At 59.0% G+C, this 57671-nt stretch carries 57 protein-coding genes, 1 other RNA gene and 2 pseudogenes (1 of these 60 running past the window's edge); 33 read left to right on the plus strand and 27 right to left on the minus strand.

Annotated elements, in window-relative coordinates:
• Positions 1–395: 395 nt before the first annotated feature.
• The 5 genes from CO583_RS05610 to CO583_RS05630 all read right to left on the minus strand — a co-directional run bounded on the left by CO583_RS05610 (position 396) and on the right by CO583_RS05630 (position 2694).
• The gene (locus CO583_RS05610) at positions 396–1211 is read right to left on the minus strand and encodes a TIGR00282 family metallophosphoesterase (protein ID WP_043557959.1); all 816 of its coding nucleotides are present in this window, start codon (positions 1209–1211) and stop codon (positions 396–398) included.
• A gap of 10 nt (positions 1212–1221) precedes the next feature.
• Entirely contained in the window at positions 1222–1791 is a 570-nt protein-coding gene (locus CO583_RS05615) for a 5-formyltetrahydrofolate cyclo-ligase (protein ID WP_248630582.1), read from the minus strand.
• 14 nt (positions 1792–1805) lie between these two features.
• Positions 1806–1965, minus strand: a non-coding RNA gene (gene ssrS / locus CO583_RS05620) — 6S RNA.
• A gap of 97 nt (positions 1966–2062) precedes the next feature.
• Entirely contained in the window at positions 2063–2455 is a 393-nt protein-coding gene (locus tag CO583_RS05625; RefSeq protein WP_081563301.1) for a cell division protein ZapA, read from the minus strand.
• A gap of 5 nt (positions 2456–2460) precedes the next feature.
• Positions 2461–2694, minus strand: a complete 234-nt coding sequence (locus CO583_RS05630; RefSeq protein WP_103765175.1) for a hypothetical protein — start codon at positions 2692–2694, stop codon at positions 2461–2463.
• Between the two features lie 128 nt (positions 2695–2822).
• On the opposite strand from CO583_RS05630, the gene CO583_RS05635 reads away from it, so the two are divergent.
• Together CO583_RS05635 and CO583_RS05640 are read left to right on the plus strand one after the other, a co-directional pair.
• Positions 2823–3254, plus strand: a complete 432-nt coding sequence (locus CO583_RS05635) for a hypothetical protein (protein ID WP_248630583.1) — start codon at positions 2823–2825, stop codon at positions 3252–3254.
• Positions 3241–3819: a thiamine phosphate synthase gene (locus tag CO583_RS05640; protein WP_086431218.1), complete on the plus strand. Its 579-nt coding sequence runs from the start codon at positions 3241–3243 to the stop codon at positions 3817–3819. The genes CO583_RS05635 and CO583_RS05640 overlap by 14 nt, the downstream gene beginning before the upstream one ends.
• A gap of 10 nt (positions 3820–3829) precedes the next feature.
• On the opposite strand, the gene CO583_RS05645 is transcribed toward CO583_RS05640, so the two are convergent.
• The 3 genes from CO583_RS05645 to epmA are packed head-to-tail and all read right to left on the minus strand — an operon-like array spanning position 3830 to position 5999.
• Positions 3830–4531: a hypothetical protein gene (locus CO583_RS05645; RefSeq protein ID WP_249103243.1), complete on the minus strand. Its 702-nt coding sequence runs from the start codon at positions 4529–4531 to the stop codon at positions 3830–3832.
• A 5-nt stretch (positions 4532–4536) separates the two neighbouring features.
• A complete protein-coding gene (locus tag CO583_RS05650) occupies positions 4537–4941 on the minus strand; it encodes a hypothetical protein (protein ID WP_249103245.1) in 405 nt (134 codons plus the stop codon).
• Between the two features lie 56 nt (positions 4942–4997).
• Positions 4998–5999: an EF-P lysine aminoacylase EpmA gene (gene epmA / locus CO583_RS05655; RefSeq protein ID WP_043557946.1), complete on the minus strand. Its 1002-nt coding sequence runs from the start codon at positions 5997–5999 to the stop codon at positions 4998–5000.
• Between the two features lie 121 nt (positions 6000–6120).
• Between epmA and CO583_RS05660 the strand changes: the two genes are divergently transcribed.
• From CO583_RS05660 to trpS, 17 genes and pseudogenes are all read left to right on the plus strand, one after another.
• Positions 6121–7185 (plus strand): lysine-2,3-aminomutase-like protein, encoded by a 1065-nt coding sequence (locus CO583_RS05660; RefSeq protein ID WP_086431221.1) that lies wholly within the window; start codon positions 6121–6123, stop codon positions 7183–7185.
• Positions 7186–7331: 146 nt separating this feature from the next.
• Entirely contained in the window at positions 7332–7898 is a 567-nt protein-coding gene (efp, locus tag CO583_RS05665; RefSeq protein WP_043557943.1) for an elongation factor P, read from the plus strand.
• A 2-nt stretch (positions 7899–7900) separates the two neighbouring features.
• The gene (locus CO583_RS05670; protein ID WP_249103247.1) at positions 7901–8728 is read left to right on the plus strand and encodes an inositol monophosphatase family protein; all 828 of its coding nucleotides are present in this window, start codon (positions 7901–7903) and stop codon (positions 8726–8728) included.
• Between the two features lie 97 nt (positions 8729–8825).
• Positions 8826–9551, plus strand: a complete 726-nt coding sequence (locus CO583_RS05675) for an OmpA family protein (protein ID WP_248630585.1) — start codon at positions 8826–8828, stop codon at positions 9549–9551.
• Positions 9548–11101 (plus strand): MotA/TolQ/ExbB proton channel family protein, encoded by a 1554-nt coding sequence (locus tag CO583_RS05680; protein ID WP_248630586.1) that lies wholly within the window; start codon positions 9548–9550, stop codon positions 11099–11101. Before CO583_RS05675 ends, CO583_RS05680 begins: the two co-directional genes overlap by 4 nt.
• Before the next feature lie 2 nt (positions 11102–11103).
• Positions 11104–12072, plus strand: a complete 969-nt coding sequence (locus CO583_RS05685) for a peptidoglycan -binding protein (protein WP_043557940.1) — start codon at positions 11104–11106, stop codon at positions 12070–12072.
• A 78-nt stretch (positions 12073–12150) separates the two neighbouring features.
• Positions 12151–13953 (plus strand): translation elongation factor 4, encoded by a 1803-nt coding sequence (lepA, locus tag CO583_RS05690; protein WP_043557939.1) that lies wholly within the window; start codon positions 12151–12153, stop codon positions 13951–13953.
• 3 nt (positions 13954–13956) lie between these two features.
• A complete protein-coding gene (locus CO583_RS05695) occupies positions 13957–15348 on the plus strand; it encodes a glycosyltransferase family 2 protein (RefSeq protein WP_248630587.1) in 1392 nt (463 codons plus the stop codon).
• A 14-nt stretch (positions 15349–15362) separates the two neighbouring features.
• Positions 15363–16709 carry an NCS2 family permease gene (locus CO583_RS05700; RefSeq protein WP_248630588.1) on the plus strand — a complete coding sequence of 449 codons (1347 nt, stop codon included), beginning with the start codon at positions 15363–15365 and terminating at the stop codon, positions 16707–16709.
• A 187-nt stretch (positions 16710–16896) separates the two neighbouring features.
• Positions 16897–17142, plus strand: a pseudogene (locus CO583_RS05705) (exodeoxyribonuclease VII small subunit); the annotation flags it as partial.
• A 178-nt stretch (positions 17143–17320) separates the two neighbouring features.
• Positions 17321–18229 (plus strand): polyprenyl synthetase family protein, encoded by a 909-nt coding sequence (locus CO583_RS05710; RefSeq protein ID WP_248630589.1) that lies wholly within the window; start codon positions 17321–17323, stop codon positions 18227–18229.
• A 6-nt stretch (positions 18230–18235) separates the two neighbouring features.
• Positions 18236–20194: a 1-deoxy-D-xylulose-5-phosphate synthase gene (dxs, locus tag CO583_RS05715; RefSeq protein ID WP_081563502.1), complete on the plus strand. Its 1959-nt coding sequence runs from the start codon at positions 18236–18238 to the stop codon at positions 20192–20194.
• Entirely contained in the window at positions 20194–20949 is a 756-nt protein-coding gene (locus tag CO583_RS05720) for a TlyA family RNA methyltransferase (RefSeq protein WP_248630590.1), read from the plus strand. Before dxs ends, CO583_RS05720 begins: the two co-directional genes overlap by 1 nt.
• Before the next feature lie 72 nt (positions 20950–21021).
• The gene (gene rlmN / locus CO583_RS05725) at positions 21022–22233 is read left to right on the plus strand and encodes a 23S rRNA (adenine(2503)-C(2))-methyltransferase RlmN (protein WP_408902062.1); all 1212 of its coding nucleotides are present in this window, start codon (positions 21022–21024) and stop codon (positions 22231–22233) included.
• Positions 22234–22343: 110 nt separating this feature from the next.
• The gene (locus CO583_RS05730; RefSeq protein ID WP_043557929.1) at positions 22344–23576 is read left to right on the plus strand and encodes an argininosuccinate synthase; all 1233 of its coding nucleotides are present in this window, start codon (positions 22344–22346) and stop codon (positions 23574–23576) included.
• A gap of 86 nt (positions 23577–23662) precedes the next feature.
• The gene (locus CO583_RS05735) at positions 23663–24154 is read left to right on the plus strand and encodes an FKBP-type peptidyl-prolyl cis-trans isomerase (protein WP_043558393.1); all 492 of its coding nucleotides are present in this window, start codon (positions 23663–23665) and stop codon (positions 24152–24154) included.
• Between the two features lie 103 nt (positions 24155–24257).
• On the plus strand, positions 24258–25247 hold the full coding sequence (gene trpS, locus CO583_RS05740) for a tryptophan--tRNA ligase (RefSeq protein ID WP_154981273.1): 990 nt from the start codon (positions 24258–24260) through the stop codon (positions 25245–25247).
• Between the two features lie 66 nt (positions 25248–25313).
• On the opposite strand, the gene lpxB is transcribed toward trpS, so the two are convergent.
• The 5 genes from lpxB to rpmI all read right to left on the minus strand — a co-directional run bounded on the left by lpxB (position 25314) and on the right by rpmI (position 30879).
• Entirely contained in the window at positions 25314–26537 is a 1224-nt protein-coding gene (gene lpxB, locus CO583_RS05745; RefSeq protein WP_081563289.1) for a lipid-A-disaccharide synthase, read from the minus strand.
• 34 nt (positions 26538–26571) lie between these two features.
• Entirely contained in the window at positions 26572–29040 is a 2469-nt protein-coding gene (gene pheT / locus CO583_RS05750) for a phenylalanine--tRNA ligase subunit beta (protein ID WP_248630592.1), read from the minus strand.
• A gap of 1 nt (position 29041) precedes the next feature.
• Entirely contained in the window at positions 29042–30112 is a 1071-nt protein-coding gene (pheS, locus tag CO583_RS05755) for a phenylalanine--tRNA ligase subunit alpha (RefSeq protein ID WP_103765185.1), read from the minus strand.
• A gap of 195 nt (positions 30113–30307) precedes the next feature.
• Positions 30308–30661 (minus strand): 50S ribosomal protein L20, encoded by a 354-nt coding sequence (rplT, locus tag CO583_RS05760; protein ID WP_043557924.1) that lies wholly within the window; start codon positions 30659–30661, stop codon positions 30308–30310.
• A gap of 14 nt (positions 30662–30675) precedes the next feature.
• Positions 30676–30879 carry a 50S ribosomal protein L35 gene (gene rpmI / locus CO583_RS05765; protein ID WP_043557923.1) on the minus strand — a complete coding sequence of 68 codons (204 nt, stop codon included), beginning with the start codon at positions 30877–30879 and terminating at the stop codon, positions 30676–30678.
• Positions 30880–31266: 387 nt separating this feature from the next.
• On the opposite strand from rpmI, the gene CO583_RS05770 reads away from it, so the two are divergent.
• On the plus strand, positions 31267–33717 hold the full coding sequence (locus CO583_RS05770; RefSeq protein WP_043557921.1) for a membrane-bound PQQ-dependent dehydrogenase, glucose/quinate/shikimate family: 2451 nt from the start codon (positions 31267–31269) through the stop codon (positions 33715–33717).
• Positions 33718–34032: 315 nt separating this feature from the next.
• On the plus strand, positions 34033–34344 hold the full coding sequence (locus CO583_RS05775; protein ID WP_197981626.1) for a hypothetical protein: 312 nt from the start codon (positions 34033–34035) through the stop codon (positions 34342–34344).
• A gap of 77 nt (positions 34345–34421) precedes the next feature.
• Here CO583_RS05775 and CO583_RS05780 read toward each other — a convergent pair whose 3' ends face one another.
• The 3 genes from CO583_RS05780 to CO583_RS05790 form a co-directional block, all read right to left on the minus strand.
• Positions 34422–34868: a SufE family protein gene (locus CO583_RS05780; RefSeq protein ID WP_043557920.1), complete on the minus strand. Its 447-nt coding sequence runs from the start codon at positions 34866–34868 to the stop codon at positions 34422–34424.
• Between the two features lie 94 nt (positions 34869–34962).
• Positions 34963–36462 carry an ATP-binding protein gene (locus tag CO583_RS05785; RefSeq protein WP_103765186.1) on the minus strand — a complete coding sequence of 500 codons (1500 nt, stop codon included), beginning with the start codon at positions 36460–36462 and terminating at the stop codon, positions 34963–34965.
• Complete coding sequence (locus CO583_RS05790) at positions 36459–38375, minus strand: hybrid sensor histidine kinase/response regulator (RefSeq protein WP_103765187.1); 1917 nt, start codon at positions 38373–38375, stop codon at positions 36459–36461. Before CO583_RS05790 ends, CO583_RS05785 begins: the two co-directional genes overlap by 4 nt.
• A gap of 131 nt (positions 38376–38506) precedes the next feature.
• Between CO583_RS05790 and CO583_RS05795 the strand changes: the two genes are divergently transcribed.
• From CO583_RS05795 to CO583_RS05825, 7 genes are all read left to right on the plus strand, one after another.
• A complete protein-coding gene (locus CO583_RS05795) occupies positions 38507–38944 on the plus strand; it encodes a hypothetical protein (RefSeq protein WP_043557919.1) in 438 nt (145 codons plus the stop codon).
• Positions 38945–38967: 23 nt separating this feature from the next.
• Positions 38968–39711 (plus strand): ATP-binding cassette domain-containing protein, encoded by a 744-nt coding sequence (locus tag CO583_RS05800; RefSeq protein ID WP_043557917.1) that lies wholly within the window; start codon positions 38968–38970, stop codon positions 39709–39711.
• Entirely contained in the window at positions 39708–40589 is an 882-nt protein-coding gene (locus tag CO583_RS05805) for a hypothetical protein (RefSeq protein WP_249103249.1), read from the plus strand. Before CO583_RS05800 ends, CO583_RS05805 begins: the two co-directional genes overlap by 4 nt.
• Entirely contained in the window at positions 40586–41251 is a 666-nt protein-coding gene (locus tag CO583_RS05810) for a YdcF family protein (RefSeq protein ID WP_081563284.1), read from the plus strand. Before CO583_RS05805 ends, CO583_RS05810 begins: the two co-directional genes overlap by 4 nt.
• A gap of 67 nt (positions 41252–41318) precedes the next feature.
• Positions 41319–42074 carry a 1-acyl-sn-glycerol-3-phosphate acyltransferase gene (locus CO583_RS05815; RefSeq protein ID WP_043558381.1) on the plus strand — a complete coding sequence of 252 codons (756 nt, stop codon included), beginning with the start codon at positions 41319–41321 and terminating at the stop codon, positions 42072–42074.
• A 228-nt stretch (positions 42075–42302) separates the two neighbouring features.
• Complete coding sequence (locus CO583_RS05820; protein ID WP_249103251.1) at positions 42303–43499, plus strand: hypothetical protein; 1197 nt, start codon at positions 42303–42305, stop codon at positions 43497–43499.
• The gene (locus tag CO583_RS05825) at positions 43496–44353 is read left to right on the plus strand and encodes an NrtR DNA-binding winged helix domain-containing protein (RefSeq protein ID WP_249103253.1); all 858 of its coding nucleotides are present in this window, start codon (positions 43496–43498) and stop codon (positions 44351–44353) included. The genes CO583_RS05820 and CO583_RS05825 overlap by 4 nt, the downstream gene beginning before the upstream one ends.
• A 298-nt stretch (positions 44354–44651) precedes the next feature.
• Here the strand turns inward: CO583_RS05825 and CO583_RS05830 are convergent.
• The 10 genes and pseudogenes from CO583_RS05830 to CO583_RS05875 form a co-directional block, all read right to left on the minus strand.
• Positions 44652–45605, minus strand: a pseudogene (locus tag CO583_RS05830) (hemagglutinin repeat-containing protein).
• The gene (locus CO583_RS09265) at positions 45572–45976 is read right to left on the minus strand and encodes a hemagglutinin repeat-containing protein (RefSeq protein ID WP_143539906.1); all 405 of its coding nucleotides are present in this window, start codon (positions 45974–45976) and stop codon (positions 45572–45574) included. Before CO583_RS09265 ends, CO583_RS05830 begins: the two are co-directional and overlap by 34 nt.
• Before the next feature lie 77 nt (positions 45977–46053).
• Positions 46054–46215: a hypothetical protein gene (locus CO583_RS05840; protein WP_249103255.1), complete on the minus strand. Its 162-nt coding sequence runs from the start codon at positions 46213–46215 to the stop codon at positions 46054–46056.
• 352 nt (positions 46216–46567) lie between these two features.
• Positions 46568–46882, minus strand: coding sequence for a hypothetical protein (locus CO583_RS05845; protein WP_248630599.1), 315 nt, complete (start codon positions 46880–46882; stop codon positions 46568–46570).
• A 42-nt stretch (positions 46883–46924) separates the two neighbouring features.
• Complete coding sequence (locus tag CO583_RS05850) at positions 46925–47233, minus strand: hypothetical protein (RefSeq protein ID WP_081563278.1); 309 nt, start codon at positions 47231–47233, stop codon at positions 46925–46927.
• A 50-nt stretch (positions 47234–47283) separates the two neighbouring features.
• Entirely contained in the window at positions 47284–47916 is a 633-nt protein-coding gene (locus CO583_RS05855) for a polymorphic toxin type 50 domain-containing protein (RefSeq protein ID WP_248630600.1), read from the minus strand.
• Between the two features lie 39 nt (positions 47917–47955).
• On the minus strand, positions 47956–48381 hold the full coding sequence (locus tag CO583_RS05860; protein ID WP_248630601.1) for a hypothetical protein: 426 nt from the start codon (positions 48379–48381) through the stop codon (positions 47956–47958).
• Positions 48382–48526: 145 nt separating this feature from the next.
• Positions 48527–49186, minus strand: a complete 660-nt coding sequence (locus tag CO583_RS05865; protein ID WP_249103257.1) for a hypothetical protein — start codon at positions 49184–49186, stop codon at positions 48527–48529.
• Positions 49187–49501: 315 nt separating this feature from the next.
• On the minus strand, positions 49502–50182 hold the full coding sequence (locus CO583_RS05870) for a hypothetical protein (protein WP_248630603.1): 681 nt from the start codon (positions 50180–50182) through the stop codon (positions 49502–49504).
• 171 nt (positions 50183–50353) lie between these two features.
• Positions 50354–51538 carry a hypothetical protein gene (locus tag CO583_RS05875; protein ID WP_249103259.1) on the minus strand — a complete coding sequence of 395 codons (1185 nt, stop codon included), beginning with the start codon at positions 51536–51538 and terminating at the stop codon, positions 50354–50356.
• Between the two features lie 449 nt (positions 51539–51987).
• Between CO583_RS05875 and nadA the strand changes: the two genes are divergently transcribed.
• Genes nadA through nadC form a run of 3 tightly spaced genes read left to right on the plus strand, consistent with a single transcriptional unit; the run spans position 51988 to position 55356 of the window.
• Complete coding sequence (nadA, locus tag CO583_RS05880; RefSeq protein ID WP_248630693.1) at positions 51988–52974, plus strand: quinolinate synthase NadA; 987 nt, start codon at positions 51988–51990, stop codon at positions 52972–52974.
• An 11-nt stretch (positions 52975–52985) separates the two neighbouring features.
• A complete protein-coding gene (locus tag CO583_RS05885) occupies positions 52986–54452 on the plus strand; it encodes an L-aspartate oxidase (RefSeq protein WP_248630605.1) in 1467 nt (488 codons plus the stop codon).
• Positions 54453–54486: 34 nt separating this feature from the next.
• Positions 54487–55356 carry a carboxylating nicotinate-nucleotide diphosphorylase gene (gene nadC, locus CO583_RS05890; protein WP_043557912.1) on the plus strand — a complete coding sequence of 290 codons (870 nt, stop codon included), beginning with the start codon at positions 54487–54489 and terminating at the stop codon, positions 55354–55356.
• Between the two features lie 4 nt (positions 55357–55360).
• On the opposite strand, the gene gloB is transcribed toward nadC, so the two are convergent.
• The gene (gene gloB, locus CO583_RS05895; protein ID WP_248630606.1) at positions 55361–56068 is read right to left on the minus strand and encodes a hydroxyacylglutathione hydrolase; all 708 of its coding nucleotides are present in this window, start codon (positions 56066–56068) and stop codon (positions 55361–55363) included.
• Positions 56069–56244: 176 nt separating this feature from the next.
• On the opposite strand from gloB, the gene CO583_RS05900 reads away from it, so the two are divergent.
• The gene (locus tag CO583_RS05900) at positions 56245–56922 is read left to right on the plus strand and encodes a phosphatidylserine decarboxylase (RefSeq protein ID WP_043558376.1); all 678 of its coding nucleotides are present in this window, start codon (positions 56245–56247) and stop codon (positions 56920–56922) included.
• 11 nt (positions 56923–56933) lie between these two features.
• Positions 56934–57671: the 5' portion of a phosphatidylcholine/phosphatidylserine synthase gene (locus CO583_RS05905; RefSeq protein WP_081562888.1), read on the plus strand. It continues 129 nt past the right edge of the window; the window shows 738 of its 867 coding nt (coding positions 1–738); the start codon lies at positions 56934–56936; the stop codon falls past the right edge of the window.

Raw genomic sequence — 57671 nt, forward strand, 5'->3', positions numbered from 1 at the left:
AGCGTTCGCTCTGAGCCAGGATCAAACTCTCAGGTTCAATCCAGACCAACAGAATAAAACATCCAGCTCAATTCAACGCATCAAACTTAAAGTCAGATACATCAGCTTCCGTCTTCCATCAGCCTTCACTAACGAAAACGCCGCCAACATATCCCTTCCAGTCTCTACTTTATAACCCATATTCTCTTGTCAATGACCACCCCAGCCGCCCCCAGAACTTCCGCTCCAGCGCCGCCGGTGAATGGGCTTATACGCAGATCCCCCCAACCGCACAACCCCATCACACCAAAAAAATCAAAAAAACTTCAAAAAAAGCTACACCCCCAAAAACAGCAGAGGGAATGGACCCTGCGATCCACTCCCTCTGACGACCCAAACAATAGGATCATCCAACCTCAGAAATTTGGCATGGAAGGTAACAAATCTCCCCCCTGCCGGAACGGACAGACCCTGATGGCAAGGCCCGTCGCATCATCTGTCTCCACCATCAGGCCAGAGACAGTGGCCTTTCCACTCGCAGGCTGGAACCGTTCCGTCGGCACCTTCTTGAGCATCTTGCGAATGGCGTTCTCTTTTTCCATGCCAATCACACTATCATAGTCGCCACACATGCCTGCATCCGTCTGATAGGCAGTCCCGCCTCTCAGAATACGGTGATCGGCCGTTGGTACGTGCGTATGCGTCCCGACCACGAGAGAGACCCTTCCATCATAAAGATGGCCGAATCCCATCTTTTCACTGGTTGTTTCTGCATGGACATCCAGAATGGCCGCATGGACGGTTCCCCCGAGACGATGCCGGGAGAGAATCGCCTCCACCGCCCGGAATGGATCATCCAGCGCATCCATGAAAACACGTCCCATCACATTGATGACCAGAACCTTCCGTCCACAGGGCAAGGTGACGACACAGCTCCCATGCCCCGGGGTTCCTTCAGGATAATTGGCCGGGCGGACAACAGCTGGAAGCTGGTCAAGCTGACCGATGAGGTCTTTGCGATCCCAGGCATGATTGCCCAGCGTGATCGCATCCACGCCACCATCAAGCAGATCCCGCGCGATCTGGGGAGACAGGCCGAATCCATGAGAGGCATTCTCTGCATTCGCCACAACCACATCCAGCGACAGCTCTTCCCGCCAGCCTTTCAGCCCACCAAGAACAGCCTCACGCCCTGACCGGCCAACAATGTCTCCCAGAAATAGCAGTCTCAATGTCTATCCTTCATTCTTTACTGATATGAATGACCTCACGCTCCGTCACGATGACTGGCAATCGATGGTCATGTTCATCCATGGGCAGGGCCTCCCTTTCCTGCGAAGACAGACCATACCCCACAAGAGCAGCCTGTGAGTGGAGCGGCAATGTCCTGTCATAATAGCCCCCCCCATAACCAAGCCGCCCTCCCTGTCTGTCGAACGCCAGAAGGGGGACCAGAATGACATCCGGCGCCCACCGCCTACCTGTAGGGTGCTGCGTCCCGAAACGACCTTTCCGCATCGGCCGGTCATGCCGCCACTCCCGAAAGACGAGTGGCTGACCCCTGGGGGGAGTTTCCGGCAGAACCACACGATATCCCGCCCAACCAAGCTGCCGACACAACGGACGCAGGTCCGCCTCTCCAGGAAGGGGCCAGGTAGCAGCAATGACAGCTGGTTGCATCCGACGGAGATAGGCCAGAAGATTGGAAACAAGCTGGCGGTTCTGCCGGGGCAGGACAGAACGGCGACGGGCCAGGACTTCCTGACGGATCATCGCCTTGGTCTGATCGGAAGGAAGGGAAAGCAATGCCATGGAATCCATCACCTGGTGAAGCCGCCTTGGCCGTTGGTCTCATCAGCCCTCCCGGACCTGCTAGGGCAGGTGGGCACCGGTAATAACGTGACCACAGCCACGACAGAGCCAGTTCCCTTGGAAGTGCTTATCGGCCCAGAGGTTGATCTTGCCTGACGCACCAGGCAGCTCCGCCTCTCATATTGCACCCCTGCCCGGCGATAGACAAGCACTGGAGCCATGCTTTCTGCGGATTACAGCCACAGACAGAACCGATAGCCTCTACAGAATCTCATTCACCGGCCGCCGCCTCACCCGCAGCCGCTGCACTACCAGAAGGCCGAAGACCTTCTTCCACCCTGCTGAGCAGACTGGCCGCAATATCGGCAGCATCAGCCAGACGCCCTGCCGTCTGCTTGTAGGAGGCTTCGATCTGGCGGCTACGCTCTACCAGACTGCGCTCCTCATCCGTCATCTGCTTCTTTCGAGCCTCGTAAAGATCATCCGCCATGAGAAGCGATACCAGAAACATGGCCTCGCCATCACCACGCGGCCCCAATGTTCTGCGTACTTCCTCAAGACGCTGCGAAATGGAGGCGGCAAGCGCCTTCAGATGGTCTTCCTCACCATCCTGACAGCCAACCGTGTAGCTGAGGCCACCGACCGAAAGCGTTACCTGCGCCATGACCCTTATCTTTCCTCTTCTTCTGTTTCAGGAGACGCAGCAGCCCCGAGCGCCCCGGCATCCATCTCGAGAATTGTCCGCAGGCGGGCCTCAAGAGCATCGATCCTGTCCAGCAGGGCCTGCCTCATTTCCTTCTGTTCCGTACGCTCGGCTTCGGCCTGGATTTCCTGCTGCTCCAGAGCAAAACCAAGCTGGACAAGGGCAATTTCCAACCGTTCAAGATCCGGATTTTTCTGCATGACACTCAACTGCCTGTTCTCCTGCACTGACACCCCCACCTTCATGGCCTATGATGCACGTCTGCCATGGCAGGATTCCCCTGCACTCCCAACATGACCATCCAGCTGATTTCCCAGATGAAGCCAGAATGACCGATCTTTACAGTGCGTCAAGCACCTTTCCACCCTTTCCACGCCCCTTCATCACCATTTCCACCCGCCCTGCCCTCCTGAAGGCTCATCAACATTTCGCCACACGGCCCTTCACCATCCTCTCGCCCCTCCATGCCGGGGCAAGCCTGGGCGTAGACTGGTGGCTCCACCTCACCAGAGGAGCTGAAGCCCCTTCCATTCTTGATTGCGGTGCCAGCGCCTCACTGGCCATCAGCGCCCTGCATGAAGGGATTGACGGAGTCGTTTGCCGCGATTTCCGTGCTGGACTCCCCGACGACATGAAACATCGCCTTTTCTCCAGCCGCCCAGAAGATGACGTCATGCTGGACCTGCCTCTCTTCCAGGAGACGAAATGCTGGTCAACCAGCCAACAATCTGTCACATCTGACCCTCATGAATCACTGTGACCTCTACCCTGTCATCCCCTCACTTCCCGCCCTGACACAGCTTCAGGCGCAGCTTCCTCCCCTGCTGGCGCAAGAGGCCGTCACGGCTCTGCGGCTCTGCTTCGACAGGCCACCAGAGCGGAAACAGCTGGATGCCGTTCGTCAGATGGCCTGGGAAAGAGATGTCGCCCTGATTCTGGCTCCCGCCAACCTTGATCTGCTCCATGGTCTCTCCCTCAAGGAGAGCGATGGCGTCCATCTTTCCAGCCCGAAAGATGTCAAAACCTTTGCCGGACGCAGAGACAGACCGGAAGCGTTCCAGATCGGCTGCCATTGCCTGACACTGGATGACGCCATGCTGGCCGGGGAACAGGGAGCCGATTATGTCAGCCTGCCCGCCATCGGGCTGACAGCCCTGAAGCAGTGGAGCCTGTTTGCGGAACTGCCTGTCGTGGCCGAGCATGTCTGCACCACGGAAGAAGCCTTGGCGGCCACCCAGGCCGGAGCGGACTTTCTGGCCATCACGCTGGACCCGGCAGAGAATGGCCTGGACCGTTTCACGGCCATAAGTGCAGCCATCCCCTGACGAAACCCTGTTACTGGTAGGGAAGAATTGAATCCACCATATACAGAACCCCGTTGGACTGCGGATAGCCATCACCGGCCAATGTCACGGTGCCATCTTTGCCGATGACCTCCACATTCCCGAAGGCCGTGGGCTTCAGGATCACGTCATAGCCGGGGCCGGCCAATGTCCGCACCTGTATGCTCCCGCCCCTCTTCGCCGCCTTGCGCCGGATTGTCGGCATGTCCCAGTGCCCCACAAGAATCATCTGGCCAATGAAGCCCGTCAGATAACCATGCCCCGTTGCCCTCATGAGGTCCGGCCTGACCTCATGCTTGAAGGCTTCAAACGGCCCATTGGGAACAGCCAGCACGGTATGATCCTTCTCTCCCTCAAGAACGGACCAGTATCCCGCCCTTATGACGGCAGCTTCAAAATCGGCCAGCTCAATGGCACTGGCCAGATTGTCGCTCAACGGCCTGTCCTCAAAAGAGAAAGCAGGCGGCATGTGGTACCGGACCTGCGGATTGGGAGGCGCATCCGGTGCGGCAGGCCGGTATGTCGCCTGAATGCTTTTCGCCTCGGGCAAGGCCTCCGCATGGGTTGAGCCATGTACGTCAACAGGATCCTGCCGGACCACCCGATGGCCAGAACAACCCGCCAGAACGGCAAGAACCATACAGGACAGACCCAGCCTCACGGACAGAGCCTGTCCTCCAAAAGAGCTACGCATCAGGCTCAACATCCTCCCCCATACAGCTTCCATCCCACAACCTTGTCTCCCACAACCTCAAATGTCGTCTGACAGGTAGCGCTGTAATAGCTCGGGGGAATGTTGATGCCCCCCCAGCCGCCACCATAGCCGTACCCGTATCCACCGCCCCAGCCCCAATCCCAGCTGGAATAGCCCGGCGAAACCTGCGTCTGTGTCTCGATATAAGAGAGGAAATTGTGCCCCTGTACATCGTAGGTACGGGCCGGAACCCCAAACCGCCGCAGCAGTTCAACGGTTGACTGACCAACCATGGAATCCAGAACCTTTGGCCGCTGAAGGGCCGGGACCGTACACCCGCCCAGCAGCATGACAGCCCCAAGGACCAGCCATACCCGGCGCTTTCCCGCACCATTCACATCTCGTTCCATATCCCTCCCCCTGTTCCGCACGCCTGCACCCTGAAAACAGAAAATTCCGCTCCGCCTCAGCTTAACCAAAGAATCTCCTCAAGACGAGGGGCACCCGTTGCCAGCATCACGAGCCTGTCGAAGCCCAGTGCAATGCCAGAAGTCGGCGGCATGTCGGCCAATGCCTCAAGAAAAGCTTCATCCAGCGGCCAGTCCTGCTCTGGTGTGATCTGCATCCGCCGTGCCCGGTCCGTTTCAAAACGCTGGCGCTGCTCCTGCGGGTCCGTCAACTCCTCGAAGGCATTGGCCAGCTCCAGCCCGGCAGCATATAGCTCGAAACGCAGGGCCACCCGAGGATCAGCCGGATCACGCTTTGCCAGAGCCGCCTGTTCGGCAGGCCAGTGAGTCAGAAAAGTCGGTCGCTCCCGCCCTATATGCGGCTCGATCCTTTCCAGAAGCAGGCGGAAGAACAGGTCCTCCCAGCTTTCTCCCTCCCGCAGCACCACCCCGGCCTCACGGGCCAGACGGTCGGCATCCCCGGCACTAGCCAGCAGGTCCACCCCGACATGGCGGGCAAAAGCCTCCTGCATCGTCAGGCGTTCAAAAGGCCGGTCCAGCTCCAGCATGACATCCCCATGAGAGAGACGGGGCGGCAGGACACGACGCAGCAGGTCCTCCGTCTCATCCATGAGAGACGACAGCCCGGCACCGGGACGATACCATTCCAGCATGGTGAATTCCGGCATGTGGGTCGCACTCCGCTCCCCGTTGCGCCAGACACGGGCCAGCTGGAACAGGGGCTGCCCCGTGGCCGCCACCAGACGCTTCATGGCAAATTCAGGACTGGTATGGAGGTAACGGACCTCGTCCGTGCCATCAGGACGTTCCAGAACCGTGCGGAAACAGCGCAGATGCACCTCTTCCCCCGGGGCAGGAACGGCATAGGGTGTCTCGACCTCCAGATATCCCCTGCCCTCAAAGAAGGCCCGCACGGCCTGCACCATCCGGGCACGCCGGCGCAGCAGGGGCAGGCGCTCCTGTATCCGGGCTGTCGTCTGTGTTGCGCTGGAACTCTCCATGACCGTTTCCTTCCACCCTCATCCGGCGATGCCGTCCCCTCCCTATAGGCCAGAGGCCCCGCACGGCACCATAGGCAGAGTTTTCTTGCAGGACGACGCGGCCTTTCGCTAGAGCAACTTCATGCACGATACCGCCTCATCCTCCCCGTCAGGCAGAACCCTCCGCAGCACACAATCGCTTCTCGAGGCGAAGCTCATCACGCCGGAACAGGCCCCGGCACTGGAGGAGGTGGCCAGGCATTATGCCACGGCCATTCCCCCCGCCTTCCAGCGGCTCATCACCAGCCCGGATGACCCGATCGCCCGGCAGGTCATTCCCGATGCCCGGGAGCTGCGGACCATGCCCCATGAAAGCGAAGACCCGATCGGTGATGAGGCCCTCTCCCCCGTTCCCGGCATCGTGCATCGCTATGAAGACAGGGCCCTGCTCAAGCCCCTGCTGGTCTGCCCGCTCTACTGCCGCTTCTGCTTCCGGCGGGAGCATGTAGGGCCCGATGGCGGCCTGCTGGGGGAAGAGGCTCTGGAAACCGCCTTCCACTGGATAGAGGCACATCCGCAGATACGGGAAATCATCCTGACCGGGGGCGACCCGCTGATGCTCTCCCCCCGCCGGATGCAACACATCATCCAGCGCCTGTCCTCCATCAGTCACATCGACATCATCCGCATCCACAGCCGTGTACCTGTCGCCGCCCCGGAACGCCTGACCACGGCGCTTCTCGACGCCATGGAGACTGACCGTGCCCTCTGGATGGTTGCCCACATCAACCATGCCCGGGAGCTGACGGACGAGGCCCGTGTGGCTGTCCGGCAGATGCTGGGCCGGGGTATCCCCGTCCTGTCCCAGTCCGTCCTGCTGCGGGGCGTGAATGACACGACGGAATCGCTGGAGGCCCTCCTCCGTGCCCTGATCGCCGCCCGCATCAAGCCCTACTACCTGCATCACCTCGATTCCGCCCCCGGCACGGCGCATTTCCATGTGCCGGTGGAGGAAGGCCGTGCCCTGCTGGAAAGCCTGCGGGGCCGGGTCTCCGGGCTGGTCTGGCCGACCTATGTCGTGGACATACCGGGCGGGAAAGGCAAGGTTCCACTCGGGCCGGATTATCTCGTCTCCACCCCGGCCGATGAAAGCTCCGGCTCCTCGCAGGCACGGGGACCGGATGGAAAGCCTTACCCTTTTACCTAGAGTGTACAGAGGGAGCTTGCGCCCGCCCCACCGACGCGGCTAGAAGTCTCCCTGAAGTTCATCAGAGAGTTTCCGCTTCTGCCCTGCCTGCATGGCCAGAAGCCTTGAGCAATACCCGATCTTTTGCATGTACATCAGGAGCTGACATGAAACAGCAAGCCAACCTCATCCGGGCCGGGCAGGTCATCGAACATAACGGCCGCCGCTGGACCGTCCTCAAGCAGCAGATTCTGACCCCCGGCAAGGGCGGTGCCTTCATCCAGGTGGAGATGCGCGACCTCGCCAGCGGCAACAAGAGCAACGAGCGGTGGCGTACGGCCGATACCGTCGAGCGTCTCGTCACAGAGGACAACGACTACATCTATTCCTACATGGATGGCGACAACATCGTCCTCATGGACCCCGAGACGTTCGAGCAGACCATGCTGCCGAAGGACATCCTTGGCGATCAGCTCCCCTTCCTTCAGGACAACATGACCATCAGCGTCAAGCTGGTCGAGGGCGACCCGGTGGCCGTCACCCTGCCGCCGCAGGTCACGCTGGAGATTGCCGAGGCCGACCCGGTCGTCAAGGGCCAGACGGCCAGCTCCTCCTACAAGCCTGCCGTGCTCTCCAACGGCGTGAAGGTGATGGTGCCTCCTTTCATCGAGGCCGGTGAGCGCATTGTCGTCCGCACGGAAGACGCCACCTACGTCGAGCGTGCCAAGGACTGATCATGCGTCTTTCTCCCCATATGGCTGTCATGCAGAACACCGCGCAGAAAGCGGCGCGGTCTCTCCTGCGTGACTTTGCCGAGGTCGAGCAGCTCCAGGTCAGCATCAAGGGTCCGGGAGACTTCGTCTCCCAGGCCGACATGCGGGCCGAGAAGACCATCCGTGAAGAACTGGCCCGTGCCCGTCCCGGCTATGCCTTCCTTATGGAAGAGAGCGGGGCCTCTGGCGGTGACAACTGGACATGGCGCTGGATTGTCGACCCGCTGGACGGCACCTCCAACTTCCTCCACGGCATTCCGCACTGGGCCATTTCCATCGCCCTCCAGCGTCGTCATCCGAATGGGGAGGTCGAGCTGGTGGCCGCCGTCGTTTACAACCCGGCCTCTCATGAGATGTTCTGGGCCGAGAAAGGCATTGGTGCCTTCCTCAATGACCGGCGCATCCGTGTCTCTGCCCGGCGCAAGCTTTCGGAAGCCATGTTTGCCACGGGGATTCCTTTCGCCAAGGTACCGGCCCAGTACCGCATGCCTTTTGGCCGCGTGCTGAGCAGCCTGATGCCCAAGGTCGCTGGCATCCGCCGCTGCGGCGCTGCCGCCCTGGACCTCGCCTGGCTGGCTGCCGGCCGCTATGAAGGTTACTGGGAGCTGGGCCTGAAGCCGTGGGACTGTGCCGCAGGGCTGCTGATTGTCCGGGAGGCCGGTGGCCATGCCACGGATGTTGAGGGCAACGACCTCGGTACCCTTGATGATGATGTCCATGTCGTCGCTGGCAACCAGCACTTCCATGCCCCCCTGCGTGAACTGGTGCACAACGCCCTCACGCAGGACTGAAACATCATTCCACCATGACCGGGGATGGAGCCGTGTTCTCTGCTATGGTACCGCCATAAAGATTGCAGGATGCGGCTCCTCCGCATAGGATGCAGGCATGAAAAACCGGCTGGCTTCCCTCTTCCCTCTGCTTTGCACGCCTCTCATGGCGGGGCTTCTGTGCGCCCCGGCGGTGCGGGCCCAGGTTTCCACGAATCTGGATGCCCTCCCCGAGGCTGCACCAGCAACCCAGACACCCCGGCAATCCGCCCGGCATGAAAATCGCACGGTGACCCATCCTGCCCCCGTACCGCAGGCCCCGCCCGTACCGCCGGGATATACCCGGGTTCCCAGCATTGCTGCTGAGGCTCCCAAACCGACAGTCATCACCCCACCAGAATTCCCTGTCATCCTGCACCCTGCCGTTCCCGCAGCGGACGTCCAGCCCGACGGAAGCAGCCACAGCCATACCGAGCCGCAGGAGGTGGACGCCCTGCGCATCCTGTTCGACACCGGCAGCACCGGCCTGAACGCCACAACCATCGAGTCCATCCGCCATTATGCGGAGACCATGGCCCCGAAAGCAGACACACGCTTCGTACTCCGCAGTTATGCCACGGTGCCCGGCAGCGACATTTCTGCACCCCGCCGGCTGGCCCTCTCCCGTGCCCTGGCCGTGCGTGGCCTGCTGGTACGGAGCGGCATTGCCACGACACGCATCTATCCCATCGCCCAAGGGCGGCCAGACAGTACCGACACCGCCCCTGCGGACAGGCTGGACATCCTCCCCGAAGCCAACCCCTCTCCTTCAGACAGTCCTGAAAAAGGAAACACGGCACCATGACGCGCCCGACCCGTTATCTCGTCCGTATCGTTGTTTTTCTGCTAATCATCATGGGGCTGGCCTTTGCCCTGCGGGATGTGCTGGTCCATGCCTTCATGGTCAATCCGGGACTGGACGGTGTCATCATCGCCATCCTGCTGCTGGGCATTCTCTGGAACCTCCATCTGACCATCCGGCTCTTTCCTGAAGTCCGCTGGGTCAACATCCTACGCCAGCCACGAGCCGGGCTGAAAGTGCCGGAGCCGCCCCGGCTTCTCTCCCCCATGGCCCGTGTCCTGCGGGCACGGCGGGATGAGAATCCCGGTCTCTCCCTCTCCACCCAGACCACACGGGCCATGCTGGAAAGCCTGGAAGCCCGCATGGATGAAGGCCGGGAGATTTCCCGCTACATCACGCAGCTTCTGGTCTTTCTCGGGCTGCTGGGCACGTTCTATGGGCTGATTCTCACCGTACGTTCCGTGGCAGATGTCATCAGCGCCATGCCTTCCGGCGGGGCGGACATATCCACCATGTTCGAGCACGTCAAAACAGGACTGGTCAAACCGCTCGGTGGCATGTCCACGGCCTTCTCTGCCTCCATGTTCGGTCTGGCGGGGTCGCTCATTCTCGGCTTCCTCGACCTGACATCAGGACAGGCGCAGAACCGTTTTGCCAATGAGATCGAGGAATGGCTGGCTGACCAGACCTTTCTCGAAAACCCGGAAACAGGACCTGATAGCCCCGCAGAAGACAGACTGGCCACCATGGAAGCCTGGCTGCCACGTGTGCAGGACTTCATGCGGCTCACGACGGAAAATGTGGCCCTGCTCCAGCAGAACATCACCATCCTGCGCCGCATCCTGGAGGCGGACGGAGAGGACAACGCCAAGATCATTCTTGGCCTGCGCGCCCTGAACGAAACCATGCACAAGCTCTATGCCGATGGTGCCTTCCACAAGGACCAGTCCGCCATTCTCGGCCAGCTGACCAGCATGAATGAGACCCTCCGCAAGGGAGCTCCAGCGACGCAACATGACACATCCTCCCCATCCCGTGAAAATCAGGGGTCTCTCATTGAGAGACTGACGCGCATCAGCGAGAATCTCCTGCATCATCGTGAAGCAGCCGCTCAGCCTCATGATAAAGTCCTCCGTGAAGGGCAGGCCGCCATCATCGAGAAGCTGGCGGAGATCCGTGAAGCCCTGCCTCATGAACGTGAAACCACATCCCATCAGCATGATGAGGCCATCCGGGCTGGACAGACGCACATCATTGAGAAGCTGACAGAAATCAACGAGACCCTCCGCAGCCATCAGGCACCCCCTGCCGCCCCTGCGCAGGACCTCTCGCAGCTCCAGCAGATCCTTCAGCAGATCGAAGAAGGGAACCAGGCCACACTGCGGACCATGAAGGCCCTGAGCAGCAGCGTCAGCCAGCGTCACTTCGAGGATCCGGCCGTCACCCAGCTGCTTCAGGACATGGAAAGGCAGCTGCTCGGCCTGCGTACCGATATCGTTTCCCTTGCCAGAAGTGAGAAAAGCCCCTTCATCTCCCGGCGTGGGGAGGGCTGACCATGGCCCGCCGCCGTCACCGCTCCGGCTCCATCAATGCCTGGCCGGGCTATGTGGACGCCCTCTCCTCCCTGCTGATGGTGGTCACGTTCGTCCTGCTCGTCTTCGTCCTCGGGCAGGAATTCCTCTCTGCGACCATCACCCAGAGAGAACACGCTCTGGAAAACCTGAAGCAGGAGCTCACCCATCTCAGTGACATGCTCTCCCTCAGTGAGGCAAAGGTCAAAACGCTGAGCAGTGCCGAGCAGGAACAGCGTGCCATGGTCGCCACGCTGAAGAGCCAGCTTGATGAGCGACAGCATCAGCTGGACGACATGCAGACCCACTCAAAAGAGGTCGAAAGCGCCCAGCTTGGCAGCATTGCCGATCTCTCATCGCAGATCACCGAGCTGACCCGCCAGCTCCAGGCCGTCTCCAGTGCCCTGGAGATTGAAAAGAAGAACGAGGTGGACAAGGATGCCCGCATCGCCGAGCTGGGGCAGAAGCTCAACATCGCCCTCGCTGACAAGGTCAACCAGCTTCAGCGTTACCGTTCCGAGTTCTTTGGCAGACTGAGGGACATTCTCAAAAATCAGCCGGGAATCTCCATTGTGGGCGACCGCTTTGTCTTCCAGTCCGAGATTCTCTTCCCCAGTGGCAGCGCAACTCTCACCCCGACAGGCCAGAAACAGCTCCTCACCCTGGCCCGTACGTTCCGTGAGGTGGCGGCCACCATTCCGTCTGATGTCCCATGGATTCTCCGTGTTGATGGCCATGCGGACCGCAAGCCGATCCGCTCCACTTTCCCAAGCAACTGGGAGCTGTCATCCGCCCGTGCCATTACGGTCGTCAAAACACTGATCACCAATGGGGTGGACCCGCATCACATTGCTGCCACGGCATTCTCCGGCTATCAGCCACTGGACAATGGCTCAAGCCCGGAAGCTCTGGCCCGCAACCGACGGATCGAGTTCCGCCTGACAGACCGCTAGCCCCCTTCACCCGTGGCGGGGGTCTCCCCGCCACCACACATGCTGACAGAACTTTCAGAATCACCTAATTAGGGCGTCATGACCGACACACCGCTTCACCTCATCCGCAATTTTTCCATCATCGCCCATATCGACCATGGCAAATCCACCCTGGCCGACCGGCTGATCGAAGCCTGCGGCGCCCTGACTGCCCGTGAAATGAAGGGGCAGGTTCTCGATTCCATGGAGCTGGAGCAGGAGCGGGGCATCACCATCAAGGCCCAGACTGTCCGGCTGACCTATCCCGCCAAGGATGGCAACGTCTATACGCTCAACCTCATGGACACGCCCGGCCATGTGGACTTCGCCTACGAGGTCAGCCGTTCCCTCGCCGCCTGCGAAGGGTCCCTTCTGGTCGTGGATGCCTCACAGGGCGTCGAGGCGCAAACTCTGGCCAACGTCTATCAGGCAATTGACGCCAACCATGAGATCGTCCCCGTTCTCAACAAGATTGACCTCCCGGCTGCTGAGCCGGAACGTGTCCGTGCCCAGATCGAGGAAGTGGTCGGCATCCCGGCAGATGATGCCGTGGAGATCAGTGCCAAGACGGGCCTGAACATCGAAGGCGTGCTGGAAGCCCTCGTCCAGCGCCTGCCTGCCCCCAAGGGTGATGCCGAGGCTCCCCTCCAGGGGCTGCTGGTGGACAGCTGGTACGACAGCTATCTCGGCGTCATCATCCTTGTCCGCATCAAGGAAGGCCGCCTGAAGCGCGGCGACAAGATCCGCATGATGCAGACCGGGGCAACCTATCATGTCGATCAGGTCGGCGTGTTCCTGCCCAAGATGCAGCCAGTCGATTCCCTTGGCCCGGGGGAAATGGGCTACATCAATGCCGCCATCAAGACCGTGGCGGACTGCAATGTCGGTGACACCATCACGCTGGACAACCGCCCGGCGGAAAAGGCCCTGCCCGGCTTCAAGCCCTCCATACCGGTCGTCTGGTGTGGTCTCTTCCCTGTCGATGCCGACGATTTCGACAAGCTGCGCACCAGCCTCGGCAAGCTGCGGCTCAATGACGCCTCCTTCCACTTCGAAGCGGAAACATCGGCTGCCCTCGGCTTCGGGTTCCGCTGCGGGTTCCTCGGGCTGCTGCATCTGGAGATCATCCAGGAACGTCTCTCCCGTGAGTTCAATCTGGACCTCATCGCCACCGCTCCCTCCGTCGTGTACAAGATGCACATGAACAACGGCGAGGTCGAAGAGCTGCACAACCCGGCCGACATGCCGGAGATCAGCAAGATCGACTATATCGAAGAGCCGTGGATCAAGGCCTCCATCCTCGTGCGGGACGAGTATCTGGGGTCCGTCCTCACCCTCTGCACGGAACGTCGTGGCGTCCAGATCGACCTGACCTATGTTGGAGACCGGGCCATGGTCGTGTACCGCCTGCCCCTCAACGAGGTGGTGTTCGACTTCTATGACCGTCTGAAATCCCTCACGCGGGGTTATGCCTCCTTCGAGTATCAGATGGATGGTTACGAGGAGAGCGATCTGGTCCGCATCTCCATCCTCGTCAATCACGAGCCAGTGGATGCCCTGGCTTTCATCGCCCACCGTACCGTGGCCGAGACACGGGGCCGGGCCATCTGCGCCAAGCTGAAAGACCTCATCCCCCGCCAGCTCTTCAAGATCGCCATCCAGGCCTCCATCGGCTCCAAGGTGATCGCCCGTGAGACGCTGGGGGCTCTCTCCAAGGATGTCACGGCCAAATGTTATGGTGGTGACATCTCCCGTAAACGCAAGCTGCTGGAAAAGCAGAAAGAGGGCAAGAAACGCATGCGGCAGTTCGGCAAGGTCGAAATCCCGCAGAGCGCCTTCCTCGCCGCCTTGAAGATGGACTGACCCATGCCCCGGACCGCCGCCCTTCTCTGCGTCCACAATGAAGCCAACAGGCTTGGCTGGTGGATCGCCCACCATATGGCGGCGGGTTTTTCGGCCCTGCTCATCTGTGACGACCATTCCACCGATGGTACGCAGGACATCCTGATCCAGGCAGCCCGCAACTACGACATCCGCCTGCTGACAACGGACCGCCAGGAAACAGACAGCCTGCACCGCCATCAGGATGCCCTGCTGACCATGCTCCAGCAGGAGGGCGACCATTTCGACTGGATCATCCAGCTGGCCGTGGATGAATATTTCACGCCTGATGGCGGCTCCGTGAAGGCGTTCCTGACCGGGATGGAGGCAGAACTGGGGGCAGAGACCTTCCAGAAAACCAGTCATCTCCCTGTCAACTGGTGCCTGACCGGCCTTGGCCAATGGGCCCACAAAACCCTTGATGGGCAGATGCCCCATCCACGGGCCCTCTTTCAGACCCACGCCGACAGCAATTTCCCGGACAGCCGGGTCACACGGTCTTTTTTCCGTCCTTCCAGCAGACAGGGCCTGCCAGACCCGTTTGCCCATATCCATGCAGCGCCGGACTGGTCCGCTGCCCGCATCCTGCATGATGCTGCCACCAGCAGCCACACACCGCAGATGCGCCGCCACTTCGACCGCAGCGAACAGTTCTACGACAAAGGGCAGGCTCTCCTGCCCCAGACGCTGGATATCAGCGCCCATCTCCTTCAGGGCCTGATCCTCGGTGCCTGTTACGCCATACAGAATGGACAGGCCCCTACCTCCTCCACCGGGGCACCTCCCCCCGAGACCGCCTGCCGCTTCAACCGGTTCCATCTGCACCGCGACGGACAGCGGCTTGCCCTGAACAGGGACAGCCGCATGACAGGCTTCCACCCCCTTGAGGAACTCCGGGACAGTCCCACGCTGATACCGCTCTGCCTCATCAAGCCGGAAAACCCCGTACCGGGAATGGAAAATCGGGCATGGCTGTATGCAGAACGTCCGTCTGGCCTCCCATACCTGCCCGCAGCAGCCCCTGCCTCCACCTGTTTCCCGACCCTGCTGGACTGCCTGCCCCTCCATCTCCAACAGGATGACGGAGCTGTCAGGCTCTCGCTCCGCCCGACGGCGCTGGCTTTTCCCGATGACGCCCCCGTAACCCTCGTCCCCGCAGAGATCTCCTCATTCTCCAGGCTGGACCCCGTGGAAAACGCTCTCCAGCACTTTACACTCCATGGTTTTTCAGCCGCTGGACTCCATGAAGCCATACGGCAGGGCCGGTGGCTCTCACCATCCGTCATCGGGGCTCTCTATGCCCAGCTGCCAGAGCAGGAGGCCCGTACACTCTTTACCCCCCTGCTCTACCGGCTCTTCCACGACTGGCCCCGCTAGACATCCCCTCTTTCATGAAACATGACGCCGTGATCCGCTCTTCCCTTGACCATTTCTTCCAGATCACCCGGCGTCACTCAACAATCCCCCGTGAAATCAGTGCCGGACTGACCATTTTTGGCTCCATGGCCTATATCATGGCCGTCAATCCGGCTGTTCTGGCAGGTGCCGGACTGGCCCGCCATGACATGATCATGACCACCATCGCCGGTGCCGTAGCCGGAACACTGCTCATGGCCCTATGGGCACGGCTGCCCATAGCCCTGGCCCCCGCCATGAGCAGCAATGTCCTGTTTGCCCAGGTGGTCGTTCAGCAGGCCCATGTCTCACCCTCCACGGCCTTCACGGTCGTCCTCTTCAGCGGGATGTGTTTCACGCTCCTCTCGCTCACACGGCTTCGCCTGAAAATCATACAGAGCTTTCCACCCTGCATCATACTGGGCATCCAGACAGCCATTGGCGCTTTCATCGCCCGGATCGGTCTCATCTCCGCCGGAATCGCCGTCCCATCCGCAGGCGGGCTTGGTTTTGCCTCCCTCTCGCACCCGGCCGTGATCCTTGCCCTGGCTGGGGTGATGTTCTGCCTGCTGCTCCAGCTTCTCCGTATTCCCGCAGGGCTGCTTGTCACCATCATGGTCCTGACCCTTGCCGGCCTTGTCGTCCCCGGCCCTGATGGGCAGCCCCTGACCCAGCTTCCCGGCCACCTGATTGACTGGCCCCATTATCCGGTCAACATGCTTGCGCCCTTCGACTTCCATGAATTCTTTCAGCATCTCGGGCTGCTGCTGCCCATCACGCTCTATATCCTGCTCAGCGATTTCTTCGATGCCACAGGAACGATGCTGACAGTGACACGACAGGCTGGGCTCTGCGGCACCAGAGAACAACCCGACCTGCCTCCCCGCGCCTTTGCAGCGGACGGAGCAGCCAGCATCATCGGGGCCCTGCTTGGAACCTGTACCGTTTCCGCCTATCTGGAAAGCCTGACAGGCGCCGAAGCCGGTGGCCGTACAGGCCTCAGCGCCCTTGTGGTCGCCCTGCTGTTTGCCCTCTCCTGTTTCTTCTGGCCCCTGATAACAGCCATCCCCGCTCTGGCAACGGCCCCTGTACTGGTCTTTGTCGGAATCATCATGCTCAGCAACCTGACCGAACTGCCCGACAATCTGGAAGAGTCCTTCCCACCCCTCTGCATGGTTCTGCTGACGGTCGTTACGGGCAGTTTCATGCTGGCCCTTGCCTGCGGAATGCTGCTCTACACGGCCATGCTACTCATCAAACGGGCATTTCACAAAGTTACACCTGTCATAATTTGTCTTGATATAACTTTTCTCTGTTACATGATTCTGCAGGGGCGGTTTTAATGAAACTGTAAGACAAAAGCCCTGATGTTCCTCGATAAAAAACGTTAAAACAGGGTTGCCACTCTCCCGGAAAAACATCACGGCGCTCCGTGATGTTCCCCGACGGGCAGGATGAGGGCTGGAAAAAATCTCTCCATCCCTGTAATGCCCTGTAAGTTTCATGATCTGAACCCCGGCTGGATAGTTCATGCCCGACCCTACGACGACACAGACAACACCGCTGCACCAGCTTTCTTTTGAAAACGCCTTGGCCGAACTTGAGCAGATCGTCCGCGGGCTGGAAAGCGGCCAGATGAAGCTGGAAGACGCAATCTCCGCTTATGAACGCGGTGCTGCCCTGCGCCGCCATTGTGAGGAAAAGCTGGGAGAGGCAGAAATGCGTGTGAAGGCCATCGTCCAGAAGGCTGATGGCTCCCTGTCGGAAGAACCTCTGGAGAAGGCAGAACAGCCTGCCCCACGCAGAAGGGCCAACGCCAGCCCCAGGAGGCCATCACCCGCCCCAAGGGAAGGCTGGTCTTCCCCGCCGCCTCATCTGGATGATGAGATTCCATTCTGATGAATCATTGCCTGCACACACTTACGACAGCCACCTTCCGCAAGGAGACTTCCCGATGACCGACAGCCACGCCCTTCCCCTCAAGGATGCCCTCCGCCAGGCCTGTCGTGAGATCGAGGCCAGCATTGATGCTCTCCTGCCGCCAGTGCCGGGTGATGAATCCCTGCTGATCGACGCCATGCGCTATGCCGCCCTGAATGGCGGCAAACGGCTGCGAGGATTCCTCGTGCTGGAGATCGCAGCCCTTTTCGGGGCATCCCGTGAAGCCGCCCTGCGTGTGGCTGCCTCCGTCGAGTTCCTGCACGCCTATTCTCTCGTCCATGATGACCTGCCTGCCATGGATGATGATGACCTCCGCCGGGGCCAGCCTTCCACCCACAAGAAATTCAATGAAGCCTTCGCCATCCTCGCTGGTGATGCCCTCCAGACCAGTGCCTTCGAAGTCCTGCTGGAAGACGCCACAAGTGCAGACCCCGCCATCCGGGCCGAGCTGGCGCTGGCACTGGCCCGTGCCTCCGGCAGTGCAGGCATGGTGGGCGGTCAGGTCATCGACATCCGCGGGGAAGGCAAGGCTCTTCCTCTCGAGAAGGTCAAACGCCTTCATGCCATGAAGACAGGTGCCCTCATCCGCTATGCAGCAGAAGCCGGGGCCATTCTGGCAGGGCTCAAGGCCGATGACCCACGCCGCCAAGCCATCGTCCGCTACGGAACCGACCTCGGCACGGCCTTCCAGGTGGCTGATGACATTCTGGACACTACCGCCAGCACCGAAGAACTGGGTAAAACGGCAGGGAAAGATGAAGATGCCTGCAAGTCCAACTACGTCTCGCTGCTTGGCATCGAAGGGGCCCGCAAGGAGGCCCTGCGCCTGAGCGAGCAGGCCCGCCAGTCCCTTTCCTATTTCGGTCCCCGTGCGGATACGCTCCGTGCCCTCGCTGATTATTTCGTTGAACGCAGGAACTGATTGTTCATGAGCACGTCTTCCTCCATCCCTACTCTGGGCCGTTATCCTCTTCTGGATCGGGTAAGCGTACCGGCGGACATGAAAAACCTGTCCATCGAGCAGCTCACCACCCTGGCCGAAGAACTCCGCTCGGAGACCATCAATGCGGTTTCCACCACGGGTGGGCATCTGGGTGCCTCCCTCGGCGTGGTCGAGCTGACGGTCGCCCTCCATGCAGTGTTCAACACACCGGATGACCGGGTGATCTGGGATGTCGGCCACCAGGCCTATCCGCACAAGATCCTGACCGGCCGCCGTGAGCAGATCCGCACGCTGCGCCAGCCGGGCGGTCTCTCCGGCTTCACCCGCCGGTCGGAAAGCCCCTACGACCCCTTCGGTGCGGCCCATTCCTCCACGTCCATCTCTGCTGGACTAGGCATGGCTGTTGCCCATCACCTCTATGCGGAGGACCATCCTTCCTACCGGGAACGGAATGTCATCTCCGTCATCGGGGACGGGTCCATCTCCGCCGGCATGGCCTATGAAGCCATGAACAATGCCGGGGCCATGGGTGGCAAGGGGGCGGAACGGCTCATCGTCATCCTGAATGACAATGAGATGTCCATTGCGCCGCCTGTCGGGGCCATGTCCAACTATCTCAGCCGCCTGATGTCCTCCCGCCGCTTCCTCACCCTGCGGGACATGGCGGGCAAGCTGGCCAAACGGCTGCCCTCCCGCATTGAGCGCACAGCCAAACGGGCCGAGGAATATGCCCGTGGCATGATCACCGGCGGCACGCTGTTCGAGGAGCTGGGCTTCTATTACATCGGCCCGGTAGATGGACACGACATGCACCAGCTCGTCCCCATCCTCCGCAACCTGCGGGATGCCGAGGACAAGGGACCCGTCCTGCTGCACGTCATCACGGAAAAGGGCCGTGGCTACAAGCCGGCCGAGGCCGCCGGGGACAAATATCATGCCGTCGCCCGCTTCGACGTGGAAACCGGCAAGCAGAAAAAAGGGCCTGCTGGTCCCCCCACCTACACGGATGTCTTCTCCCGTGAGCTGCTCCACCGGGCCAACCAGGATGACAGGGTGGTTGCCATCACGGCAGCCATGCCGTCCGGCACCGGGCTGGACAAAATGGCCCAGCAGCATCCTGACCGCTATTTTGATGTCGGCATTGCCGAGCAGCATGCCGTGACCTTTGCCGCCGGGATCGCCAGCGAAGGGATGCGCCCCTTCTGCGCCATCTACTCCACGTTCCTCCAGCGGGCCTATGATCAGGTCATGCATGACGTGGCCCTCCAGAACCTGCCTGTCCGCTTTGCCGTGGACCGGGCCGGGCTTGTCGGTGCGGACGGCGCAACCCATGCAGGTTCCTTTGACCTGAACTATCTCTGCTGTCTGCCCAACATGACGGTCATGGCTCCCTCTGATGAGGTGGAGCTGCTTCACATGACGGCCACGGCATGGGCGCATGACAGCGGACCAATCGCCCTGCGCTATCCCCGTGGGGCTGGTCTGGGCCAGAAACTCCCCGATGAAGGGGAAATTCTGGAAATCGGCAAAGGCCGCATCATCCGCTCCTCCGAAGGAGAAGGCGTAGCCATCCTTGCTCTCGGCCCCCGCCTGCACGAGGCCCTGAAGGCCGCCGAAACGCTGGCCAGGGACGGTATTGCCGTCACCGTGGCCGATGCCCGCTTCGCCAAGCCAGTTGACGGTGCGCTGATCGAATCCCTCGCCCGCCAGCACAAGGTCTTCATCACCATTGAGGATGGCGCACCGGGTGGGTTCAGCACGCAGGTAGTGCAGCATCTGGCCGAAACCGGCCTGCTCGATCAGGTCCGTTTCCGCCCCATGGCCCTGCCGGATACGTGGATCGACCACAACACCCCTGCGGCCCAGTACGAAGAAGCGGGCCTGACAGCCCGTCACATTGCCGATCTGGCCCGCAAGGCCTTTGATGGCAAGGCTGGGGCCTGATGGCCAAACGCCGTGCGGACCAGCTCCTTGTGGACAGGGGGCTGGTGGAGACACGCAGCCGGGCACAGGCCCTCATCATGGCCGGGCTGGTCTATGCCGGCCCGCATGGTGACAGGCCCGTCAAAAAAGCAGGGGATCAGCTCGCTGAAGACATGCCCCTGACCCTGAAAGGGCAGGACCATCCCTGGGTCTCCCGTGGTGGGCTGAAACTGGCCCATGCACTGGAACATTTCCCCCTCTCTGCGGAGGGAAAGATCGCCGTGGATGTCGGAGCCTCAACGGGCGGCTTTACCGACGTGCTGCTCCAGAATGGAGCGGCAAAAGTCTATGCCGTGGATGTCGGACACGGCCAGCTGGCCTGGAAGATACGCTCCGATGACCGTGTGGTGGTGCTGGAGAAAACCAACGCCCGCCACCTGAATGCCGAACACATACCCGAGGCCCCGGACATCGTCGTCTGCGATGCCAGCTTCATCAGCCTGAAAACCGTTCTGGCTCCGGCCCTTGGCATGGCAAAAAATGGGGCTTGGGCCGTGGCCCTCATCAAGCCGCAGTTCGAGGCAGGCCGGGCCGACATCGGCCCCAAGGGGGTCGTACGGGACCCCGCCGTGCATGAACGTGTCTGCGAGGAAATCCGGGACTGGTTTGCCAGCCTCCCCGGCTGGACCATCCTTGGCCTGGTTCCCAGCCCGATCACCGGGCCCGAAGGCAACAGGGAGTTCCTCATCGCCGCCCGCAAGGACGCCATCGGGTAGGCCCACCCTCGCCCCTCACTTTTCTGACCCGGAAACGGGTTCCCATGCTATAGCCACCACATGACACATCCGATGCCTTCTTCAGCTCCCATTTCCTCCGATGCCGTGAATGCCCTCAACGAGAGCGAGCGCAAACGCATCGAGGCCAAGTCAGCCCTGTTCGCACCGCCAACACCGATCACGGAGGATGGACGCCGTGAGCTGGTCGGCCTCTCCCGGGAAGAGCTGGCCGGGGTCCTGACCGAGATTGGCGAAAAGCCCTTCCGGGCCAAGCAGCTCTGGCACTGGATCTATCATCAGGGCGTGACGGACTTCTCCCGCATGTCCACCATCGCCAAGCCCTTGCAGGCCAAGCTGGAAAAGCACTTCATCGTCGGCCGCCCCAGCCTGACGACGCAGCAGACATCCAAGGACGACACGCGCAAGTTCCTCTTCCGCTTCCGGGACGGGCAGGAGGCAGAGACTGTCTATATTCCAGACAGGCGGGAAGACCGTGGAGCCGTCTGCATCTCCTCCCAGGTGGGCTGCACCCTGTCCTGCACCTTCTGCCATACAGGAACGCAGAAGCTCGTCCGCAATCTGGGAGCAGCCGAAATTGTCGGGCAGTTCATGGCAGCACGGGACAGCTATGGCGAATGGCCCAGCCCCAAGGGGGACACGCCCCGCCTGCTCTCCACCATCGTGCTGATGGGCATGGGAGAGCCGCTCTACAATTATGAGAACGTCGCCAAGGCCATGAAGATCATCATGGATGGCGAAGGCATCGCCCTCTCCCGCCGCCGGATCACGCTCTCCACCTCCGGCGTCGTGCCCATGATGGACCGCTGCGGTGACGAGCTGGGCATCAATCTGGCCATTTCCCTCCATGCCGTCCGCAACGACCTGCGGGACCAGCTCGTACCGCTGAACCGGAAATACCCGATCGAGGAGCTGATGGCCGCCTGCCACCGCTATCCGGCCGCCTCCAACTCCCGCCGCATCACCTTTGAATACATCATGATCCGGGACGTGAATGACAGTGATGCCGAAGCCCGGGAGCTGGTGCGGCTGATCCGTGGCCTGCCCGCCAAGGTCAATCTCATCCCCTTCAATCCATGGCCGGGATCGGACTTCCGCCCCTCCACACGGGAGCGGCTGGCCAGTTTTGCCCAGATCGTCATGGATGCCGGTTATGCCGCCCCCATCCGCATGCCCCGTGGCAAGGATATCCTCGCCGCCTGCGGGCAGCTCAAGACACAGAGCGAGCGGAAACGGCAGGCCGAATCCCGCAAAAACGAGGCCTGAGCCTTCCCTTGCGGATATGGGCCTCTGGCCCAATGGCCTGACAGCTGTTACAAGACCATAATAACTTAACGATATCTGGTTCTGTCTTTCAGCAGAGGTATATAACGATCATGAGCAAAGCCTCAGGCATCAAGAAAGTCGTTCTGGCCTATTCCGGTGGGCTGGATACGTCCGTCATTCTCCGCTGGCTTCAGGAGCATTATGGCTGCGAGGTTGTCACCTTCACGGCTGATCTCGGTCAGGGGGAAGAGCTGGAACCCGCACGCCGCAAGGCTGAATCCCTTGGCGTGAAGGAAATCTTTGTCGAAGACCTGCGGGAAACCTTCGTCAAGGACTACGTCTTCCCGATGTTCCGTGCCAACACGGTTTATGAAGGCCAGTACCTGCTGGGCACCTCCATCGCCCGCCCGCTGATCTCCAAACGCCAGATCGAGATTGCCGAGGCCGTCGGTGCGGACGCCGTGGCGCATGGTGCGACAGGCAAGGGGAACGATCAGGTCCGCTTCGAGCTGGCCTATTACGCCCTGAAACCGGACGTGAAGGTTATCGCCCCATGGCGTGAATGGGACCTGACCTCCCGCACCAAGCTGCTGGACTTTGCCGAGAAGAACCAGATTCCTGTCACCAAGGACAAGCGGGGCGAGGCTCCGTTCTCCGTCGATGCCAACCTGCTGCACTCTTCCTCCGAAGGGAAGATTCTGGAGGATCCCTCCCTGCCGCCGGATGAGATCGTCTTCCAGCGCACCATTTCCCCGGAAGCTGCCCCGGACAAGGCAACCGAGATCACCATCGACTTCAAGCATGGTGACCCGGTGGCCATCAATGGTGAAGCCCTCTCCCCGGCCAATCTGCTGGCCCGCCTCAACGAGCTGGGCAAAGCCAACGGCATCGGCCGTCTCGACATCGTGGAGAACCGCTTCGTCGGCATGAAGTCCCGTGGCATTTACGAGACGCCCGGCGGTACCATCCTGCTCCAGGCGCACCGCTCCATGGAGTCCATCACGCTGGACCGTGAAGCTGCCCACCTCAAGGACAGCATCATGCCCCGCTATGCCGAGCTGATCTATAACGGCCTGTGGTTCTCCCCGGAGCGTCACATGCTTCAGGCCCTGATCGACAGCAGCCAGAAATCCGTCAATGGCCGTGTGCGCCTGAAGCTCTACAAGGGCAATGTCATCTGCGTGGGCCGTGAAAGCCCCGACAGCCTGTATGATGCCCGTGTCGTGACCTTCGAGGATGACGAAGGTGCCTACAATCAGGTGGATGCACAGGGCTTCATCCGTCTGAACGCCCTGCGGCTGCGGCTGGGTGCCAACAAGGGACGCCGCGGCGGCACACCCTGAGCCTGCCGTCTCCACCGGGTCTGACGGCCCGGTGGTGCCCGCCTTTTCCTCCCAGCTTGCAAAGAGGCATTTCCATGTCCCGTTGTCTGCGTTCTTTCTTCCGTTATCTGCCGGTCTGCGCTCTGGCTGGTCTGCTCGGCCTGACAGGCTGCTCTGGCGACCAGAAACCGGACCTGACACCCCAGCAGTTCATGGATCAGGTCTACAAACAGCCCGGAGTGCAGAAACTGCCTGATGGTCTGGCCTACAAGGTCCTGAAATCTGGCCCCAAGGATGCGCCCCACCCACAGAAGGGAGCCACCATGATGGTCATCTATGAGGGCCGCCTGCCAGACGGGGGCATTTTTGATGCCTCGGAAATGCACACCGGCGCCGCCTACATGGAGATGCCTCTTGATGGGGTCATCGACGGCTGGATGGAAGGGCTGCCCCTGATGCGTGTTGGCGATACGTGGGAGCTCTATGTCCCGCCCCAGCTGGGGTATGGCAAACGGTCCATGGGGATCATCCCGCCCAACAGCCCGCTGATCTTCAAGATCCAGCTTCTGGGTGTCGAGGATGACAATTCCCTTCAATAAGGGCATAGCCTTCTGCCATCTGCCCAGCCAGCAGGGTTTTCCGCCGTCCCCTCACCTCTGAGCGGGGCGGCTTTTGTCTTTTCCTTCTGTCAGGACCATGTTCATGCAGCGTGTTTTTTCAGGAATCCAGCCAACAGGCATTCCCCATCTGGGCAATTATCTCGGAGCCATCCGCAACTGGGTCACCTTGCAGAAGGACCATGACTGCCTGTTCTGCCTTGTGGACATGCACTCCCTGACCATGCCGTGGTCCCCGGAGGCCCTGCGTGAACAGACACTGGCCTCCACTGCCTGCCTTCTGGCCTCCGGCATCGACCCGACCCGCCTGTACAACCAGTCCGCCGTCAGTGCCCATGCCCGCCTCGGCTGGATTTTCAACTGCGTGTCCCGTCTGGGCTGGCTGAACCGCATGACACAGTTCAAGGACAAGGCAGGCAAGAACCGGGAAAACCATTCCGCTGGCCTGTATGTCTATCCCAACCTCATGGCGGCGGACATTCTGGCCTTCCACGCCACACGGGTGCCCGTGGGTGACGACCAGCGGCAGCATCTTGAGCTGGCCAATGACATCGCACAGAAGTTCAACCACGATATGGGTGTCGAGTTCTTCCCGCTGATTGAACCGCTCATTCCGCCTCATGCTGCCCGTGTGATGAGCCTGCGGGACGGCAGCAAGAAGATGTCCAAGTCCGACCCGTCTGCCCAGAGTCGCATCATCCTGAATGATACGGCAGACGATATCGCCCAGAAGATCCGCAAGGCCCGCACGGATGCCGAACCTCTGCCCTCCGAGGAAGCCGGGTTGGAAGGCCGCCCGGAGGCCCGCAATCTGCTAACCATCTACGCTGCCATGTCCAACAGGACGTTGGCTGACGTGCTGGGCCAGTTTGCCGGCCAAGGCTTCGGCACCTTCAAGCAGGCTCTGGCTGACCTGCTGGTCGAAACACTGGCCCCCGTGGCCGATGAAACCCGCCGCCTGATGGATGACAAAACTCACCTCATGCAGGTCCTGCGCCAGGGAGCCGAACGGGCCCGTGCCGTCTCGGAACCGATTGTGAGCGAGGCAGAAAAGCTGGTTGGCTTCCTGCGCTGAAAGCACTCCCAGGTTGCCATCCTTCGGCATGAAAAAAGCCTGTCCCCTGACAAGGACAGGCTTTTTTCATGAGCGCCGCAATTCAGACAATGGCGTTTCCATCAGTGCCAATACCTCTCTGGCCGCTGACATGGCAGGCAGCTCCCCGCCCGGAGCTTCCAGCATGGCCAGAATATCGGCAAAAGCCTCCTGCTGGGCCTGCCGCTTTGCCCCATCTGTCAGGAGAGAAGTAATTTCATCCGCCAGTTTCTGGGGAGTACAGTCATGCTGGACCAGTTCTGGCACGACTTCACGCCCTGCCAGAATATTGATCATGGAAATGAAGGGAAGCCGCAGGAAAAGCCGCCCCAGCAGGGCTGAAAGCGGATTGACCCTGTAGGTGACCACCATGGGTACCTGCCCTATGGCCAGCTCCAGAATGGATGTACCCGATTTGGTCAGGGCACAGTCAGCAGCCCGGATAGCATCGTGCTTGTCCTCCGTATCCGTCAGGATGGAGGGGTGAACCGCCCAGTGCCGCACCATCTTCTTCACGAGTGGGGCCATGCCCGACGTGGCCGGAATGACGGGCTGAAGATCAGGGAAACGTTCATGAAGAATTCCGAGAGTCTTCTCAAAAACAGGCAGCAGCTTTGGGACCTCGGAGGACCGGCTGCCCGGCATGAGGATCAGAATAGGGCTGTCCGACCGAATGTCATGCCGTTTATGGAAACGCTGTGCCTGACCATGCGCCACGCCCGATTGCAGGATGGGATGGCCGACAAACCGGGCCTCGGGCAGGCCCCGTTCAGCAAACCATGCTTCCTCAAACGGGAAAAGGCAGAGCAGCCTGTCCCACAACCCCCGATACCCTTTGACCCGACTCTCCCGCCAGGCCCATGTCTGCGGCGCTACATAATGCAGGCGCCGGACATTCAGCTTGCGGATGCGCCGCAGAAGCCGGAACGAAAAACCCGGGCTATCAATGGTGATGACAATATCAGGACGGCGCAGCTCAATATCCTGCTCAGCTTCCAGCAGCCTCTGTGACAGAAGGCGCAACCGGGGCAGGACTTCCATGAACCCCATGACCGTCAGGTCTTCCATCGGGAAGAGGCTCCGCAGGCCCCGGGCCTCCATCCGCCCTCCGCCAACACCAGCAAAGACCAGCATCGGGTCAATGCGGTGCAGGGCCTGCATCAGACGGGCCCCGATACTGTCCCCACTGGGCTCACCGGCCAGAATCCAGATCACCCGGCCATGGTGATGAAGGGGAACCTCACCCTCTACAGGGGCACTCTCATCCACCATGGCAGCCTCTCCTTCTTTCCCGCCGTTGCAGGGCTCAACGCCGCAGCGTTGCCCCCGTCGCCTTCTGGACGGCACTTTCTACAGCCGTCATCAGCGCATCAAGCTGAGTATCCGTCAGGCTGTCTTTCTGCGGCTGGAGGGTCACCTCCACTCCCAGAGAGCGATGCCCTGCCGGAACGGAGCCACCTTCAAAGATGTCGAAAAGACGCACATCCGTGATCAACTTGCGGTCTGCCATACGGACAGCCTTCAGCACATCCTGTATCTGCACCTTTTCATCAGCCAGGAAGGCAAAGTCACGACGGACAGGTTGAAGGACCGACAGCGTCGGGGCAGCCTTCCGCTTCACCTTGGGCAGCGGAACCCTGTCCAGCGTCATCTCAAAGAGCGCCACTGTGCCGCTCAAGCCGAAGTGACGGGCCACACGGGGGTGCAGCTCACCGAAGCTGCCCAGCACCAGCTTGGGCCCCTGCCGCACGACACCGGAACGCCCCGGATGGTAATAGCCCGGCGCATCCGCCGTGCTGCTCAGGGAAGCCTCGGCCACACCGAGAGCTGCAAGAGCCGCCATGAGATCGGCCTTGGCATCCATCCATGATGGTTCCTCGGCAAACTGGCCCGGAGCTCGGCCACTCACGCCACCCCGCACACCAGCCAGCACCATACGGGTGCCCTGCTGCCCGAAGCAGGGGCCAAGCTCGAAGAAGGAGGCATCCCCGCTGAAGCCCTGCCCGTGAGCCAGATTCCGCCCAAGGGCACGCAGCAGGTTGATGATTGGTGTCGGCCGCAGCTGGTTCAGGTCCGTTGCAATCGGATTCAGCAACCGGTCCTGCTCCCGTCCTTCTTCAAACAGGGCCGCATCCTGATCGGACACGAAGGAAAAACCAACGGTCTCCATCAGGCCACGCCCCGCACACAGGCGGCGCAGAAGGGCTACCCGGGCCTGCTGTGGTGTCACCGCCGGAGCAGGCACCATATGGGCACGGGGCAGGGACAGGGCCGGAACTTCATCCAGACCACGGATGCGCAGAACCTCCTCGACCAGATCGGCCTCGGCTTCCATGACCTCCACACTGGCGGCAGCCCGTTCGGCCACAGCGGCATCGAGCGTGACAGCCTGTGCCAGGCCATGCCCTGCCGCCACGTCATTCCGCCATGACGGCACGGAGAACACGGCCTTCTCTACCGTGCGCTCCTGCACCTCAAACCCCAGGGCCTCGAGGATGTCCACGGCCCTGTCCGCCTCGATCTCCAGACCGCCCAGCGAGGCCAGACGCTCGAAACGCAGGCTGGCGGTTCTCTGCCATGCCGGTTCCGCCCCCGCCTCGGTCACCTCACTTGGCGTGCCGCCACACAGCTCCACGATCAGGGCCGTGGCGGCTTCCAGACCGGAACGTACGAGAGCCTGATCCACACCACGCTCGAAACGGTAACGGGCATCCGTCTGCACCCCAAGGCGGCGGCCTGTCAGGGCGATGCGCACCGGGTCAAACAGGGCGGATTCCACGAAGACATCGACCGTCTCATCGGTCACCGCACTGGCCTCACCGCCAATGATGCCCGCCAGCGACTGCACCCCGGCCTCATCCGCAATGACAAGATCATCCGTACCCAGAACCAGCTCCTGCCCATCCAGCGCACGGAAATGCTCCCCCGTGCCGGATGTCAGGGAAAGCCTGTCACCGGTCAGGCGGGCGGCATCAAAAACATGCAGCGGCCGCCCGACATGCATCATCAGATAATTGGTCACATCCACCAGGGCGGACTGCGGCCGCAGCCCCACGCTCTCCAGACGACGCTTCAGCCAGACCGGGCTGGGGCCATTCTTCACGCCACGGATCAGCCGCCCCGTAACATAACGGCAGGCCGGGTGGCTGATCTCCCACTGGATCGGGCTTTCACCCTGCCCTTCCACCATCTCCGTCAGCCACGGCTTCAGGGTGCCCAGCCCCGCAGCGGCGAGGTCACGGGCAATGCCCCGGACGCTCAGCGCATCGCCACGGTTGGGCGTGATGGCAATCTCGATGACGGGGTCATCCAGCCGGGCATGGCGGACATAATCCTCACCCAGCGGAGAACCATCAGGCAGTTCAGCAATGCCATTGGACTCCTCACCGATCCCGAGCTCCCGCAGGGAGCAGAGCATCCCGTTGCTGGCCTGTCCCCGAATCTTGCCGGGCTTGATCGTCATGTCACTGCCGGGAATGTAGGTCCCCGGCGGAGCGAAAATGACATGCAGCCCCGTGCGGGCATTCGGCGCACCACAGACGACCTGAACGTCCTCGAAGCCCTGACCGGCTGAGACACGGCAGAGCTGAAGGCGGTCTGCATCCGGATGGGGGGAAGCCTCCAGAATCTTTGCCGTACGGAACCCGGCCAGACGTTCCGTCGGGTCATCCACGCTTTCGACCTCAAGGCCGATGCGGTTCAGCGTCGTGCATATCTCGTCCAGAGAGGCGGTAAAATCGAGGTGATCCCGCAACCATGAGAGTGAAAATTTCATGTCAGAAACCCTCCGTCAGCGTTGCCGGGGACAGTGATGAAAAACCGTAATGACGCAGCCAGCGCAGGTCACTTTCATAGAAGGACCGCAGGTCCGTGATGCCATTCTTCAGCATGGCCAGACGTTCGATCCCCATGCCGAAGGCAAAGCCCTGCCACTCTGCCGGGTCCAGCCCGCAGTTGCTCAGCACCCGGGCATGGACCATGCCGGCACCCAGCACTTCCAGCCAGTCCGCCCCGGCACCGATCACGCCTGTCTCCCGGGACCAGCCGATGTCAATTTCCATGGATGGTTCGGTAAAGGGGAAGTAGGAGGCACGGAACCGGACAGGCAGGTCCGGCTGACCAAAGAAGGCCCGCAGGAATTCGGTCAGGCAGCCCTTCAGATGGCCCAGCGTGATGCCTTTCTCGATGACCAGCCCCTCGCACTGGTGGAACATGGGGGAATGGGTGGCGTCATGATCGGCCCGGTAGGTCCGGCCCGGTGCGATGATGCGGATGGGGGGCTTCTCACCCAGCATGGTGCGGACCTGCACGCCGGATGTCTGCGTCCGCAGCACCCGCAGGTCCTCGCCTTCTCCGGCTGCCGGAAGGTAGAACGTGTCCTGCTCTGTCCGGGCCGGATGATGTTCCGGCGTGTTCAGGGCGGAAAAATTGTGCCACTGGCTTTCAATGTCCGGCCCTTCCGCCACATGGAAATCCATCGCCCCGAAGATGGTCGTGATTTCCTCGATCGTCCGGCTGACGGGATGGATGAGACCGGCCGGTGCCGGGGCGGGAGGCTGGGTGATGTCCACCGTCTCCTCCGCCAGACGCTGCTGGAGGGCCAGCTCCTCGATCTCCCTGCCACGCTGCTCGATCAGGGCCGTCAGCTCGTCACGCAGGCGGTTGAGGGCCTGCCCCCGCTCTTTCCGCTCCTCGTGCGAGAACGAACCGAGCTGCCGGAGCAGGCCGGTCAGTTTGCCTGAGCGTCCCAGCGTCCCCACACGGACAGCATCCCATTCCCCATGGGTGCTGGCCTGTTTCAGGGCCGCCAGTGTCTCATCCTTCAGAGTGTCGAGGTCATTGGCCATAGCCTGTCTTCCATCATCTCATGAGCCTGTTTCAGGAACGCTTCCTGCCCCGGCCCCTGAAGGTCCGGATGTTGAAACGTTTCTGAAGCAGCCTCAAAGAAAAACGGGCTGCTCCGTTGCCAGAACAGCCCGCCAATCATCAGTCCCATTCCTCACGGTCCATCAGGAACAGACCATGAAGCATGAGGAATCCCCTTACAGGGCTGCCTGAGCCTTGCGTACGATCTCGGCAAAGGCCGCTGCATCGTCATAGGCGATGGCAGCCAGAACCTTACGGTCGATCTCGATCCCGGCCTTGTTCAGACCGTTGATGAAACGGCTGTAGGTCAGGCCATGCTCACGCACGGCAGCGCTGATGCGCTGGATCCACAGGGAGCGGAAATCACGCTTCTTGTTGCGGCGGTCGCGATAGGCATAACGCAGTGCCTTCTCGACGCGCTCCAGAGCGATGCGATAGTTTGTGGAAGAACGCCCGCGATAGCCTTTGGCCAGATCAAGGACCTTCTTGTGACGGGCGTGGGTGGTCGTACCCCGTTTAACACGTGCCATGGTTTCTTAACTCCTTATGACAGCCCGTAGGGTGCCCACTGTTTGACGGTACGGGCATCCATGTCCGTCATTGTCTGCGGACCACGGTTGCTGCGCTTCATCTTCTGCGGACGGTTAATCAGGCCATGGCGTTTGTTGCCGGGACCACAGGTCACCTTGCCAGTCGCGGTGATCTTGAACCGCTTCTTGACCGAAGACTTCGTCTTCAATTTGGGCATTTTCATCTCCTTACAGTTCTGAAGTTCCCATTCCCCTGGCGGACAACGGAAACCGCACGGCCGGGCATGCCACATCATATGGCCCGGGCGCGTGCACGACCTGTTGGCGCTTATAGGGACAACGGGGGACGGCCTCAAGCAAAAACCGCATCAGAACGGCATGTTTTTTGAGCAGTGAGCATTAACTATTGTGAAGTAAATATCACATGGTTGTGAATATGATGATAGAGGCACTCATCCAGTCCGAATTATTACCCCCTGATGCTTGACCCATGGCCCCTTCCCTGTGCTTAAAGGCAGGAGATCATCATCCATGACGGGACATTCCTGTCAGGGCAACGCTTATCCAGGTTGAGTGATCGAGTTTAACAACACTGAGGCTTATCCATGTCCTCCACTTCCCGTACGGGGGGAATCTGGGTCTCGCTGGTTGCCATCCTCATGGCGATCGTCGGCCTGCTGCTGGTTGCCGGTGGTATCTATGCCATCAGCGAAGGCGGTCCCTTCTATTATCTCATCAGCGGGCTGGGCACGCTGCTCAGCGCGTTCTTCGTCCATAAACGGAAGCCGATCGGCCTTGCTGTCTATGCGGTCGTCCTGCTTGGCACGCTCATCTGGGCTCTCTGCCTCGTAGGCCTCAACCTCTGGAGCCTCGTGCCCCGGCTGGATGTGGTCATCGTCATCGGCATCGTCCTGCTGCTTCCTTTCATCCGCCGTCCGCTGGCCGCCAACCGGCTGGCCACCATTCCTCTGGGCATCGGCGTGGTCCTCAGTGCCCTGGCACTGGTGGTTTCCGCCTTCATGGACCCGTATGACATCGGTGGTTCGCTGCCTACAGAGCAGGTCAATGCCAGCCCGGCAAACCCGGACAACGTGCCGGATGGTGACTGGACCTCCTACGCACGCACGCAGGATGGCAATCACTGGTCCCCTCTGACACAGGTCAACAGCCAGAACGTCAACCAGCTGAAGGTTGCCTGGGTCATGCGGACCGGTGACCTGCCGGACAAGTCCCGCGACCCGGGTGAGGCCACCAACGAGGCCACGCCGCTGGAGTTCGACAACACACTCTATTTCTGCTCCCTGCATCAGAAGGTCTTTGCCGTCGATGCCGTGACCGGGAAGACGAAATGGGTGTTTGACCCCAAGCTGAACGTCAATCCTGGCTTCCAGCATCTGACATGCCGTGGCGTCAGTGCCCACACGAAGCCTGAAAATGCCGTCGACAGCAGCGGCCAGCCTGTCACCACGACAGACTGCACCAAGCGCATCATTGCCATGGTCAATGACGGCCGCATGGTCGAGATCGACGCACAGACAGGCAAGGTCTGCCAGGGCTTTGGGGACAACGGCCAGGTCGATCTGCGCTTCTCCCACCAGCCTTACACGACGGCTGGGGAGTATGCCCCGACATCACCGCCCGTCGTTACCGACAAGCTGATCATCGTCAACAGTGCAGTGAAGGACAACGGCTCCGTCCACCAGCCTTCCGGGGCAACACGGGCCTATGACGTCTACACGGGCAAGCTTGTCTGGGTATTCGACGCCGCCAATCCTGACCCGAATGAAATGCCGAGCGAAGAGCATCCGCATTTCCATCCGAACTCCCCCAACTCCTGGTCCGTCTCGTCTTACGACAAGAACCTGAACATGGTGTACATCCCCATGGGGGTTGGCACGCCTGACCAGTGGGGTGGCTACCGTGACAAGGATGCCGAACGCTATCCGCCGGGTGTCATTGCGCTGAATGCGGACACGGGCAAGCTCGTCTGGTTCTACCAGACCGTCCATCATGACCTCTGGGACATGGATGCCTCCGCACAGCCCAACCTTGTGGACATCACCCAGAAGGATGGCAGCCTGGTTCCGGCCATCTACATCCCGACCAAGAGTGGTGACATTTTTGTTCTGGACCGCCGCACCGGCAAGCCGATCGTTCCGGCACCGGAGGTTCCTGCCCCGGGTGGCGCTGCCACGGGTGACCATACAAGCCCGACCCAGCCCCATTCCGAGCTGAGCCTGCGCCCGAAAGATCCGCTGTCCGACCGTGACATCTGGGGGGCCACGATCCTTGACCAGATGGTGTGCAGCATCTACTTCCACAGCCTGCGTTACGAGGGGCCCTATACGCCGCCTTCCACGCAGGGGACGCTGGTTTTCCCCGGCGATCTGGGCATGTTCGAGTGGGGCGGCCTTGCGGTTGATCCTCGCCGCCAGGTAGCCTTCTCCAACCCCATCTCCATTCCGTTCGTCTCCACTCTGGTTCCCCGTGGCCCGGGCAACCCACGCTGGCCCGACCCGAATGGTGACAAGGGTGGCAGCGGCGGTGAGACGGGTCTCCAGCCGAATTACGGCATCCCGTACGCCGTCAACCTGCATCCCTTCCTGGACCCGCTGTTTGCCAAGTTCGGCCTTTTCGTGCCGTGCCGCACGCCACCGTGGGGGGCTGTCGCCGGGATCGACCTGCGCACCAACAAGGTTGTCTGGCAGCACCGCAATGGTACGCTGCGTGACTCCCTGCATGGCTCGTCCCTCCCGATCCAGCTGCCACCCATCAAGATCGGTGTCCCGAGCCTTGGTGGCCCGCTGGCAACGGCTGGCAATGTAGCCTTCCTGACATCATCGCAGGACTACTACATCCGGGCCTATGACCTGACGACCGGCCATGTCATCTGGAAAGACCGTCTCCCTGCCGGGGCACAGTCTGCACCGATGACCTACAGCATCAACGGTCGCCAGTACATCGTGACCTACGCTGGTGGGCATGGCTCCTTCCTGAGCCGGATGGGTGATTATCTGATCGCCTATGCTCTGCCGGAACAGGCCGAGAAGAAGTGAGACCCTGACAAACAGGTTGTCACAAAACAGAAAAGGGGAGGTCCAGCCGGGCCTCCCCTTTTTTTCATCATGCGGCTGATCCCGGACCATACAGGCCAGCAGCCAATATCCTTCCCGTGCAGCACTATCAGTAACCCGGGACGATGGAGACAATTCCAGAGCCCTGTCCCCCACCCAACCTCAATTGATAATATTTGGTAATGACTGGCCGTTATTCTTTAAAAATAACATAGACTTCACTATCACCAGCCTGAATTTCCTGTATAGGATAATGCCAGCCTATTCGTTCCCTGTTCTGACAGAAGGAAAACCCCCATGATGTTCCGTCGCATGGCCACATTCGCCCTCATTGCCAGTGCCCTGACCAGCCAGGTTGCCTTTGCCGCCTCTCATGGCAAGGCTCACCACTGCCGCAATGAGAAAGGTCAGTTCACAAAGTGTGAAAAGCCGAAGGCCAAGCCCTGCCGCGACAAGAACGGCAAATTCAGCAAGTGCAACACTCAGGATGCCGCCAGCGCCAAGCCGGCCGAAAAGGCCGAAGCTACAGCTGACAGCGTGAAGGACAGCTCCAACCCGATGAAGTCCGACATGCCTGCCACCGATGCTGCGGCTCCGGCCACGCATTGAGACACAGGGACAGCCCCTGCATGAAAAGGCCCTCTGGCTTTACCGCCAGAGGGCCTTTCCTGTTCCGGCCAACGGGCTCAGACTGCGGCGGCTCTTTGCCGGATGGCTTTTGCCATGGCCTCCACGCCATTGCCCCGATTGGCTGAAAGCGCCTTCACCAATCCCAGCTCATGCAGAAAAACCGGGTCAGTCGCCAGAATCTCATCCCGTGTACGACCGGAATAGACACGCAGCAGCAACGCCACCAGCCCCTGAACGATAGCGGCGTCAGACGCACCAGCAAAAAACAGACATCCGTTTTTTTCCTCAGCTTCAAGCCAGACCTGGCTCTGGCAACCCGGCACCCGGTGCGCGTCATCCTGCCAATCCTGCGGAAAGTCCGGCAGTTTCCTCCCCATCTCGATGATGTACTGATAACGCTCCATCCAGTCATCGAACAGCGCCAGTTCATCCCCGATGGCCGTGATGGCCTGTGCTGCATCATCTTCCTGCGGCTGAACAAAACAGGCTTCCCTATCGGCCATGCCATCCCCCTTCCTTCATCAATTTATGTTCGTGCGATCCATCATAACTGGAGGCACCAAAATGGGAACCGCTCCCCTCCGAAATGTCTTCGGCTCACTGTTTCAGCAAGGGTAACAGAAGACGCATCACCGTTCCCTCTCCGGGCTGGCTCTGCACAACAACATCCCCATGATGGGCCAGAACGAAACTGTAAATGCCAGCCAGCCCCAGCCCTGTGCCTTTCCCCGCCTGCTTGGTGGTGAAAAAAGGCTCAAAAATATGGCGCTGGACCTCTTCACTCATGCCTTCCCCTTCGTCCCGGACATCAAGGGCCAGCGCATGATCCTGCTCGCAACTGGATGGGGCAGCAGGCAGGACATGGCGTATCCGGCTGGCAGAAAGAGTCACGGTCCCGCCATCAGGCATCGCATCCCGGGCATTCACACACAGATTGAGCAGGGCCATTTCCAGCTGTTCCGGGCAGGTCAATACAGGGGGAACAGTCCCTTCCGGGAGGTCCAGCACAAAACGGATGGCCGGGACGGCTCCATAAAAACCATGCCGGAACAGGCTGGCCCGCTCCTCCAGAAAAGCCGCGATGTCAAACGGGCGCACCGTCCCACCATTCCGCCCCGCCCGGCCAAACTGAAGCAGACGGCGGGTCAGCCCTTCCCCCCGTTCCACGGTCTCCAACGCCCGGGCCAGCCATTTCTTCTGGGTGGCACGGGCCGCTTCATCTCCCTGCAACTGCCCGGAAAGAGCCTCCAGACAATTACCCAGAATGGTGAGCAGGTTGTTGAAATCATGCGCGACACCACCGGCCAGACGACCCAGGGCTTCCAGCCGCTCACCCCGGTTCAGCCGGTCTTCCACCATCACACGCTGGGTCACGTCCCGATCCATGCTGACCTGCCAGGCCTCTTTCAGCGGGACATCCTCCGGCCATTTCAGCGCCAGGCGGACAATCTCGTGCCAGCGTCTCTGCCCATCTTCCGCCACGACCTCCAGAAGCTCCTCTGCCTGCCCGTCCTCCCAGACCTTTTCCCGCAGACGGGCAATCACAGGCTGAAGAATGGCCGTGTAATGGTCACTCTCGCACGTCCCCTGATGATGCCGGTTGCTGCGGATACAACGGCCTTGCGCATCGGAAAAAACCAGACCGAACGGCAGGCTCTCCATGAGGCCATGCAACAGGGCCTGCTCCACCTTCAGGGCCCTCTGGGCCTGCCATGTCCTGTGTGCCTCATGGACGAGGGACAGCACATGGTCCGCCTCCCACGGCTTGTGCACATAGGCAACGATCCTGCCGTGATTCAGGGCTGCCACAACGGCATCCAGATCCGCATATCCTGTCAGCAGAATAGCCCGGGCGTCGGAGCAGGCACTGGCACGGCTGAGAAACTGGTCCCCTGTCATGCCCGGCATCCTCTGGTCTGAAATGATGACCGAAATCTCCGGATGGGCGGCCAGCAGGGCAAGGGCCCTGCCAGGCTCGGCCGCTGTCAGAACCGTGCAGCTTTCCTCCAGCAGATCCCCGAGTGCCACGAGAATCTCTTCCTCATCATCCACCAGAAGAACACAAGGTTGGGCCTCGATACTGTAAGGCTCGTTCATGCCGTTTTTACTTCCTCCTGTGCCCTGTACCGTTCAGGCTCCCGCACAGCCCAGCCTTCTGCCGTCTCGTGGACAGGAAGGCGAATCACGAAATATGCACCACGCCCGCCATTGGTCTGCCCATCTTTCTGGCAGCCATCTCCAGCCTCACAGGCGTCTGTCACATCGATGGTTCCACCATGGGCCTGCACGATGCCATGAACGATGGAAAGGCCCAACCCTGTCCCTTCCCCCTGCGCCTTCGTGGTGAAGAACGGGTCAAAAATCCAGGGGCGGATCGACTCTTTTATGCCTGGACCATTGTCACTTACCGTAATTTCATAAACATCATCGTAAAGACGGGTCGCAATCCGTATCAGCCCATCATGATGCTTCTGCCCTTCCCGCCGCATATCATTCAGCGCATCGGCAGCATTGGCAATGAGATTCATGACAGCCTGATGGAACAGTGTTTCCTGGCAGACCAGCTGCCGGGGTGCCTCAAGCTGGCAGTCCACGGCAATGGACCTGCCAAGCCTATGGCGGACCAGGGCCAGCCCTGTCTCTATCGCCTCGCCCACATCCACCATGCGCCACTCTCCTTCTTCCAGACGGGAGAAACGGCGCAGACGCACGACCAGGTCCCGGATACGCCCCAGCCCTGTCTTCATCGCAGCCAGACGGTCCCTGGCCCGCCGAATGCGGGTCTGACCATCCTCATCCTGCACGACAGTATCCATCCAGTGCAGGCATCGCTCGACCGTATCGGCATGACCCAGAGTGAACGCCAGAGGATTATTGATCTCATGGGCAATGCCGGCCACCAGCTCTCCCAATGAAGCCATCTTGGCCGTCTGGACCAGTCGGGCCTGTGTCTGCACCAGCTCCTCATTCGCCTTGGCCAGCTCCTTGTTGGCTCTGGCCAGAGCCTCCGCCAGCGAGGCCTGCGCCTGTGCAGCCTCCAGCGCCAGAGCCGACTGCTGGCGTTCCATCTCCCGCTGATGAAACGCCTCATTCTCCCGCCGCCGCCGGACCATGGCCCGGATGCGCAGAGCCAGCACCATGGGCGTCATGTCACTCGGAACAAGGTCCTCCAGGCCAGCTTCCAGAAAAGCCACGCAGGATTCACCCCGGAAGCGGGCTGCCTGTATGATGCAGAGAATGCGGAACGGTGTACCCCCCTGCTCCCGCAGGGCCTGGCGGCGCTGGTCCAGCAGACGGCAGAAAGCGAGGTCTGTCTCGTTATCCTGTATGTCCTCCAGCACGATGCAGTCCGGCCCGTCCGGGCCTGTCAGCCAGCCGCCATTCAGCAGATCACTGGAGCGGGTGACAGAGGTCACCGTGTGTCCATCCCGCCAGAGAAGCTCCCCCAGCCCAGCCTCCTCCGTGCCGTCCCGGCTGTTTTCATGATCCATGATGCTGGGGTCATTCCAGAAATCCAGCAGGGTCTCATCATCAGGGGCACGGACGATGACAACCCTGGCCCGCCGCATGTGCCATTGGGGATGAAGCTGGCGCTTTTCTTCCGCCAGATGCAGGAGCGTGCGTATCCGCAGCAGCAGCAGGTCAGAATGGGCAGAGCTGGAAAGGTAGGCATCGGCCCCGCTTTCAAAGCAGTCCAGCTCAACCCGTGAGGATACATCCTCCGTCAGCATCAGCACCGGTACGCCCTGCATGGCAGGAGTCGCCTTGGCACGGCGAACGAACTGCCCGGCGCTCATGCCTTTCTGGAGAGTGCAGCAGATGACCATGTCCACCTGATTGATACGACAGCGGGCCTCCAGCACTTCCAGCATCATTTCAGCACTCTGCCGGCAGACAACATCCATCCCCTCCCTGCGCAGAAGCTCATGGACCCGACTGTGAGCAGGACCGGCTGGATCCAGAAGAAGAACATGGACATCTTTTTCATCCAGCGTGGGTAAGATTTGCATTACGCCTCTCTTGAAGCTAGGTGCAGAAGCAGGAGGACAGAACAGAGGCCCCTCCGCCCTGCTTTCCGTCTCCCTCGCCATTACTATGCCATTGCCAGCCCGGCTGTCTTGCAGGAAGGTCTGAAACATTCATGGATACATCGCCCTCTTCCTCCCATTCCTCCCCGGCACGGGGCGAACGCCTGCTCTCGGCCACGCCATCACGCCAGCAGCAGGGCGGAGCCATCATGGGGCGGGTCCTGCTCAACCTCATATGGGCCGTGGCGCATTTCGTTTTCAGCTTTCTCATTCAGCTGACAGAACTGTTTGCTCCCATCCTGCTCATCCTTGGCGTCGGCTGGTCCCTGCTGCCGCACCTTGTCACCGTTGCCACGGCCAATCTCGGGTCCCTCACGGAAGACCAGCAGACGCATGAGATCGTCAATCACATCGCCCATACCATCCCCGAACAGCTCATGGTAGCCGGTCACACCCTTACACCGCACGGGCTGATAAAGGATGGTCTGCTCCTCATGGCTCTGGCAGCAGCCTCCTCCACGGCGGCGGCCTGGCTGGCCCGGAGGCTCTGAGGCACAGCCATGCGGAGCCCTGCATGATCGCCCTGGAGACGCTTCCGCTGCCTGTCGGCACGTCTCTCGTGCCGGGTGGCGTGCAGCACCTGTCCCTGCGGCTGGAACGGGGTGGCACCCTCTGGGTGACGGGCCCTGCCGAAGCGGGCAAGACAGCCCTGCTGGATACCATCGCCCTGCGCCGCCCTGCCACGGGCGGGATGATGACCCTCCTCAACCATGCCGCAGGGCCCGGCCTTTCCGCACGGGGTCGCAGGCAGCTCCAGCAGCGCATCGGGTACATCGAGGCAGCCCCCCTTTTCATGGACCGCCTGACGCTGGCGGACAATATTGCCCTGCCGCTGGAGCTGAACCACCTGCGCAGAGCAGATGTGAAACGGGAAACCGACTCCATCATCCGCTGGTTCGGGCTGGAGAGCCATGCACAGCTTCTTCCTCACTCACTCAGTCAGACCATGAGAATGCGGGCCGCCTGTGCCCGGGCCCTGATCACCCAGCCTTCCATCGTCTTGGTAGATGAACCAGCCCTGACCCTCTGCCCTGTCCTGCGGGATCATCTTCTTTCCACCCTGCGGGGCCTGGCCAGAAATGGCACCACAACCCTTCTGGCCATGCAGCACCAGCCAGAAGGGACAGACCCTGATGACCAGCTCCTGACCCTGCCCCGGCTCCCCCCATCACCGGAAGTCTCCATTTCTTCTGCCTCCGGGAATGATCTGGCAGCCCCGCTGATCCTGTCCCCCAGAGATGAAAGGCTGCTCCCATGACATGCCTGTCCCGTGCTACAGACCGGCCTGCCCTATGGCCCCTGCTGCTTGGCCTCTGTCTCGTCACATGGCTGGCCGGGCTGGCTCTGGCCCTGCCCCATGGTGTGGATGGAGCTGTCCAACGCTGGGAAGGACAGGTGAACAGCCAGATCGTCATCGCCCTGCCTGTGATCGGCAAGGAGGCTCCCGCCCTGGCGGACAGCCTGCCCAAAGCCCTGACCGCCACATTCCCCGAAACCCACGCCACCCTCCTGCCAGAGCAGGAGGTTTCCCGACTTCTGGCCGCATGGTCCGCCCCGTGGGAGGGGCCTCTCCCCAGGATTCTCACCCTCTCGTATCATGGGGACATGACCAGACTGGCCGCCTTTGTTCACAGCACCGCCCCAGAGGCCATCATCGTTCCGCCGCCCCCCCAGCTGACAAAGCTTACCCCACTCATGACAGTCCTCCAGCAGACTGCACGCCATGTCGCCCTGATGGCTGGGCTGGCAGCAGCCCTGATCGTTCCCGCCCTGCTCTATTTGGCAGCCAGAACCGTCGCTCTGGCCAACCGGCAGCAGCAGGCCGTGCTGTGGAGACTGGGCGGAAAGCTGTCCGTCCTTCACCGTATTTTTGCCCGGCGGGTCGCCCTGATGGCCTTTCTGGGCAGCCTTGCTGGCATCGTCCTGCTCCTGCCTTCACTGGGCTTCATCACCGCTGCTCTGCACCCTCTGCTGCGCCTGCCACCCGCAGAGGGAAGCATGTCGTCCTTCATCTCTCCATCACTGCTGCCAGCCCGGCTCTGGCTGGCCTTTTCCCTGATGCCGGTCCTGATGGCACTGGCGGGCTGGGCCATGGTGCATCTGGTCTGTGCCAGACAGGGGCAACAGGCATCATGAAACGGCCGGGCCCCACTGTCTGGTCTCTCTTCTCTGGTGGGGTGACCATCGCAGGATGGCTCATGCTGGCCAGTTTCATTTATTTCTGTGCCGATGCCCTGCGCCCCTCACCGGACCTGCACAGCATCCCGGCTGACTGCGACGGCATCGTTGCGCTGACGGGCGGCAAAAACCGCATAGAAGCCGGAATTGCCCTGCTCCAGCAGAAACCGGAGCGACTGCTCCTGATCTCCGGCGTTTCCCCCCATACGGGGCTGAACCATATTCTGGCCGCCACCGGAATCGGCCCGCTGCCGCCGGATCTGACGCAGCGCATCAGCCTTGGATATCGGGCCGCCACTACCATCGGCAATGCATGGGAAACCGCCCAATGGGCAAAGCAGAAAAACCTGCATCATCTTGTTCTGGTCACGGCGGGGTATCACATGCGCCGCTCCCTGCTGGAGTTCCACGATATTGCCCCGCAGCTTCAGTTCACCCCCTACTGGGTGCAGCCTCCCGCCATGAGCACCCCCTTTCATCCACACACCATGCTGCTGATGTTCAGCCAGTACGGAAAGCTGATCGGGGCCTTCATCCGTCTCATGGTCCTCCACCAGCCGGACCATGCCCAGGAAGGATTCCGCCCTGTTCCTCCAGCTTCAGGAACACCTCCCGCCTGATTTCTGGCTCGCCCATCTTTTTCCCTTGCTCTTCGGATAGATTCTGCGCCATGCAGGGAGCATTATGATGAGTCTCGTCCGTGGCAGCCTGTTCAACCTGTATCTCCTGATTCTGACCCTCGTCATGGGGGTCTTCGCCTTTCCTATCCGCCTGCTCAACCGGCGGGATGCCGCCTTGGGCTATGCCAAGCTCTGGTCCAGGGCCGTGCTCTGGGGGCTGGAACGCCTCTGCGGCATCCGCATCGTCATCAGCGGGCAGGAGAACCTGCCTGATGGCCCTGCGCTCATTGCCTCACAGCATCAGTCTTTCTTTGATGGTTTTGTCTGGATGAATACCGTGCCGCTGCCGGCCTATGTCATCAAGAAGGAACTGACATCCATTCCGCTGGTCGGCCCCATGCTCATTCTCAGCGGCATGATTCCTGTCGATCGTTCCGGCGGATCTCAGGCCCTGCGGGGCATGATGGATGCCGTGGCAAAGGCACAGGGAGCCGGACGACAGATCATCATCTTCCCGCAGGGCACACGCACGAAACCCGGTCAGGCTGTTCCGCTACAGAATGGCGTCATCGCTCTGGCCCGACAGGCCACCTGCCCCATCCTTCCCGTAGTGACGAATTCCGGCCTGTTCTGGCCACATTCCCCGTGGCGGAAATACCCCGGCACGCTCCGGGTTGCCATCGGGAAGCCTCTCGCCGCCAGCCTGAAGGGACGTGACCTCATACCGGCCATCAGCGGCGCCTGGGAGGCACTCTGCAAGGAACATGACCTGCCCCATGAAGCTGTGGAAAACTCTGTGGATGTGAAGAAGGATAACCAGTAATTCCTGTCCCGCACGGAATGGACGCAGGTATAGACCATGAAAGTGCTGCCCTGTGGGTATCTGCCTAACCATCTGTAATACAACACATTTCATGAGGCCTGCAGAAGGCCTCCCTTTTTGCCCCGTATCAACATTCTGGTGTGATTACTCTACAAAAGGTGAAGAACCTTCTGGGGACAAAGTAACAGGCCCGTCGTTCTATCCTTCTTCCACAGCGGAGGACAAATCTTGAGCCTGTTCCGCCGCCGTTCCATCCTGATCACCTCCTGTCTGTTCCTCGCTCTTCTGGCAGGCAGCTGGGGGTTGTACCTTCGGACGCAGGCCCTGCTTTCCAACCAGCTGGCCCATCTGGCCGTCCAGTCCCTGCCTTCGGACGGTCCCACCCCAACCCTGACCATACAGAAAACCTCTGCCAGAGGATGGCCTTTCGGGGCCTGGCGTCGGCTTTACGGCGTGTCCTTTCACACCCATCTCAACGGGGCCGATATTGTCGGGGCCACCCCCATGCTCCGCCTGGGTGGGAACTGGCTGGACTGGGCACATTCCCTGACCACACGGACCGAACTTCCACTACAGCTGCCGGACAGCACCATCCTCCGCATGGTCCGCAACGGCGAAAGCCTGACCCTGCGCCTGCGCAAGGCAAAACTGCGCATCAGCAAGGAAACTCTTCCCTGTCCACCAGATGCCAGATGCCATGACCACGGCACGCTGCCCCTGTACTGGGCACATTTCCGCATTGCTGAACTGGAACTGGCCTCCTCCCGCCTGTCACACAGCCTCATGCTGAATCACCCTGCCGGGACCATCCGTTTTGCACCGCAGTCCCTGTCGCAACCTGATCCTGCCCTGCAGAACAGGCCTCTGCTTTCCGCTGCCATCACGGCCAGAGAGCTGACCTATCCCTCCTCATTTCTACAGAATTTTCGGGTGGAACAGGTTCATGCTGCTTTTGCCCTGCTACCCGGCACCGGCACGACACCCCTCAGATTGCCGCCAGAAACCGATCATGCCACATCCTCCTGGCCTGACATCCCATTACAGCTCAGGCTTCATGAGCTCAGTGCCACCATCCATCCGGTGGCTCCGGGAAAACAGAATACGCCACCGCCGCATCTCTCCCTTGGTGGCAAACTTTATGTCCCGGCCTTTTCTGGCATTCTGTCCGTCAGTCTGACCAACTGGCAGGAGCCCCTGCATGATCTGCTTCAGAGTTCATGGATCCAGCGCAACGTACCCATCGCCATGCAGGGGCTCCTGAACGACATGATGACCAGCCCCCGGATGCTGTCCCTCTCCTCCCATCCCCTGACGGTCAGCATCCCTCTTGACCACGGTGTTCCCCCGGGGCTTTCATCCGACCATTTCGACCATTTGCAGACCCTGTACAGCCATTTCCGCCAGCTTGCTCCTCATCCTCAATGACCTTCCAGAGCCTTTGCCCGACAGACCTGATTACCGTTCTCATGACATTGGGCGATGATGCACCCCACGTCGCCCTGCTACGCCATGACCGGGACACTCCCCCCCTGGAGGAAAGCCATCATTCCCTGCAGAAACGCCTCTGCCATTGGGCGGAAACCCTGACACACTGCCCCATCGGTTACATGGAGCAGCTCTATACATTCAGCTCCTTTCCCATACGGGAACAGACGCCCCATATTCACATCACCTATCTGGCCCTGAGCCACAGCCATCCACGGGACTGTCACGGTTCGCTTTACCAGCGTTTCCCCTGGGAAGACCGCCGGGACGAAAGTGGCAACAAGCAGCTGGCCGAGTTCATCACGGCCATCAGGCAATGGGCCGACAACAATGAGGAACGCCAGAGCCGCATCGCTCCAGCCTTTGGGCTGGATGGCCTGCCGTGGGACGATACCCGTGTTCTGGAGCGTTACGAACTGCTGTGGGAATCCGGGCTGGTGCCACGCAGCCCGCCCAAACAGAAAAACACGGACCGGGATGACCGTCGCCTTCTGGCCACGGCCCTGTCCCGGCTACGTGCCCGCACCCGCTACAGTCCAGCCGTTTTTGAGCTGCTTCCTTCGTCTTTCACTCTTCTACAGCTGCAACAGGCGATGGAAACGGTATCTGGCCGCCTCATGCACAAGCCCAACTTCCGCCGCCTTGTCCTGCATCAGCAGCTTGTGGAAGAAACCGGCACCTACGACCGCCCAACCGTAGGACGCCCCGCCCAGCTATACCGCTTCCGGCCAGCTGCCATGGCTTCCTGCTATCTGGGAGCGGCATTTTTACCGCTTGATGTGCCGACTCTTTAAGCGATTTTTATCACGTATGATGGAACTTCATTGAAACAGGCCCATCTTTAGGGAAAGACATCACAAAACTGTCCCAATTTCCCTGTCCTGCTTCTTCCATAAGTTCGTGAAGTGCTGGTACACCCACCGACACTTCCCCAAGGCATATTCACTCAGGGGGCGCGGACTGGCTTTCACTGCTCTCATCATGCGAACGGTTCCCGACCAGCATGCTCATGGAGGTCTAAGCCATGCCCATGCCGAAGCTGATCATTATCTTCGTCATTGACCCGGAAAGCATGTCGCTCCCGACACCCGCCTAGAAGCCCACGCTCTGGCTCTTCCATGCAAAACTGTTCCCAAGGCTGTGGGCTTCCAGACTGCCCGTATTGAAGTGGTTCTTCTCACGGGACGCCGTGCTGGAGATCACGCCTGCTGTCAGGCTCGTCTTGCCCGCAACGTCAATCCCGATCCCCTGATCGCCCGCATACAGGCCGGAAAGCACCTTCCCCGTCGACGCAAAATGATCCGTCGTCTTCTGGTTCTGATAGCTCGCAGAGACACTGCCACCAGTACCATAAAGCGGTATCTTCACCCCAGCCGTCGCCTGCATGGCCGTGCTGCGGTAATCCGACGTGTTCTGCGGGCTGGTAATCTCCAATTCCGCCGCCTTTACATCAATCCGGGGCGCATTGACCTCCGCTCCCTTCAGCGTGGTCCTGCCACCGGATGTCAGGCTGACGCTATTGGTCGCATTCAGGACCGTATCAACCGCTGTCGCCTGATGGCTCTCCATGTTCGTCCGCTGCATCTACCCGGAGGCAGATAGGCTGAAGCCAACACCGCTCGTGCCCACACTCGCTTCAACACCAACCGAAAGGCCCTTCTGCGTGGTGTGGTTCAGGGCACTCTGACGGTTCCAGCCCGCTTCAAGATCAATATTGTTCTTCGCAGCCAGCTGCGCCGCAATGGCACTGATCAACCCGTCATCCGCCAACCCCGGATGATCGCCACGGGCCACGATGGAAAGCCGGTTGCCCGCTGTGGCCATGCTGCCCAGAACCGTGCTCTGCTCCTGTTCGGAGTGGCTTCTGGTCTTCGACATGTCAAACGAGACCGACACACCGACAAGAGACCCGCTGCCGCCATTGCTGCTGCCGTCACTTCCCCCACTACTGGAGACCTGCGTGCTGCTGGACAGACTGAACAGTTTCGAGAAAACCAGTATCACGGCCGTACTCAGCCCCGTACCCAGCTGATAGGCCCCCTGCATGGCATTGAAGGTCCGCAGCACGGTGCTGCCCTTGCCCTGTGGCTCGCCGCAAGCGCGGACTGCACCACGCTCCCGAGCACGGAATCCCCGGTAAGACCACCGCTGACACCGTAATAGCTGGACATGCTGTCCTGCGTCTGTTTCGGGCTCCGCGACACCGCCCTGAACGCAACCGAGGACGCATCAATACCTATGTCATGTCCCGCACTCAGGCTGGACCCGATAATCGTGGCCGTACCTCCAACCTTCAGGATCAGGTCTCCCTTGTCGGCATTCACCGTGCTGGAAGTCCAGTTCGTGCCATCCCTCGCATCAGCATCACGAGACTTGCCATAACCGACGAACGTCCAAGGCCCTATACGGAAGGGCAATCGGTATCATGATTTACAATAAAAAAACCGGGTTCTCATTACAGAACCCAGCCTATACCATAAAATACGAAAACCCCTCATTTACTATCAAGTGAAAGCAAATTATCATAGGGCAGGTCCACATCAAATCCTACACCATGCTCATCAAAAATACGCTCCAGATCCTTACAAAACTCTTCGCAAATATTATTGATAACCTGCGGATCATTCTCTTCATCGAGAGAAATAAGATACTTCACAGCTAAACCCTTACCAAGAACGGTAGGAATAAAATAACAATTAAGCCAATTCTCTTCACTTTTATCTAGAAACATTTTTTCAGAATAATTCTAATATCGAATCCATCCCTACGATAATAAATCAGCCCTGAAAACCCCAATCGAGTCAAAGCTGCCATCGCTTTTTCAAACCATATCTCCTCAACTACATCCGCTCCAAACAAATCAGCTGTAAAAGGCATGTCACCATCACCTTCAGCAACAATGCCTGCTAAAAAATTTTGATAAAATGTAAAAAATCTGCATCAGATACATTCATAACCTATCCCTAATATCTATTTTTAATATTTAATCGGAAAAATATAAATATCATCTACCAACACTCTTTTCTAGCATAAATAATTCTCCCAAACTTACCCACAGAGTTAAATTTTTCATTTGATAAAATATCTGAAAATATAATATCCCCAACATCTTTTAAGAAAGAGCTTGTGGCTATTTTTTTCTTAATCCTATAGAAATTCATTTTTACCTTACCCTTTGAACTTTCATCAAAAGCGAATGTTACATGTATATCATTCCCGATAAAATTAACCGATACAAATCGTAAATTTCTATGCACCTCCCCAAGTAAAGCTTGTGATACCCCTACAAGCCTCATATTCCTTTCACGTTGTGAAATCTGCATTCTACCCTCACTGTGTAAACTTATAAATCCAATACAAACATACTATTCTTCATACCTCATATAAATGATATATGGGAGAGTCTCTATTTCACAAAGCGGTTCCTCCGAGAAAAAAATTCTATCTTCTATATCTGATGCATCTTCCAAATTAAATGCAGCATCAATTTCTGTAATCACGCAATCCATCTCCTCAATATCCTCATCATTCACAGGTCTATCTAAAACCATATGTACTCTAATAACTAAATCCTCACCGTAATCCGCAGATATTAAACGAATTTCAGGATATATCTCTCCTAAAAATGCTGTCATAATACATAAATAAATATCCGGTATCATTTCTATAGACATAGATTCCTCTCTTCTTAGCCTTTACCAAGACAGAAAATTCATAATACTTTTTATTTATTTTCCCATCCCTTTGGGGCTGCTGGAACGATATGTGCACCTTTCTTAGACACATGTATACTACCTATAGTAGTGTCAGAGAATTTTCCTTCCCCCTGTGTATATTCCCCGATTTTTTTATTAAAATCAAACTTATATATAGAGTCCCTAGGACCCATACCTAAAAAATCATATTTCCTCGACAATGCTCCTTCCAACAGTTCCACTGGGTCTACATCCGAAGACATTATAGATCTACCTGGAATGTAATCATTATGACCTACAATATGCTTCCCCTGCTTTCCATCATGAATACCTTTTCCTGCTGCTTTCTCGTTAAATTCTAAAAACTGTCTGTCAATTTCCTCTAAATCTGAATTACCACCTTTACTTGCCTCTATAGCCTCTAATGATAGAGAGGAATTTTTTCCTATATTTTTAAATGCAGGGTCATCCTGCCTGACACTTTTTACAACCTGACCAGCTGCAGTTTCTTTTTTGCCAAGATTGGCAGCACCTTCTGCTGCATGTCCTGCCAAAGCAGCCCCAAACTCCTCCCCAGTCACAGCCATAAACTGGGCCTGAGCAAGCCTTTCGAAAGCATCCCCACCAAACTTGAGGATCACCCCCACCACAGCACTCTTCATAAGCTGGAGCGAGCCAGTAATCACAGGAGCCACAACAGCCTATGTATCGATACCAAAGGTATCCAAACCTGCTGATCCCGCCTGGATAGCAGCAAGATATGGATGTCCTTCCTGCTCCAACCTGCCAGCTAATGTATAACCAAAGGCAGTTCCAGGTGGGCCTGGGATCATGGAGCCCCCCGTTAAAGCAATATCAAAAGCCAAAGCTTCGACTGCATCTGTATTCGAATTTTTTTCCTCGTCCTCTTCCTTCTGTTCTGCCTCCTTCCCACGATAGGCACTATCATTATACTGCTCGATGGCCGCTGCTGCCGCTGCACCAGTCAGCGCACTGACTGAGGCACTGCCCTTACCTGCAACCAGTCCTCCAACAGCCCCACCAGCCACTGCGGCAGCACTGCTGAACATGTTGGCAATACTGTCATACAGCGTACCGTCGCTGCTGCCCGTCAGCCCCGTCGCCACGGCCTCCGCCAATGGACGGGTCGTCGCTGCCGTCACTTTCCCGGCAAGCGTACCCAGACCAGCAGCAGTCAGGTTCTCCTCCCGCCAAGGCCGCAATACCGGCTGCCCCAGCCACAAAAGAAAATTAAAAATTAATTCTAACAACTCATCTATAAAGCCACATCAACCACATCGCCAAGCAAAGTCTATTTATTAACCTAGCCATAGACATCATATAAAAATTTACGCTCCTTAATGAGCAAGAAATATACTGAACATTACCGGTACGGAAGCATTCAAAATAAATATTAATATATTTAATAAAATCAAAATATCTATCTCTGAATTTTGTAAAAATTTCTTTCGGCAACATCTTCATCTCTAAAAATTTATCATCAAAAAGAACGACAACATAATTTCTGGAATTTTCAATACATTCTATTAGAGAAACATCCTCATCAAGATTATTGAATAAAAAACCCTTTCCATACAATTTATACAGCTTCTCACTTATATTTAGATATATGCTAGAAATTTTACCTTGATTTCCTGGATAATCTAGGAAATCAAGGACCTTAAAAATCAACTGATTAACAGACATAAAGAAATAACTTATATCATTAAGAAATCCATCAAATTTAATCAAATGCTCCTCGAAATATTCTCTTTTCAATTTATTTATTTCAATTCCACTATGATAATTTCTATCCAACATTTCTAGAAAATTTGTGAACTTTCGTTGACTACGAAAAAACTCCTCCATCTCCTCAAGAACTTCAAAATAAACTTCAGGATAGTTATCGCATAACTCATGAAGACTATCCAAAAAAGCTCTTATCATTAATAATATCTCCTACCTATCCATGTGTTTCTAAACACAACTTCCCTCTACCTGACACCGCAGCCGTACCTATTCACCCCATCATCGATTTAAAAAATAATCAACATCTCCTCCTAAAACCAATCCACCTTGAAAGAACTTCAATATTCTGGTCAAAATAAATATCATCATAATCTATATAGAAAAATAAGTTTTTACATTATATTGAGTTATTATATGACTTCCAATAAAAATATGCGTCATGGCCTTTCCCATATAAGGGGATTGCACTCTTAAAATAAACATGAAATCGTTGGGAGTTTATACACAAAACCATAAGCTCCCCAAGAATGAACAAAAATCATCTATGAAATCGACTAGTGCCATCATATAAAAATTAACCATTCTCATTGAACGAGAAATATAAAAAATACTATTATCAAGAAAAGACTGAAAATAAACAAGAATAGCATCAATGAAGTTTAAATAATTATTCCTAAAATCTGAATAATAAACCCCAAGAAATATTTTTTTATTTGTGAATGGTACTTCAGGAAGACTAAGAAAATATTTTTTACATTCTTCAATGTAATTGATTATTAAATTACTCTCCCCAGAAACACTATTCTCAGAGAGAAGATGTCCTTTATAAAAACCAAGAAACCCCTCACCTACAGAAGAGGCATCATCATGGAAATCACTTTTTTCTTCAACACCATCTAAAAAATCAAGAATATTAAATATTAAATGATTGAGTGAGATGAAAAAACTACGCACATCATCCAAAATCTCATCTATTTTGAATATTCTTTCCCTAAGAGATTCTTTTCTCAAACTGAATCCTAGATCTAAATGATGAATACGTTCATTAATAGAATACCATAAGCTTAAAAAAGCTTTTTTGCTATGAATCCCTTCTCCAATTTCATCTGAAACATCAAGATGGAACCCACCATACCTACCGGACAAATTATAAAGACTTTCTAGAAAATCTTCTATCACAGTCAAAACCTCCTACCCTTTGCACTCACCGTCTTCTTATCATTGATCGATCCATCCAGATTTACAACCGGTCTTTCTGCCCTAAACTTAGAGAATACCTCTAAGTGATCATCATGAGCCGTATCAATATAAAAACTAGCCCCCTTAATTATTTCACTAGTTCTAATAGAATTATTCTTCAATGTCTGACCAAAACCAGGAGACTCTAAAAAAATCCTCCATCTTAAAAGGCTCTTTAGCTCTACTTGCCCCGCCATCTCCAGTACCTTTCTTTCCACCTCCAGCGACCGCCTTTTCATCCTGCCGGACACTCTTCATGACCTGACCGACGGCCGTTTCCTCTTTCACAGCATTATTGGCGACACCCTCTGCTGCATGTCCTGCCAAAGCAGCCCCAAACTCCTCCCCAGTCACAGCCATAAACTGGGCCTGAGCAAGCCTTTCGAAAGCATCTCCACCAAACTTGAGGATCGCCCCCACCACAGCACTCTTCGCAAGCCAGAGCGAACCGGTAATCGCAGGAGACACAACAACAGATGTATCAATACCAAAGGTATCCAAACCTGCTGATCCCGCCTGGATAGCAGCAAGATATGGGTGTCCTTCCTGCTCCAACCTGCCAGCCAATGTATAACCAAAGGCAGTTCCAGGTGGGCCTGGGATCATGGAACCAGCGGTTAATGCACCATCAAGAACTGCATCCACGACCGCCTTCGTTTCTTCTTTCTGCTGCTCTTCCTTCTGTTCTGCCTCCTTCCCACGATGGGCACTATCATTATACTGCTCGATGGCCGCTGCCGCCGCTGCACCAGTAAGCGCACTGACTGACGCACTGCCCTTGCCCGCAACCAGTCCTCCAACAGCTCCACCAGCCGCAGCGGCAGCACTGCTGAACATGCTGGCAATGCTGTCATGCAGCGTTCCCTTACTGTTACCCGTCAGAGCTGCAACACCGGCCGCCCCGCCAGCTTCCAGAAGATCACGCACGACTTCTCTACCAGAAAACAGGCCAGAAGAATCTGCTGGCGGCAAACCCTGCTTCGCACGACTTCTATCTTCCTCATCCTGTATCTTCTGGAAGGCCGTTCCAACAATCTCACCGACGAGCTGCGTGCCAAGCTGTCCGGCCTGTATCTGGTTCTGTAGCTTCTGCGCATCAAACCTGTTCGTCAGGGCACCATTGGCATGGGCAACGTCGTGACTGTATGACCCCGTGACACGCCCCGCATTGACCGTGATGATGTCGCTGATAGCAGACTGGCTTTCACTACTCTCATCATGCAAACGCCCTCCACCAAGAAGACCCGCAGAGTTCGCCGCCATCCCCTTGGCAAGGCCGACGAGCTTCTGCGACATCGATCCGGTAACCAAGCCGCCGCCTGCATGGCCGTGCTACGATAATCCGATATGTTCGCCCGTTGCATCTGCCCGAAAGCAGACAGGCTGCCATGAATGAGCCGAAGCCACTACCGTATTCCAAAGCCAGAAAGAGACAAAGGCTGAGCCTGCGATGATGCCCCCGCCACCATTACCCATCCGGTTCCCGGAGAAAGGCTGACCTTTCCGCCCACATATCTGGCTCCATTCCGGGTATCTCCGGTAACCGTACCCCCCAACCAGAAAACGCCACCTTCCCCTGATTGTGGAGAGCCTCTGCCCAGTCACTCCCATCCAGAATACGCTCCCGAAAGAACGGTACGATCTTTCCTCCTAACACACCCGGAGCAGAAACCCCTTGGCATGGTCTCCAGCAGGGCCTATATTATGCTCATAGTGAGTATAACCTTGGTAAGGACCTCTCCATGATGCAGGGCATTGCCCCTTCTCCGTCCCGCGCTGCGCTGTACAGCCCCGTGGCCTCCCTCATGGCCCGGCAGGACTGGGACCGGCTTTTTGCAGATGACATCGAGGCCATTCTCGAGCTGAAGCGCAAGCATAATGCCGTCATCCTCGCCCATAATTATCAGACGCCAGAAATCTTCCACTGCGTGTCCGACATCAGGGGGGACAGTCTGGCTCTAGCCCGTGAGGCCCAGAATCTGGAACAGGATGTCATCATCATGGCGGGCGTCCATTTCATGGCCGAAACGGTCAAGCTGCTGAACCCCACAAAGACCGTCCTCATCCCGGACGAACTGGCAGGCTGCTCCCTGGCCGAAGGCATCACGGCGGAAAATGTCCGCACCCTGCGGGAACGCCACCCCGGCGTGCCGGTCGTTACCTATGTGAACAGTTCCGCTGCCGTAAAGGCCGAGACAGACGTCTGCTGCACGTCCGGCAATGCACGCCGTGTCGTGGAAAGCCTTGGCGTACCGGAAGTCATCATGATCCCCGATGAATTCCTTGCCCGGAACATCGAGCGGGAAACCGGCATCAAGATGCACACATGGTCAGCCCGCTGCGAAGTCCATGAACGGTTCACCCCGCAGGAAATCCGCCAGTACCGGCGGATGCATGGCCCGCTCCATATCATTGCGCATCCGGAATGTTCACCCGATGTCGTGGCAGAAGCCGACCATGCCGGGTCCACGGCCAGCATGATGGACTACATCGCCCAGCATAAACCTGAAAAGGTCATGCTCATCACCGAATGTTCCATGAGCGACAACCTCGCCGCCATGCACCCGCAGACCGACTTCATCCGTCCCTGCAATCTCTGCCCGCACATGAAGCGCATCACCCTGAAGAACATCCGTCAGGCTCTGGAAACCATGAACACCGAAGTCACCATCCCGGCTGACCTTCAGGAACCGGCCCGCCGCTCCGTCGAGCGGATGCTGGCCATCAAATGAAGGACCGTCCCATGCAGGGACATGCCCTTTCCCGCCACGCAGGCTGGCCAGTCATCATCGGGGCCGGGCTGGCTGGCCTCATGGCGGCTCTGGAGATGGACGGCCCCTGCGTGCTGCTTGCTCCCTCCTTCACAGGGGAAGGAACATCCAGCACCCTGGCCCAGGGCGGCATGGCAGCGGCGGTCGGTCCCGGTGACAGTCCGGCCAGCCACGCCGAGGATACGCTCAGGGCCGGTGCCGGTCTGTGTGATCCGGCCATCGTGCAGCGCATCACCGAGGCAGGGCCGGGTGCCGTGGAAACGCTCCTGCGGCTTGGCGTGCCCCTGGCCCATGATGGAAAGGGGCAGCTTTCCCTCCATCTGGAAGCTGCCCACAGCCATGAGCGGATTGTCTTTGCCGGTGGCGACCGGAGCGGACAGGTCATCCTTCAGCATGTTCTCCAGCAGGCCCGGGAAAAGGACACCATCCACTGGCTACAGGCCACGCTGGAAGGGTTCCACGCCCCTGATGGGACAGTGCAGGGTGTATGGACATCCGCCGGGTTCATCCCCACACGGCACTGCATTCTGGCCAGCGGCGGCTGCGGCGGGCTGTATCAGCACACGACCAGCCCGCTTCCCAACAGGGGTACGACACTGGCTCTGGCCGCACGAGCAGGAGCCACTCTGCGGGACATGGAATTCACACAGTTTCACCCTACGGCCCTCGTCTCACCGGGCCAGACAGGCCGCCTCTCCCTCATCAGTGAGGCCGTGCGGGGAGCCGGAGCCGTGCTGCGTCTGGATGACGGCCACCGTTTTACGGAAGAACTCGCCCCCCGTGATGTCGTCAGCCGGGCCATCGCTGCCCAGCTGCGGGAAGGACGCACCGTCTTTCTGGATGGACGCTCCCTGCCGGGTGCCCCCTTCAGCGCACGTTTCCCCGGCATCACACAGGCCTGCCGAAAAGCCGGTCTTGATCCGGACACCCAGCTTCTCCCCGTCCAGCCCGCCATGCACTACCACATGGGCGGCCTGAAGGTGGACCAGACAGGCCGCACGACCCTGAAGGGATTGTGGGCCTGCGGAGAGGTCGCCTGTACCGGCCTTCATGGTGCCAACAGGCTGGCCAGCAACTCCCTGCTGGAGGCTCTGGTCTGCGGGCAATGGGCAGGGCGGGACGTCAACACCAGCCGGAACGACGGAACAGCTCCCCCTCCCGCCACGGTACCGGCACGCCCCACCTTCACGACGGACTGGCCTTTCCGGGCTGAAATGCAGCAGCATCTCGGCATTCTCCGCACCCACACAGGACTGGAAAATTTTCTGGAACGTACCCTGCCACTGGCCCGCCAGAATCTCTGCGCCCTGACCGCCTCCTTCATCGGCTGGGCCGCCCTGAACCGCCCGGAACAGAGAGGGGCACACTGGCGGGAAGACACGCCCGGTCTTCAGCCGCCCCGTCACATCGACATGCAGCTGACCGACCTGCCCCTGTAACCTCCTTCCATCCAGCACCAGGAGACCTATCATCATGGCCCTTGAGACGCTTTTCCTGCCCGACCTGCTCTGGGAACCGGTCATCAGCAACGCCCTGCGGGAAGATTTCGGCACAGGTGGCGACGTCACCACGCAGGCTCTCATGCAGGGCCAGCCCACACTTCGGGCCTCCTTCGTCGCCCGGCAGGATGGACGGCTGGCCGGACTTCCCGGTGCCCGTCTGGCCTTCACGCTTCTGGATGGCCGGACCCGTTTCACACCCTTCAGGCAGGAGGGCGACCGCATCACCCGTGGCGACGTTCTGGCCGAGGTGGAAGGCCCGGCCAGCGCCGTGCTGGGCGGGGAACGTGTGGCCCTCAACCTGCTGTCCCATCTCAGCGGAATCGCCACCACCACGGGCCAGATCGTGGATGCCGTGGAAGGTACGGGGGTCAGTATCTGCTGCACCCGCAAGACGCTCCCCGGCCTGCGTGCCCTACAGAAATATGCCGTCCGGGCTGGTGGTGGCAGCAATCACCGCCACAGGCTGGATGATGCCATCATGCTCAAGGACAACCATCTGGCTCTTTTCGGCAGCAACATCCCCGCCGCACTGGCCGCTGCCCGCCAGCGGGCCGGACACCTCATGAAGATCGAGCTGGAAGTGGACTCCCTCGCCCAGCTTGCCGAGGCGCTGGACTGCCCCGACGGGCCGGATGCCTACCTGCTGGACAACATGACCCCCGCCATGCTGCGTGAGGCCGTGAACATGATCGAAGGCCGGGCCATTGCCGAGGCCTCCGGCGGCATCACGCCCGACACGGCCCGCAGCATTGCCGAAAGTGGCGTGGACATCCTCTCCCTCGGCTGGCTGACCCACAGCGTGAAAGCACTGGATATCGGGCTGGACATCCGCACGGCCTGACAACTCAGAACTGGTCTTTCTGCTTCCGCAGGCGGGCCAGTTCTTCCGGCGTCCGGGCCATGAGGAACGGGTTGGTCTGCCGCTCCACGCCCAGCGGAACAGGCACCGAGGGCCGCCCTTCCGCCCGGAGCTGCGCCACCTCTGCCCTGCGGGCCTCCAGCGCAGGGGTGCTTCTGCCCAGTGAGGCAATGAATTTCAGGTTCCCCTGCGTGTATTCATGGCCGGGGCAGAGAAGTGTCCCGTCCGGCAGATCATCAAACTGGCGGAAGCTGGCAAAAAGCTGTTCCGCAGTCCCCTCGAACAGGCGGCCACTCCCACCACTGAACAGCGTATCCCCACTGAAGAGGGCCGGGGTTCCACCCTCCAGCGCATAGCAGAGGTGATCCAGCGTGTGACCCGGTGTGGCCATGACACGGAATGTCAGCCCGGCCACCTTCACCTCATCACCGTCCTTCAGCGGGTGATCGACACCTGCCACATCCGCTGGACCATAAACCGGCACGTCGTGGCGCCGTGCCAGTTCTGCCGCCCCACCGACATGATCGCCATGATGATGGGTCAGCAGGATGGCAGCCGGAGCCTCTTCCCCCAGCACCGCCTCTGCTGGCCCGGCTTCACCGGGATCGATCACCACCCAGGGGTGCCCCTCCTTACGGACGAACCAGATGTAATTATCCTGAAAGGCGGGAACCGGCCTTATCTCCACACTCATGAAACCTCTCTCCAGACAGGGTTATCCCGCAGGAAACAGCGGGATAACGGAAGCCATGCCTCCAAGATGGCCCCTGCCACCTTTCCCTGCAAGCACACACCCAGCCCTGACCACGCCCTCCCCATCCCCGTCACGAAATACTTGACCCATCCAGCAGGTGACGTATGAGTAATCTCATGTCACTGATCAAATCTCTCAAACTCGTCCTTGCTCCGCCGCACCGTGCGGCAACACCCTTTCTGGGCATCGGCCTTCTGGCTGGTGTGTTTGGGCGGGCCACGCCATGGCGGCTGACACGGGCCCTGGGGACAGCAGGCTTTGCGTTCACAGGCTTCTGCCTCTATTTCTTCCGCAACCCACGGCGGACGTCTCCACAGGGTGAAGGGCTCGTCCTCGCCAGTGCGGATGGACGTGTGACAGGTGTTTCCATGGTCCCGCCGCCGGCTGCCCTGGAGATGGGCAGTGAGCCGGTCTGGCGTGTTTCGACCTTCCTCTCCGTACTGGATGTGCATGTAAACCGTATGCCCGTCAGTGGGACAGTCACGAAAATTGCCTATCATGCAGGCAAATTCCTCAATGCCAGCCTGGACAAGGCCTCCGAACATAATGAACGCAACGAACTGCGCGTAACTCTCCGGGATGGCCGCCAGGTGGCCGTCGTGCAGATCGCCGGGCTGGTCGCCCGCCGTATTCTCTGTGATGTGAAAGAAGGCGAACAGGTGCAGGCCGGGGAGCTGTTTGGCCTCATCCGCTTTGGCTCCCGCACGGACATCTACCTGCCACCGGGTATCACTCCCGATGTCCTGGAGGGACAGACGATGATCGGAGGCGAGACGGTCATAGCGAAGCTCTGAGGGCCAGACATATGCAGAAGCCATCTTCCGACACGGCCATGGTGCATAGATACCGGCGCAAGCGGCGCCGGGTCCGTGGGCTTTCCTTCAACCGGCTTGTCCCCAACATCCTGACGATGCTGGGCCTCTGTGCGGGGCTGAGCGCCATCAAATTTTCCATGACAGGCCATTTTACCCATGCAGCCGGGGCCCTGCTCATCGCTGCCTGCATGGATGGGCTGGACGGACGCATCGCCCGCCTGCTGAAGGGGACATCCCGTTTCGGAGCTGAATTTGACAGCCTGTCGGACTTTGTCTGCTTCGGCGTCGTGCCGCCCTTCATCCTCATGCTCTGGGCTCTGCCTGCCACGCAGCGGCTGGCCTTCATCCCGTTCATTCTTTTCACGGTCTGCATGGCCCTGCGACTGGCCCGCTTCAACTCCGCACTGGACGACGATACGGCACCGGAATATGCCGCCAATTTCTTCTCCGGCGTGCCCGCACCGGCAGGGGCAGGGCTTGCACTGTTCCCGGTCTTTCTGGGGCTGGAAGCCAAGCGCAACAACCTGACAGGCATCGAGCATTTCGCCCACTCCCCATGGCTGGCCGCTGGCTGCCTGATCGTCACCGCCCTGCTGCTGGTCTCCACCCTGCCGATCTGGTCCTTCAAGAACTTCAAGGTGCCATCACGCTATATTCTGCCCATGCTGGTCGGTGTCGGTGCCTATGCCGCCATTCTGGTAACAGAACCATGGGGCGCTCTGGCCGCA

The sequence above is a fragment of the Parasaccharibacter sp. TMW2.1882 genome (assembly GCF_023337635.1).
In the GTDB taxonomy this organism is placed as follows: Bacteria; Pseudomonadota; Alphaproteobacteria; order Acetobacterales; family Acetobacteraceae; genus Bombella; species Bombella apis.

Bases quoted from the DNA above. Each gene is read 5' to 3' on its own strand.
- CO583_RS05615 (WP_248630582.1), bottom strand. From the start codon at position 1,791: ATGGCATTGCTTTCCCTTCCTTCCGATCAGACCAAGGCGATGATCCGT.
- CO583_RS05625 (WP_081563301.1), bottom strand. From the start codon at position 2,455: ATGGCGCAGGTAACGCTTTCGGTCGGTGGCCTCAGCTACACGGTTGGC.
- CO583_RS05630 (WP_103765175.1), bottom strand. From the start codon at position 2,694: ATGCAGAAAAATCCGGATCTTGAACGGTTGGAAATTGCCCTTGTCCAG.
- CO583_RS05635 (WP_248630583.1), top strand. From the start codon at position 2,823: ATGACCGATCTTTACAGTGCGTCAAGCACCTTTCCACCCTTTCCACGC.
- CO583_RS05640 (WP_086431218.1), top strand. From the start codon at position 3,241: ATGAATCACTGTGACCTCTACCCTGTCATCCCCTCACTTCCCGCCCTG.
- CO583_RS05645 (WP_249103243.1), bottom strand. From the start codon at position 4,531: ATGCGTAGCTCTTTTGGAGGACAGGCTCTGTCCGTGAGGCTGGGTCTG.
- CO583_RS05650 (WP_249103245.1), bottom strand. From the start codon at position 4,941: ATGGAACGAGATGTGAATGGTGCGGGAAAGCGCCGGGTATGGCTGGTC.
- epmA (WP_043557946.1), bottom strand. From the start codon at position 5,999: ATGGAGAGTTCCAGCGCAACACAGACGACAGCCCGGATACAGGAGCGC.
- CO583_RS05660 (WP_086431221.1), top strand. From the start codon at position 6,121: ATGCACGATACCGCCTCATCCTCCCCGTCAGGCAGAACCCTCCGCAGC.
- efp (WP_043557943.1), top strand. From the start codon at position 7,332: ATGAAACAGCAAGCCAACCTCATCCGGGCCGGGCAGGTCATCGAACAT.
- CO583_RS05670 (WP_249103247.1), top strand. From the start codon at position 7,901: ATGCGTCTTTCTCCCCATATGGCTGTCATGCAGAACACCGCGCAGAAA.
- CO583_RS05675 (WP_248630585.1), top strand. From the start codon at position 8,826: ATGAAAAACCGGCTGGCTTCCCTCTTCCCTCTGCTTTGCACGCCTCTC.
- CO583_RS05680 (WP_248630586.1), top strand. From the start codon at position 9,548: ATGACGCGCCCGACCCGTTATCTCGTCCGTATCGTTGTTTTTCTGCTA.
- CO583_RS05685 (WP_043557940.1), top strand. From the start codon at position 11,104: ATGGCCCGCCGCCGTCACCGCTCCGGCTCCATCAATGCCTGGCCGGGC.
- lepA (WP_043557939.1), top strand. From the start codon at position 12,151: ATGACCGACACACCGCTTCACCTCATCCGCAATTTTTCCATCATCGCC.
- CO583_RS05695 (WP_248630587.1), top strand. From the start codon at position 13,957: ATGCCCCGGACCGCCGCCCTTCTCTGCGTCCACAATGAAGCCAACAGG.
- CO583_RS05700 (WP_248630588.1), top strand. From the start codon at position 15,363: ATGAAACATGACGCCGTGATCCGCTCTTCCCTTGACCATTTCTTCCAG.
- CO583_RS05710 (WP_248630589.1), top strand. From the start codon at position 17,321: ATGACCGACAGCCACGCCCTTCCCCTCAAGGATGCCCTCCGCCAGGCC.
- dxs (WP_081563502.1), top strand. From the start codon at position 18,236: ATGAGCACGTCTTCCTCCATCCCTACTCTGGGCCGTTATCCTCTTCTG.
- CO583_RS05720 (WP_248630590.1), top strand. From the start codon at position 20,194: ATGGCCAAACGCCGTGCGGACCAGCTCCTTGTGGACAGGGGGCTGGTG.
- rlmN (WP_408902062.1), top strand. From the start codon at position 21,022: ATGCCTTCTTCAGCTCCCATTTCCTCCGATGCCGTGAATGCCCTCAAC.
- CO583_RS05730 (WP_043557929.1), top strand. From the start codon at position 22,344: ATGAGCAAAGCCTCAGGCATCAAGAAAGTCGTTCTGGCCTATTCCGGT.
- trpS (WP_154981273.1), top strand. From the start codon at position 24,258: ATGCAGCGTGTTTTTTCAGGAATCCAGCCAACAGGCATTCCCCATCTG.
- lpxB (WP_081563289.1), bottom strand. From the start codon at position 26,537: ATGGTGGATGAGAGTGCCCCTGTAGAGGGTGAGGTTCCCCTTCATCAC.
- pheT (WP_248630592.1), bottom strand. From the start codon at position 29,040: ATGAAATTTTCACTCTCATGGTTGCGGGATCACCTCGATTTTACCGCC.
- pheS (WP_103765185.1), bottom strand. From the start codon at position 30,112: ATGGCCAATGACCTCGACACTCTGAAGGATGAGACACTGGCGGCCCTG.
- rplT (WP_043557924.1), bottom strand. From the start codon at position 30,661: ATGGCACGTGTTAAACGGGGTACGACCACCCACGCCCGTCACAAGAAG.
- rpmI (WP_043557923.1), bottom strand. From the start codon at position 30,879: ATGCCCAAATTGAAGACGAAGTCTTCGGTCAAGAAGCGGTTCAAGATC.
- CO583_RS05770 (WP_043557921.1), top strand. From the start codon at position 31,267: ATGTCCTCCACTTCCCGTACGGGGGGAATCTGGGTCTCGCTGGTTGCC.
- CO583_RS05775 (WP_197981626.1), top strand. From the start codon at position 34,033: ATGATGTTCCGTCGCATGGCCACATTCGCCCTCATTGCCAGTGCCCTG.
- CO583_RS05780 (WP_043557920.1), bottom strand. From the start codon at position 34,868: ATGGCCGATAGGGAAGCCTGTTTTGTTCAGCCGCAGGAAGATGATGCA.
- CO583_RS05785 (WP_103765186.1), bottom strand. From the start codon at position 36,462: ATGAACGAGCCTTACAGTATCGAGGCCCAACCTTGTGTTCTTCTGGTG.
- CO583_RS05790 (WP_103765187.1), bottom strand. From the start codon at position 38,375: ATGCAAATCTTACCCACGCTGGATGAAAAAGATGTCCATGTTCTTCTT.
- CO583_RS05795 (WP_043557919.1), top strand. From the start codon at position 38,507: ATGGATACATCGCCCTCTTCCTCCCATTCCTCCCCGGCACGGGGCGAA.
- CO583_RS05800 (WP_043557917.1), top strand. From the start codon at position 38,968: ATGATCGCCCTGGAGACGCTTCCGCTGCCTGTCGGCACGTCTCTCGTG.
- CO583_RS05805 (WP_249103249.1), top strand. From the start codon at position 39,708: ATGACATGCCTGTCCCGTGCTACAGACCGGCCTGCCCTATGGCCCCTG.
- CO583_RS05810 (WP_081563284.1), top strand. From the start codon at position 40,586: ATGAAACGGCCGGGCCCCACTGTCTGGTCTCTCTTCTCTGGTGGGGTG.
- CO583_RS05815 (WP_043558381.1), top strand. From the start codon at position 41,319: ATGAGTCTCGTCCGTGGCAGCCTGTTCAACCTGTATCTCCTGATTCTG.
- CO583_RS05825 (WP_249103253.1), top strand. From the start codon at position 43,496: ATGACCTTCCAGAGCCTTTGCCCGACAGACCTGATTACCGTTCTCATG.
- CO583_RS05845 (WP_248630599.1), bottom strand. From the start codon at position 46,882: ATGCAGATTTCACAACGTGAAAGGAATATGAGGCTTGTAGGGGTATCA.
- CO583_RS05850 (WP_081563278.1), bottom strand. From the start codon at position 47,233: ATGTCTATAGAAATGATACCGGATATTTATTTATGTATTATGACAGCA.
- CO583_RS05855 (WP_248630600.1), bottom strand. From the start codon at position 47,916: ATGAAGAGTGCTGTGGTGGGGGTGATCCTCAAGTTTGGTGGGGATGCT.
- CO583_RS05875 (WP_249103259.1), bottom strand. From the start codon at position 51,538: ATGTCGCAGAAGCTCGTCGGCCTTGCCAAGGGGATGGCGGCGAACTCT.
- nadA (WP_248630693.1), top strand. From the start codon at position 51,988: ATGCAGGGCATTGCCCCTTCTCCGTCCCGCGCTGCGCTGTACAGCCCC.
- CO583_RS05885 (WP_248630605.1), top strand. From the start codon at position 52,986: ATGCAGGGACATGCCCTTTCCCGCCACGCAGGCTGGCCAGTCATCATC.
- nadC (WP_043557912.1), top strand. From the start codon at position 54,487: ATGGCCCTTGAGACGCTTTTCCTGCCCGACCTGCTCTGGGAACCGGTC.
- gloB (WP_248630606.1), bottom strand. From the start codon at position 56,068: ATGAGTGTGGAGATAAGGCCGGTTCCCGCCTTTCAGGATAATTACATC.
- CO583_RS05900 (WP_043558376.1), top strand. From the start codon at position 56,245: ATGTCACTGATCAAATCTCTCAAACTCGTCCTTGCTCCGCCGCACCGT.